Here is a 46559-nt window from a genome sequence, read left to right as displayed (position 1 = left end):
TGCTATTCAGACTCAACAAGAGAGTCCTCACTATGGCTAAATTTTGTGAGGATCTCTCAGGCGCGGTGCGCTGCACCCAGCCTAGATTTTGTACCACCTCGTCGTGAAGAGTTTGCGACGAAGAATCTCCAGCTTTTGGCACCTATTTAATTTCTCCAAATGCCTCGCCCAAACGTATTGTTCTTCCTGCTTTTAAAGCTTCATGCCAATGGACTTGTGCGCCATTTGCAAACAACAAGACAACAGTTGAGCCTAATTTAAAGTAGCCCATTTCATCGCCTTGAGCCATCATCATTTGTTCTTTATCCTGATTGTATTCAAAATCAATGCGGGCCTTACTCCGTTTGATGTCCCCATGCCAACTGGTTCCTATCGCTCCAACTATAGTTGCGCCAACCATCACCATCACCATAGGACCTACTTTGGTAGAAAAAAAGATTGCCAGTCGAGCATTACGCGCAAATAATTTTGGCACAACCCGAACGGTTGAAGGCTGAACTGAAAATAAAGCCCCCGGAATATAGGTCATCGATACGATTTCAGCATCCATAGGCATATGGACCCGATGATAATCTTTGGGTGATAAATACAACGTAGCAAAACATCCATTAATAAATTGAGATGCCACCTTATTATTGCATGCTAAAAGATCTGCGACAGAATAGTAATGACCTTTTGCCTGAATTAATTGGCCTTGCTCTATAGATCCTAGCTCGCTAACACAACCATCTACAGGCGAGATGATGTCTGCATGGGCCATAGGCCTACATTCCGGTTTCAGATGGCGGATAAAAAAATCATTAAAACAAGAGTATGCGGTGGGATCTTCGATCAGGGCCTCACTCATATTGACCTGATATTTTCTTATAAATCGTTGAATAATATAATTTTTAACTTTGACATTTTTTACATCAGCCAAACAACCCGCAAGAGCTGTAAGACCATGCTGAGGAATCAGGTATTGAGGTAATGTTTTTATTAAATCAAAAGACATGCGAAACTCTCACCGCGTTTTTAAAAAAGGGAATCATAACCTATACTTCCAATGGTCACAAATATAGTGGTGTAGGTTCCTTACTATTGCTAGCATCTCCGTAGGTAAGTTGTAACTGACGATGCGAAGCAGAAATCGTTTCATGATGATATTTCAGATTAGCAAGATAAAACGCTTTATGCTGCTCATTTAAATTAAACTGAGTGACTACTTGATATTTTGGCTCTTGCAGCATCACCGGGTATTTAGAGACTTCCCTTTTAATTGTGTCTAATATTTTGACAAACAAACACTCATTTAATGTTGACGCCTCACCTCCATTCATAAAGATCATGGCCAGTGCTTTCGAATTACAATTTCCTTCTAAATAACTTTCTACTTCCGATCTCCTGGATACACCTATAAGGCTTCCCCATGTTTTCGACTCATATTTTGTTAATGTAGAATTAATTAAGCTTTTAAATGATTTCGTAGTTAGTGTATCTACCCAATCATAAATCGCCTTATACACCATGTTGATGCCTCCATCACTATAAGGATGAGTAAATCGCTTGTTTTCTTTCGCAAAAGATACTACATCGCTCGTGAAATCAGCGATGCCCTTTTCAAAACTCTTCTCCCTGATTGCAAGATCAATACTTGGTATAGGATGCTTTTGTAACATAAGAGGGGTAAGCCCTAGTATAAGCTGGGTGTTCAACGCTCCATTATCTTGGGTTCCTGAACTTAAAATATAAGCCAAGCGATTATCACCACTTTCACTTCCGCTTGTCTTTAAATATTGTCTCACAGGTTCGGCCCTTTGACGGAATGACACCGAAGGCAGCAAAGGAGCATATTTTTTATCTATAATATCGTTGATATAACGCTCTAATTCCTCAGGCTTAATGGTTTTTGCCCAAACAAATAATGAATCACAATATTGTTTTTTCACATCTTCATGCGTAAAAGGTAATACATCTTTTTTAACTGCAAGTAATGCTTTCTCCATAAGCTCATCAGTAGTGGTCAAATGCAATTGGAAATTGACCTGTTCTGCCATCAACTTGAGGCTTGAGGCGATATTATTAAATTCAGCAGCATGAGTTGTTGTATTTGCTAAAGCTTGGCGAATTTTTAAGTTATACGTTTGATGGAGTAAGCTTAGTTTATTTGAAAATTCGAGATTGTCTTCTTCTGAAAGATCCTTTCGTTCCTTTTCATAATAAGCTTTTGTAATAGCACGAAACTCATTAACAAATGCGACCATCGATAATACTGCATCACGCAACTTACTGTCCCTATCAACACTAATCTTCGTTTCAATTGTGTCGGCAGAAAGTAAAGGGAGATTTCCAAATAACTCCCACGCGCTGGTTAACGTCTCATCGGTAGCTTTTTTGCTAACCAGCTCGGAGATTTGTACATATGGTGGATTGGTAGCCTCTTTAAGTAATGCATTCGTTAGTCTGTATGAACTGTAAATCAATTCTTTTATAGTTGGAGTAAATGCATCACGCCAAACTTGGTGATAACGTTTTTGCAATTCGCCAAGATCATATTTAAGTGTCTCTTCTTTGGCATAGGTTGTTTCATTTTCCTTTTTGACCCATTCCTCTACGTTACGATAAAATGAAGGCTTTTGATAAAGAGCCAAATAGGTGGGTGATAATGGTATCCCATAGCCATTGTCAGAACATCCCATATAAAAGGCGACAACTCGATATAAATTATCATAATGTTCCTGATACAAATCCATCATAAAATCAACAAATGACCTTTTGTTCGTCTCTTCATTACAAAAACGAGGATACAGCTCTTCATATTTTGCCCTTAAGCTGGGGTCGGTCTCATCTAAGGAGGCGTAATTTAAAGGCAGATCGCCAAAGAGCTCTGTTAAACGTTTACGTTGTACCTCAGGCTGGAATGTTAATAAAGCTTTTAAAGCTGCGGCGAGCTTTTGTTCTTGCGCCACAGAATTCTGAGCCAAACGTGCAAATTCAACTGGGTCTGCATAGGCTTTTGGTAATAGTTTAAGAGCCTGCTCTTGTACTCCAGGTACGATTACCGGAATAGTTACTTGCCCTGGATGTTGATAAGGTGGCCAGTGATAAGGCATGGACTCCTGAACGTTGGGAAAAGCCTCATAATCATGAACGGTTAGAGTAACATGCTTTTTAGGAACTCCAATCACTGATCTTGGCTCTTTCATATAGATAGTGAACCAATAAAAAAACATATCAAAATCGATATCTCCAGCTAGGCTCAGGTTATGCGGATGCGCATCATCATCATCAAGAAACCATCTGCCAAGCAGAAGCTCCATGATGTTTTTCTCAATAAGTGTTTTCACACTGGGCGCAACTTGTTCCTTTAAGGAGCTATTTATAGGAATGCCTTCTTTAGCGAAATGAAAAGGCTTAAAATCCTCTACACCAATAGATAACGTACCGATTAATTTATCTTGGGTGTGGCCCCTTTTTGATGTGATTTCCAGGATATGACTCTTTACCGATTGAAGTTGCTCTACTGTTAAAGGCAACTCAAGATTAAAGTCTTGTATATCCTTTATTGAAATCGTGTCTTTTTTTATCGAACCATCAGGAGTCTTAACAATATATTTAAGCGAATCTTGTTGATCTAGTTTAATATAAAGTGTGTTGTCTTTTAGTGTATTACTCGATTCACTACTGTCTAACAGTAATTCAATGTCATACTCCTCAAATACCAAACGCTCTTCAGCAGATCTTTTTCCTTGGAATAAACGTTTAAATGATGAAGTGGCTACACTTATTTTGGCTAATAATTCAGGATAGTGATTTTTAGGTTCTAATTTTTTAAAAAAGGCCTTCTTGATAACACCATCTTCTTCAAAACTAACATGAAATGTTTGATGAGAACTATCCGAGATAGCTGTTTTTGTAGAATAAGTGAGTTGGCGATGTCTCAGCGCCCTTTTTGGAATTCCCATATGTTTAATCCATTAAATCACAGTCGTCCTTTAGAATAGTTCATATTAAGCAGAAATATTCAATAAGTTCAAGAATAATTTTCAAACAGATAACAAGGAAACTAAACAGTAAGATTCAAGCGATAACCACATCACTAAAGGAAAGTTTTTCATATGATGTTGTTTAGCTTTTTTTATTATAACTTATCATGGTGCCATTGGCACATAGGCCGCCGCAGTCAGCGATCCGTGAAGTTTTGTATTTCACTCGCACCTTGTATTTTAATCTATTTTTCGCATGCTTCTTACCCATAAAAAAGCTTTTGCTCAAAGATGAGAACTGGTATCGCTACCGCCAATTTTATGCAGAACAGGCAGGATTCTGGGAAAGCATACTGCATCAATAATATATTAAGTTGTCGTCATTAAATGCGCAGGCATGCCATCACAAGAAAATAAGCAAAAGGCATAAAAAAACCGTTTAGAAAAAAATATGATCAAAATATTGGTTAAATAGTGGCTCTCATGGTAAAATACGCGCCTTTTTAAACATATCTTATTGATAATAGGCGATTTTTATGCAATCGAAGCTAGAACAACTTTTCTCTACACCACCAGATCAAAATGATAAATTTCACTCCAATAATTTGAAAAAGATAACCCGTACTTCCGAGTATCTTATTCATTCGCTAGCCACTCTAGGACAGTTATTAACAGAAATGAAACAAGGAGAGGAAACTCCTGTTTTACGCTATCTTGTCTGTTTAAATAAATTAGCCTGGTTTGCCAGAGAGTCACATAGTAATGCTCCTGACGCCCCTGCACATTTCAAAATGACAGGCTCCCCACAAAATCAGGCCTTTTGTAAAACCGCTGGCAATTTGTTTTTTAGTGAAGACTATTCCACTTTAATTAAAATTAATCATAAAAGTGGTGATTTTCGTCCTTCATTTGATTCCATTAAATGGATTCTAGCAATTCTTGTTATTAATGAGACTTGCCTTCCATTCAATTTACCTGAAGTTCTAATTATCGATGAGTTAGATCATAATGGTAAAACAATAGGTACTCACCAATGCTCGATTGCCAGTATTAAAAACTGGTTAACAACTTTTGCGGAAAACATCGCGCTAACGTCAAGTTTAAAAGAGCAAAATGCTGAAACCAAAAGAGTGCGCTACGCACTAGAAAGACCCAGGCGCTTCGCTGTGGGTGATAATGATGATCCACTTATTGAGAATACAAAAGTAAGAAGGCTAAAATTTGCGGAAGATGGAGTACCTGATGAGTCAAACATACCAGCTCTGTTATCCAGTGATTCGCCACAGGCCGCCACAAGATTTCCCGCATTCGGAATTCCGTCGTTACGGTTATTTGCGTCTTCAAAACGGCCAGCTCCTTTATTTCCAGAGCACGAATTAAACCCTCAACAAATTGAGAAGTTAGGTATAGTCGCACCACCACCACTGAAAAAGAGAAAGCCTGAACGTCATAACTTCCTTAACTCATTAGCTCAACCCAGTGAATCCGAAACGGAAGAAAAAAATAGTCCAGCCTTCTCATTCATTTAAAGGGTATTTTTTAAGCGCTTAGCGCTTAAGATACTTCATCCTAAACGAAGATAAGGATCGCCTGGATATGGCATAATTTTTATGAAATAGTGTATTTGCCCTACTCAGGAGATCCATCATCTTAAGCTCCTTAGGATGATTTAGTTTTTCAGGTTCCATTGCAAAAAAGATAAAATGGGGTTCGGCAGTTCTGTTCCAAAAATATTTTTAGACAACGAATGGAGTAATTTTGGGCGAATTTAGGCTGTCATTCCCTAGAACTGTTCAGGTTAGTCGTGGTCTCTTGCAAGAAGAATGCCCTAGCCCGGAGGGAGATAAGTTCTCGGGCTAAGGCTGTAGCAGTTACCGGCTACACTTGTTTAACTCATTTGCAAACATGGAATGAATGACCAAATTCCATTTTCATCTGTTTTCTCTGGCTCTATAAGCTTGAGAATTTCTTTATCAAGAGCGCGTATCTCTTCTCCTGAGCGGGTTTGATTAAAAAACCAAAAATTTCCAGTTTTGTGGTATTTATATCCATTGGCCCCTAAAAAAGAACAGACACTAATCACAATATTAGCCAGGACAATTATGGCTTTATAGATATCTGACTCGATTTTGGGATCGACAATATCAAGAATTTTCTTTTCGGCTGCCTTTAATTTGGAACGTACTTCAACATCAGGATTCATAAGCGCATCATAAGTGATAGTGTATAATTTTTTCCTGTATTCTTTTTCTGCTTTCTTCCATTTGTCAAGCATGGGTCTATATGAGTTAGCCTCGGACAAACGTACATGAATTATTTCGCATTGTGCTTCCACACGCATAATAACGTGTCGAAAACGCTTGGCTTCTTCACTCTCTTCTATTGCCGCTAATTCAACCATTTCATTTTTGCGCTTTAAATCTAAATCTTGCATTTGCCTGACACAAATAAATCGCTCTTCTAAACGTGTAGCTAAAGCCAATTGTCCTGGATCTGTAATTTGAAGTATCTTTTTGCCTAGAGCCGTGACCCCATTTGTTACACCAACATCCAGAACATCTATTAATATCTTTCGAGTGCTCTCCTCAATATGCTCCAACTGCGGTAAAAACAGACGTAAGGCTTGCCCCTTATGATTATTTTCTATCGCTCCATGATAAGATTCAGGTTTTATTACCCCTGATTTCCTTAATAGAAGCAGCGCATTACTCGCAGCTTCCAGCTCATGGACTGATAACGCGCATAAACGCGCATAAACATCATGCAGATTTTTGAACTCTTCCTCAAAATGATAGCGAATTGATTCTTTCAAATGGTCGCGGGGAGCTAACGCAAGTTTCTCCAGACCTTTAATACTGTAAGTTTTTGTTTGATCTATAGCAATCAGGGTCGAAGCCAACAATGGATATTCGTTTGTTGCATCGATTATTTCTTGATATTTATTCGCAGACAAAGATCCTTTTACCCAAAAAATCAAACAAATTCTCTTACAATCTTCATCATGCAGGGAATGAATAAATTTTAATTCCCCTAGTTTTGTAGGATCGTTAAAGAATTTCGGCACATCTACCGTAAGTGCCGACTCTAATGTTACCAAGCGGTCTATCACTTGGTAATATACTTCATTAGATAAAATAAGACGGATTAAATCTTCAGGATAGTTTTGTTGAATTAAAAAGGGGAGCAGCTTGATTTGCGTCTTATCCCACATAAAACCACTGAACTTGTTAATAAACTCCAAATTCCCTAGTAGCTCGCGGTTTTGCTCAAGAATCCCTTGTTCATAAAATATGATGATGATCTTTAATAAACTCTGATTAATCCGCATATTCTTGGTGAACTTAATTTTTAGAATTTCCTTACACAATTGGCTGGATGGTGACAAAAGATCATTGATTACGCCAACAGGTAACGTAAATTTATCAAGTATTTTGGATTGAAGAATCAAATCCAGAGCTGGATTCTCTGCAAATATGGCAGATAAATTAAGTTCACTAAAAGGAATTGAAGTACCAATTGTCGCGGGGTCCTGTCCTCCTTGTAGCTGTCGCATCAACAGCGCAACACGTTGAAGGCGTAAATTAATTCCATTATCTGCATTGACGGCTGTTTGTAATAAAAAATGCGGCAAAGGAGATCGAACCTGATTTAATAACAGCTCAAGAGAGGGCATAGAGGAAACTGTGAGCCCGGAATCAGGCGCTTTAATAAATGGGTGTAAATCAAAACTCGCTGCACAGATAATTTCTCTGTCCTGAGGTAGTGCATGGCCTTTTCTCATTAAGCCGATTACCCATTGTTTGGGGTCATCCTTTCGATACATGACGACGAGGCCACAGTCTTCTCCCGCATCATCAATATAGGCGAAATCCTGACGAATAAAATTAGCATGATAAACCTCTGGGCTTTCATCTTTCTTCTTGAGAGGGTCGATGCCAAATAAATAGACCAAATTACCCGCAGTCATATTGCCCCGCAGATAATGCTTTCCTGATGCTTGTTTTTGCCAAATATTTAAATGTCTTATTGCTTGCGGCATAGAACCCAGGAAATTAATGACTTCCCTAGAAATAACTCTTGTGCCATCTTTTTGTTCTGCAATAGCCCAGTCCTGTCCAAATGCCTGAAACATTTGTTGTGCGTTTCCCTGTACGATATAAGGCATAATTCATTTCTCAACATGACAAATTGAGAGTATTATATCCAATAATTGCTCGAATGGTGATAATTTTTTGCTAAAATTGCATTTTTAGTGGGTAATGAACTATTGATAAATTTACAGGCAAGAAAAAATATGAAATGCAATCTCATAGGAGCGGGTCGATTAGGTAAAAATATCGCTTTAGCCCTATTTAAAGCACAGCGGATCACATCAGTTTCCATTTGCAATCGCAGCTTCGAAAGTACACAAAATGCACATCAAGAGCTGGGTTTTGGGCAGGTAATCGACAAAATGGCTCACTTACCTGCAGCAGAGATAACCTGGATATGTTGTAATGATGACGCCATTGAGAATGTTGTTGACAATTTAGCTCACAGTATCACTTTAAAACCAGGCAGTTTTGTCATTCATAGCAGCGGCGTACTCAGCTCGGCATTACTTGCCCCTTTAAGGAAACAAGGTTGTTTCGTGGCGAGTTTTCATCCTTTAAAAGCGTTTAAAACAAATTACCTGGAACCCACCGCATTTAAGCAAGTCGACTGTATCTTAGAAGGAGATCTGGAAGTATGTGAGTGGTTGAAGCGCTCTTTTACGCAGTTGGGCGCGCATCTAATTACCATTAATCCCGAAGCAAAAGCAGCCTATCATGCTGCAGCCTGCATGGCTTCGAACTATTTAATTACCTTAGCAGCCTGCAGTGAACAATTATTTCTGAACGCCGGCATTAATAGCCAGCAAAGCCGACAGATGATGGTGAATTTAATGCAAGGAAATCTTGATAACTTACTGCAAACTAAACATATCGCAGAAACACTCACAGGGCCACTGGCAAGAGGCGATATTCAAACCATCGCGTTGCATTTGAACTCCATAGATAATCCCGAAACAAAGCGTTTATACCAAACTGCGGCCTTGGCTACATTGCCGATGACACAATTATCTGTAGAACTAAAGCAGAAGATTAGGGATCTTTGTAGTTAGGATATCAAGCAATATAGCCAGAACCCGGAGAGTTATTGGCAGGAAACCCTGGGTTTCGCTTTGCTTCACCCAGGCTACATAAGTTGTTTATATTTGATAGGTACATTAAAAGAGAAAATCATAAATCTTCTCCTCCTGAACTATCCATCCGAAATGTTCGGGCACCAACGGTAGAATCTAATACATCTTTTTGTGATTCTCTTCCTTCGTTTAAAACAGTCTTTGCATAGGAGGTTGAAATCACAGGCCCATTTCTATCGGGAATATATGCAGATTTCGTGTCTCGCCATTTGCCTACTGGAACACTGCTTGCATTTCCAGCATTAGCTTGCTCTTCTTGGCCATATCTAGGATCTTGATCCGCTTCCGGTTTTTTCTGGTTACTCATTTCAATTAATGTAATGTTTCTTTTTTGTAATTCTTCAAATCGAGCTTTTTGAGCGGAATTTTTCGTAGCAAGTCTATAGAGAAAATCACCCAGCAAAACCAGCGCTATTACTCCAGCTGCAACTCCTGCTCCTACGCCAATCGCAATAGCAACTGGAGGAAATGCTGAAACAGCTAGACCAAAGCCAACAACTGCAATACCAAAAGCTCCAGCTTCAATTAATGCACCACCTACTGCTATCCCAAGAATGGCCTTACCTGCAGTCTTAAGTTCACTCAAATAACTTATCTTTTCTACCCCACAAAACTCTCTTAATACATTATCAGTCAACCCTTTATGGCATTGCCATTTCGACGCATTTTTAACATGGGTAGTAACTGTTTCAGCATTATTAGTATCAGAGAAAATACTAGTTCTCGTGCCTAATTTTGCATGGCCGCCCTGATCGATAAAACTAATTACGGCTTGGAACCCTTCAAGGTTTAAAGCCTCATAGAGCGCATCCAAATTCTTGGTTATATCTGCTGTATTCTTACAATAAATACTCGTTTCCAACTCATTTGCTAAATTAATAAGCCTCTCTGCTTCCGTGTCAGAAAGATACCTCTTTAAAAGACTCTCGCGCGCTGAATTATCCAAACTTACAAAATCAAGAATAGAGACACGACCATTGACGGCTTGCGCCCTTTCGTTTGCGCTCTTACAGCCACCAATAGATGCCTTTTCCGCAAATACTGATAAAGCTTGGTAGGTGAACCCATTCTCATGATGGCCAAATGCACCCTCTTTGAATAGGGAAACTATAGCAACCTTTACATTATCTACAATCGCCGCACGATGCTCCTCCCATTGAAACTCAGAACTTGGTGCCGCGTCAGGAACTGTCATACTGCTTTGTAGGTGATTAAGAGTTGTCAAAACCTCAGGCTTTTCTGATTTGAGATAACTATAAAAAGAAGGCCCATAATCAAGGGCAAGAAAGTGATCGTATTCAGCAAACAATGATTCAACGCGCTTTCTATCATTTTTATCCCGAATAATCTCATAAATAGTATGCAAAGAAGCCATTTGCGTCATCAAGGCGGCTTCATTTACAAGCTCCGAATTTTTATCATGAATCGACAGCTCATGGCCCCAACCATTAACGGCGATATTTTGGACTAAACATAAAGGTTTTAGAGGATTGGCTCGATTGTACGCATGCGCCGCTGCCAAAATGTGTTCCGCACTTTGACTTTGCTTATTTTTGCTCTCATCATAAATTCCAGCAGGATTGCCCTTATTTAAGGTGGTATATAGATTGTAAATAAAGGCTTGGGGAAACTGAGATCCCGCTGACCTGCGAACATCTCCACCTAGTTGATATTTATCTTGTAAATAACGGAGTTTTTCAACCGTATCATTCACAATCAGCTCGTTAAAAGCCCATTTTATATTTTCATCCGAATAGAGTGCTTTGGGATATTTTTTGACAAGGAGTTTATTTATTGTTATATATTCTTTACAAATCTGATCTCGTTCTTTTTTAGAGAGCTTATTTTTGGGGTCAAGTTTCGTTATTTCCTTATTTACTAGGGAATCATCTTTGCTTTCGATGTTTTTACCTTGCTTTACTTCCTGTTGCAAAAGCTTTTGCGTGATGGGATGTAGTTGTTTTACCGCCAGTGAAGGAACGCGAACTTGTTGACGATGAGATAAAGGTACTACATCATCTCCTAACAGATGGTGAGAATACATCATGCGATCTGCTAAATGGCTTTCACCCAATTCCTGATGATGCGAGGTATGCTCACTGGCACCGATAAAGCTAATGAACCCTGTTCCTTTATCGATATGAACGAAATCATTGGCGCTGGCAGTGGTTGCTTCTGCTAGATGTTTTGATAAATGCCTGGTGATATTTGCATCAAATTGAATTCCAGTCGCCATAATGACTTCAACACGTATTGTTTTAGCAATATACGGCAATAGCTTGTTTCTGGCCTTATCAAGCTCAGCATTTAAAGTAGTTGCAAATTGCTCCTGATCAAATGGGGCTCTTTTATTAGCCTTGGCATACGCTTTTTTTAATGCGTCCGCTTGCAACTTCATTATGTAAGGATTAAGCCTAGAAAGTGCAGCTTCTATACCTTGTTGAAATTCAGTATCATTATAGTCACGGCCTTCAGCATGAACCGCAGTTTTAAGCATCCGCCCAATTAAATGGGCATGAAAATGGGTTTCCTGGTGTAAACTAATGATGCGGCCTTTGGCTAAGCCCTGATATGCCTGTAAAATTTCTTGAGATTTATTTTGGGGTAACTTTTTCTTTAGTGTAGAATCTAAAGGTGATTTTAGCTGGGATGAGGTTTGTAAATCAAAGCTAACAGAAGTAATCTCCTGAATAGGATGCCCTAAAAGGGCGTGGAATTCTCTTTTAAATGCGTCAACATCATCAAATTCCTGTAATTGTTCGTCTTGATTAATCTCTCGTAGCGCAAGATAATCTTTATATATATTATTCCAATTATCCGCGCTAAGTTGAACATCAATAATAACCCGGCCTTGTGGATCCATTGGAAAATATTCAGGATTCATCTTAGTTTTAGCAGCATATATATCCTTTGCTGCAGTATGCAGCGCTTGCAAATAGATAGCTTGTAATTTCGCACGTATTTCAGGGGTCGGCATAGGGAAAAACCTCTCAGATTTTACTCTTTAATTGAGTATAGCCCCTTTAGCTTAAGAATTTCTTAATTATCTGTATTAATTGGTTCAAAATTATTGGATTTTTTCTTTATTTTTCTTTTCTCATGCCAGGTTTGCAGCATCACAAAAAATGCAGGAACAAAAACTACAGCAAGGCAAGTCGATGCCAACATGCCGCTGCATACAGCAATGCCAATTGAGCGCCGCGCATTGGCGCCAGCACCTGTTGCAAATACTAATGGCATTACCCCGAGAATGAACGCAAAAGAAGTCATCAAAATCGGGCGAAAACGCGTTTTGGCACCAATTGCTGCAGCTTCCATAATCGATTTATTATGAAGCTCATGCTGTTCTCGTGCCACTTCAACGATTAAAATAGCGTTCTTTGCAGCCAAAGCAATGAGCAACAAGACTCCAATTTGGGTGTACATATTATTGGCAAGGCCTAAAGCTGATAAAGCGAATACCGTTCCAATCAAGGCTAATGGCACGCTTAATAAAATCGCCGCCGGGGCAATCCAATCTTCATATTGCCCCGCCAAAATCAGATACACCAAAACCAGTGACAAAATAAAAATATAATAACTCATATTTCCGGCAATTTTTTCCTGATAAGCGGTACTCGTCCATTCATAAGAGACGCCTGCAGGTAATACTTGTTTGGCTAATCGCTCCATAACTTGCATGGCTTGACCGGAGCTGTACCCTGGCGCTGCAGCACCATAAATATTACTGGAAGGGTATAAATTATAAAGAGAAATAATGGACGGCCCAACAGTAGGTGACATATCAGTCAGCGTTCCCAATGGCACCATTTCACCGGACTTATTTCGTACATAATAATTACGCACATCGCCAATCGTCATGCGCGAGTCTGCGTCCGCCTGCACATAAACCTGGAAAACCTGTCCGAATTTTGAAAATAAATTCACATAAGATGATCCAAGATAGGTTTGTAATGTATCGGAGGCATCACCCACCGCAACGCCCAAAGCTTCCGCTTTGACCCGATTGATTGGGGCCGCAAGCTGAGGCACTGAAGCACGAAAGGAAGTCATTAGCCGTTGTAATTCAGGTTGCTGACTTGCATAACGAATCAACTGATCTGTAGCTGTTTGTAATTTTTGATAATCAAAGGAACCGTCTTGCAATTCAACTTGCATTTGAAAGCCGCCCGCCGTGCCCAAACCTTGAATTGGTGGGGGAATCATAACCAGGATTTTAGCGCCCAAGGTTTTTTGGGCAATTGCATTAAGCGCTTTGTACATCGCCAGCAAATCCTCTTTTTTACCCCGCTCACTCCAATCTTTAAACATAATATAAAGAACCCCGCCATTGGCAAGACTCGCGCTGTTATCTAAAAGCGAGATCCCGTCAATGGTGATCACATTAGCTATTCCATCAATTTTAGATACCTGGTCACTTAAATCGCGCAACAAAGCTTCCGTACGCCCCAAACTAGAACCATCTGGCAGTTGCACGTTCATCATCGCATAGCCCTGATCTTCGATTGGAATAAACCCGGTTGGGATACGGCTGAGGCCTATAATCGCCAAAATCACCAGTGTAAGGCCAACAAGACAAACCGATTTATTATTATGAACCAGCCTGTCAATGAACCTGAGATAGGTATCTTCTATAGGATAGTAATATTTATCAAATAAACGGAAAACAAGGTTCTTCTTTTTCTGAGGGTCTATCGGCTTGAGCCACAAAGCACATTGAGTGGGCTTTAGGGTCATCGCATTAATCGCGCTAATAAACGCGGTTGCGGCAATAACCAATGCAAACTGGGCATACATCGCGCCAGTTAAGCCAGGCATAAAACCTGCAGGAACAAATACGGCCATTAATACAAGCGTAATACCAATAATGGGGCCCATTAATTCCGTCATGGCATTAATTGCCGATTGTTTGGGTGGCGTGCCTTTTTCAATATGTTGGGTTACCCCCTCAACAATTACAATGGCGTCGTCCACCACGATCCCGATTGCTAAAACAAGGGCAAATAATGTCAGTAAGTTAATGGAATAGCCTAATGCCAGCATGGCAAAGAACGCACCGATGATGGTTACCGGTACCGTAGTTGTAGGCACCAAAGTGGCACGAGCGTTTTGTAAAAAGAGCAAAATAACAATCAGAACCAAAATACCCGCTTCGAATAAAGTTTTATATACTTCGTCTACTGATGCCTTCACGAAAACGGTTGTATCGAAAGGAATTGAATACTCCATTCCAGGCGGAAATTGCTTTGCCATTTTCTCAACTGCTTTACGTACTTCGGTTGCGACTTGCAGCGCATTGGCCCCGGGGAGCTGATAAATACCAATAGCAGCCGCCGGTTTGTTATTCAGTTTCGCGACCTGGTTGTAACTATTAGAGCCCAGTTCCACACGACCTACATCACGAATACGTACAATTTGCGCACTACTACTTTGATTGGCCGTTTGATTGGGCTTTTGAGCTACTGTTTTCACAATGATATTGGCAAATTGATCGACATCAGCAAGTTGTCCTGGAACGTTCACCGTAAATTGGTACGCTGCTTTGCCATCGGTTGGCGGTGCTCCAACTTGTCCAGAAGAAACTTCCTGGTTTTGGCGGCTAATGGCTTGTAGCACATCGCTTGGATTAAGTGAATAAGCCAACATTTTTTTAGGATCCAGCCAAACACGCATCGCATAAGTCCCGGTTCCAAAAATAAGCACGTTTCCGACACCAGGTAAGCGTGACAACTCATCTTGCATATTAATTGCAGCATAATTATCAAGAAACAGCCCATCGTATTCATTATTTTTGGATGTTAGGGTAATAAATTGCAAAATGGCCGTAGATTTTTGCTGGACCATAACACCCTGTTTTTGCACTGAATCGGGTAACTGTGCCATTGCTGATTGTACCCGGTTTTGTACCAATACTTGTGCAAAATTGAGATCCGTCCCGATGGCAAAAGTAACAATCAGCGTATAAGTACCATTATTGGTGCTGGTGGATTGCATATACAGCATGTTCTCCACCCCATTCACTTGCTGCTCAATAGGCAAAGCTACGGTTTTAATAAGTGTTTTGGCATCCGCACCTGGATAGGTAGTGGTTACCTGAATGGTTGGGGGAACAATTGCAGGATATTGAGTTACAGGTAAAACAAATACAGCTACCGCTCCCAATAGCACGATGAGAAGCGCAATAACGTTTGCCAATATAGGCCGCTCAATAAAAAATTTAGAAATCATTCTGCCATTTTCTCACATGTTGTAACAATTATCTGAACAATGCTCGCCTGTCATCGCTACAGAATTTACGAAGAATCTCCAAGTTCGAAGCTAAAAATGATTTTAATGAGGAAGTAGATAAACTAAATGACCGAATTAAAAACATTTTTTTACAACGAGACTGGCGGTTTTCGTAAGTCCTGATCTAAATTAATGCTTGGCTTCCCCATTACTCTTTGTTTGTGTGTCCTTGTCCCGTGGCGCAACTTTATTGCCAGGAGTCGCATTCTGCAGGCCATCAATAATTACGTCATCTTGTGCAGTAAGTCCTGTAGTCACCGCACGCATTCCATTCTCTACACTGCCCAATGTTACCCGTTTTGTTACCACAATATTGTTGTTATCCACAGTCAACACATAAGAGCCGATTTGGTCATACAGGATTGCTGTATCAGGCACAGTTAATTGGTTTTTAGGTCTGGAGATTGCAACTCGCACTTGCACAAAAAGGCCAGGCACAAAAATATACTCTTTATTGTGCAAAATAGCGCGAAGCTCCATAGTCCCTGTTGATGCATTAAGACCGGTATTAACAAAATCCAGCGTTGCTTTATACTTGGTCTCAGGATCATTTTGTAAGCTTACTTCAACAGGTATTTTATTAATATCTTCCGGTTTAAACCCACGTGCACGAGCTGCCGCGCGTAATTTGATTAAATCAATCTCATTCAGATTAAAGTATACATAGATTGGATCTATCTGCTCGATGGTAGCTAAATTAGTGGCCTCCCCATGCCCCACAAGATTTCCTACATCCACCAAATGCCGACCAATGCGGCCATCAAATGGAGCAGAAATATGGGTATAACTGTAATCAATTGCCGCATTTATTTCTTCTGCTTCTGATTTATCCAGTTGTGCCGCAATCTCCAGGGTTTTCGCGTACCATTTTTCGACTTCATTTAGGGAGGTGGCATGCTCTTTATACATGCGCTGTTGGCGTGCATATTCTGATTTGTTATAAATAAGTGATGCTTTTGCTGCAGCAACAGTCGCCTTGGCAGCCCTAAGTTTTTCAAAATAAGGCTCAGGCTGAATTACAAAGAGCTCTTTTCCTTTTTTAATAAAAGTGCCATCAACAAACTCAATTGAATCAAGATAACCCTCAACACGAGCCACCAGGTTAACTGCTTTATACGCTACGGTATTCCCCGTTTGCGTCACATATTCAGCCATTTCCTTGATTATTGGTTTTTGCACAACGACCGCAGGCACCGGGATGGTTGGCGCATTACTTTTGCCAAAAAAATGTAACATCAGATAGATAAGAAATAAAATAGCAACAGCTATCCCTGCAATTTTGACTGATTTTGAATCTCGATTAAAGTTCATACCCAATACCATTTTATTTAATTGTTCCAAAATGTTCCTTCTCTCTAAGGGTAAAAGCGACACACTATGCCGAATCGCTTCCATTAAGTTATGAAATTTTGTCATTCCCGCGAAGGCGGAAATCTATTCTTAAAGCGGCAATAAGCCACTCTAGAAGTGGGTTCCCACCTTTATGGGAACGACAGGTTTTTTCTTAACTAATGCGGCGAGAGGAGATTTCCTGTTCTCTACAATTAGGTAAACCCCACTACCATTTAGAACGCCTCTACCACTTAGGTAAATAAAGTTCTTTTATTTCTTCTTCCTTCGTTCGAGGTACTTCATGATTTTGCTGGTTTAGTAAAGTACCCCAGTTCGTACGTGCTGCCATTTCTGCTTTTATTTGTTGTGGCACCACATCATTTGTACCACGAATTTCCCAACCACCACCAAGCGCACGATACAGAGAGACTAATGCCAGAGGAATATTCGCTTGTGCATTAACAAGTGACGTCTGTACGCTTAATTGTTGTTGCTCAGCATTCAATACCGGTGTGAAATCAACTTCCCCGTTAACATAACGTATTATTGCTAGTTTCAATGTTTTAATTGCAGCGTTATTTGCCTTGGTTAAAGCACGCTCTGCCTTTTTTGCCTCGATATAGGCTGTAATACTATTTTGAACTTCTTGCTGCGCTTTAAGCACTAAATTGACGTAGCTTAATAAAGACTGTTGGAATGCAGCATCTTGCGCTCGTACCGCGTTGGTAATTTGCCCATAGTTAAGTATTGGCCAAGTCAGCGCAGGGCCTGCGGTTATGGAGCGGTTTGACCATTGGAATATATCCGAAAGCGAATTTTGACCAATATTATTTGAAGAAAAAACAAATGTTCCATTTAATGCTAAAGAGGGGAAAAGATTGGCTTTTGTTGCGCCTATTTTAGCGGATTGTGCCATCGCGTCCAAACGCGCTTGATGAATATCCGGTCGTCGAGCCAAGACTTCTCGGGGAATGCCAACAGCTACAGTTGAAGGTGCGTTGGGAATCCCTCTGCTTTTCCTCAACTCCCCATCAACACCGTTAGGCACCGTACCTAATAAAAGAGCCAATGCATTTTTTTGCTGCTCTAAATTGGTCACCAAGGGAGGCAAAGAGGCTTCTGTTTGTGAAAGCTCTGTCTGGGCTTGCTCGACATCAATGAGATTCGTTTGGCCCGCATTATATCGAGCGCGGGCTATCTTTAATCCTTCTCTTTGCACGACGATGTTCGCTTTCGTTACCTTGATTTGTTTCTCATAAGTACGAATTTGGATGTACGTACTGGCAATATCTGCGGTAAGAGTGACTAAGGCATTATCATATGCAGCAAGAGAAGATAAAAATGTAGCATCATTGGCCTGAATTGCTCTTCGATATTTACCCCAAAAATCAATTTCCCAATTCGCAGAAAAACCCAATGATAACGTTTCAAAGGATGAAGGCAAAAGTGTCTGCAGCTCGCCACCACCAATCTCATAATAGGTGAAATTACCAATGGCCGCCTGTTGTTGCGGATACAGCTGACCTACCGATTGGGCCAATAGTGCCCGGGTTTGTAAAACCCTTACCCCGGCACTCTGGAGCGTCAAATTGTTATGATACCCTTGATAAATTAATGAGGTTAGTACGGGGTCATGAAAAACCTGCCACCATTTTGTCGTTTTAAATGGTGCTTCTTTTACCGTTGCATCCTTCTTCGGCCAATGGGCAGCAATAGGTTTTATCGGCTCTTTATAATTAGGACCAACCATAAAACAGGAGCTCAATAACAGGCAGGCAACAAAGGTAAAAATTTTTAACATGGGTGCTAAGACTTCCCTATCTAAACTATTTTCCATTATTGGAAATCACATTAGCTTATTGCTTCAAGCACTTTATCACTACTATGAATTATTTAACAGATCATTAGCGTAAATCCCATCGATTAAACGATGGAATCACCATTATTTGCCTGGATGCAGCGCAGTAGAACCTGAGAATTCACTACCCGGTTTCTGCGATGACTTCACCCCAGGCTACAATCTAATTTATAGATTATTCTGGGGTATTAACTTGCAATTGGGTCACATTTTGCAAGCCACGTGGCAATCGATTACCTCGTCGTCCGCGCTCTCCTTTATAATGCTCCAGATCGGCACCTTTCAAGGTAAAATGACGTTTACCCGCATGCACTGTGAGGGAATCATCTGCGGAAAGCACTTGCAAGTCAATCACATACTCTTCACGTGATGCGGCTTTCGCAGCAGGAATACTGATTAATTTATTTCCCTTTCCACGAGATAACTCAGGTACTTCTTTCGCGGAAAAAATAAGTAATCGGCCAGCACTTGTTGCACACGCAACAAACAACTCCTCATGTTTAGGAAGTACGCGCGGTGATAAAATTTGGCTGGATTCAGGCAACTTGATACAGGCCTTGCCGTTGCGATTTTTTACGTAAAGATCATCAATCTTAGCGATAAAACCATATCCCGCATCACATGCCAATAACACCAACTGCTCCGCTTCGCCGCCAACTACCGCTTCAAAGAGTGCTCCTTCAGCCGGATTAAGCTTCCCAGTCAAGGGTTCACCCTGTCCTCGAGCTGATGGCAAAACATGCCCCGGCAAAGAATAAACTTTGCCCTCGCTATCGAAAAAGAGGACTTGTTGATTTGAACGTGCCATGGCCTGAGCCTTAAATTCATCACCAGCTTTATAGCTCAACTCGCTTCCGATTACATCATAACCTTTAGCGGCTCTCACCCAGCCTTTTTTAGAGAGCACTACCGTAATTGGCTCATTAGGTAAAATATCCTCTTCTTTTAATGCTTGTGATTCTTGTCGCACAATAATTGGTGAACGACGTGCATCGCCAAACTCATCCCTGTCTCTAATAATTTCTTCTTTAATCAAAGTTTTTAATCGTTGCTCTGAGGCTAAAATATTTTGCAGGTTATCTCGCTCAGCACAAAGCTCATCCAGTTCGCCACGTATCTTTATCTCTTCCAGTTTCGCTAAATGACGCAATTTCATTTCTAAAATGGCTTCTGCCTGGCGATCACTGAGGTTAAAACGAGCCATTAATCCCTGCTTGGGCTGCTCATGTTCACGAATGATGGCGATGACTTCATCGATGTTCAGATAAGCTATCAGTAAGCCTTCAAGAACATGAATACGATCGAGCACTTTTGCCAAACGATATTCCAATCGTCGCTTCACTACTGTTAATCGATAAGACAACCATTCGGTCAGAATATCCAGCAAATTTTTTACTCTTGGTCTGCCATCGAGCCCTATCATATTAAAATTAACTCGATAACTACGTTCCAAATCTGTGGTTGCAAATAAATGTGACATCAATCCTTCGGCATCGACTCGGTTTGAACGTGGAATAATAACCAGTCGCGTAGGATGTTCATGATCGGATTCATCACGTAAATCCTCCACCATAGGAAGTTTTTTCTGCTGCATCTGTAACGCGATTTGCTCTATTACCTTGGCACCAGAAACCTGATAGGGCAAAGCCGTGATGACTATATTTTGTTTTTCCTGACTATAAACAGCACGCATTTTAATTGAACCATTACCTGTCGCATACATACTCGCTATGGCTTGTGGCGGAGTAATGATTTCTGCTTCGGTCGGAAAATCAGGGCCTTTGATATATTGGGTCATTGCGGTTAAATCTGCGTGCGGATTATCCAATAAATGAACACAAGCATTAGCCACCTCGGTCAAATTATGGGGCAAAATATCTGAAGCCATACCCACAGCAATACCTGTTGCACCATTTAATAAGATATTCGGCAAGCGTGCTGGTAATAATGCCGGTTCTTGTAGCGTTCCATCAAAATTGTCAACCCAATCTACCGTACCTTGTAATAACTCTGAAAGTAAAACTTCCGCATAAGGCGATAACCGAGCTTCCGTATAACGCATTGCGGCAAAGGATTTAGGATCATCAGGAGAACCCCAGTTTCCTTGGCCATCGACAAAGGGATAACGGTACGAAAATGGCTGCGCCATTAATACCATGGCTTCATAACAGGCACTGTCACCATGTGGATGGAATTTACCCAATACATCCCCAACGGTACGTGCTGATTTTTTGTATTTGGCGGTTGCTTTCAAACCCAGTTCAGACATTGCATAAATAATGCGTCGCTGAACAGGTTTTAATCCATCTGCAATATGTGGTAAGGCTCTGTCCAAAATGACATACATTGAATAATCAAGATAAGCCTTTTCGGTAAATTCAGTTAATGGTTTTCGTTCTGTTACTTGATTCATTGCTTCTTTATTCATGAGTTTTATATCGTTATTTAACCACTAGGATACTTTGTTGCAAAGTATTTTCAACAAATTGGATGTTCTGGTAGATAGATAAACTACCTATACATTGTGAATAACTTTGTATATTTTTCTAATCAACGCAGTATAATAAATTTAACCAATTGATAATTAATTATTTTTTAAAATCTTTGGTTTTTTAAATATCTGATCACCTGTGGATAACCTTGTGTATTATCATAGCATATTTCGAATAAGTTGTTGTAAATAACACAAAAATTCATTTTAGACCCATACCCATGCCTCATTTTCGTTCCCATCCACAGCAAACAAAATAAATAATATATAATTGTATTAATATGCATCCTAATAAAGGACTACGGAGTTCAACTAATGGATGAAAAGACGAGTTCAAGCCGTTCCCTAGATACTTACAGTAATTCTCGCCTAAGTAAGTACATTCTTTACGTAATTTCCATACCGGCGTTTATTATGGTACTCATTATCAGCATTTATTCATACAAACAGGTTCGAGATCTTGTAGAGTCTAATAAATGGGTGACCCGTAGTTATCAAGTAACTCAAGCTACAGACAAAGTACTTTACACTGTAGTTGATATTGAATCGCATCAACGGGGCTATCTTATTACCAACGATAATCTGTACCTTGAATACATCAAAACCGTGACAAAAGAACTATCTGAACAAATCAACGACCTGCTGCAATTAACCATAGATAATCCTCAGCAACATGAACGTGTTACCCACTTTATTGATTTAGTGAATCAGAGACTGAAAATAATAAATGAAGTAATTCAATTCAAAATGCACAATAGCTTAAGTTCCCAGGAAGCCCTGATCTTAGTTCATAAAGGACAAGAAATATCAGATCAAGTAAGAGGCCTTGGCGACGAAATCAATGCAGTTGAAATGGTATTGTTGAATGAGCGAAATCAAATTGTAGTAAGCAACGCTCATAAATCTAGTTTGATAATCATCATAGGCAGCATTGTGAGCCTGACTGGCTTAATTGCAGCTTTTCTATTAGGAAATTATGAGTTGGCAAGCAGTCTAAAAGCTGAGCGGCGTAGAATAAATATTGAAATACAATTACAAAGCATTCTCGAAAGTGCAAGTGATATGATTGCTGCTGTAAATAGTGAATGTCGATTTATAATCTTTAATGAAGCATACCATCGTGAGTTTCGCCGCATATTCACCAAATCAATTACCATAGGAATGCCGCTTGAAGAAGCATTTGCTGATGTAACCGGTTCAAATAGACCCTATATGGAATTATGGGAAAAATCTCTAAACGGTGAGGAATTTGTAAATAACGTCGAATTGGAGATCAATAAGGAACGAAATGTCTATGAGGTCAGCTCAAGCCTCATTATCAATATAAATAATGAAGTAAAAGGAGCGGTACATATTGTTCGTAATATTACTAAATTGGTGAAAGAGCAAGACGAGCTAAAGGATTTAAATACAAACCTTAATAAGGGCCTGCAAGCATTAAAAGATAAAAATAAGCAAATTACACTGCTTGTTGAAATGAGCGACATATTACTTGCTTGTGGAACACTCGAAGAATTAAATAATGTAGTTACCAAATATTGTCAACGCGCGCTTAATTTTGCAAATGGTTATTTATATGTGCTGCATCCGTCAAAAAATTATTTTGAAAGTGTAGCCTCCTGGGGTGATCCCACCCCACAAGAAGCCAGTTTCACGCCTGAACACTGTTGGGCCATTCGCCTAGGTCATATTCATACAATAAGCCCTTCGCATCATGATTTAATTTGTGATCATATTAAAATTGCTGATAAACAAACGACAGCGTCTCATTGTGTACCTCTAATGGCGCAAAATGATATTTATGGATTGTTATTTCTTGAGATGAACCAAGAAGACACTACATTGTATTCTGATGATCATCTACTCTTGATCACTGCATTCTCGGAATTAATCGCTTTGGCCTATGCTAATGTACGTCTAAGGGAAAATCTGCGCTACCAATCAATCCGAGATCCATTAACCGGTTTGTATAATCGTCGTTATTTAGAAGACTTTCTATTTAAACAACTTCATCAAGCAGAACGTGCAAAACTCCCTCTTTCAATTTTGATGCTAGATTTGGACCATTTTAAACGGATTAATGATACTTTTGGGCACGATGCTGGAGACGTTGTTTTGAAAGAAGTAGGCAAAGTATTGCAGGATGATATACGCATTGAAGATATGGCATCGAGATACGGCGGGGAAGAATTTGTCATCGTATTCTTCAATGCAGATCCAAAATCTATTAAAGAGCGTGCCGATAGCATCAGGAATTCGGTATCCATGTTAAAAATAAGATATGGCGCCCAACAGGTTGGCCCCATAACCATTTCGATTGGAATTTCTTCCTACCCGGAGCATGGTCACACCCTGGTTGAACTCATTGAAGCAGCCGATAAGGCACTATATTTCGCAAAAAATAATGGACGAAATCAGGTCGTTTTATATTCTGATATCCAAACTGTTAAAGAGAGTTCCAGCATCAAAAGTGACAAAACCAAATAACGATATTTATTAAAATCTTCGGTTAATTTCACCAGTTATATTTACAGCGATTTAAAAAATCGCCTCCCTCTTGCACAAAAAGGGAGGGGAACATTAAAGATTGGAGTTGATACTATTTAATTGACTTTCTAACTTTTTGAATAGCGCGAATTTGTGCAACAGCTCGAGCTAGTTCGGCAGCAGCAACAGAATAATCCATTTCACCGCCTTTACTCGCCATTGCCGCCTCAGCTTGAGCTTTAGCAGCCAGAACAGCGGCTTCATCAAGATGCTCAGCTCGTTCAACCACATCTGCAAGAATAGTCACACAGTTAGGTTGTATTTCCAGCATTCCACCTTGAACATAGTAAATTTCTTGGTGGCCACCAGACAAAGTAATTCTCACTTCGCCTGGCTTTAGAATTGTAAGCAAAGGTGCATGACCGGCTGTAATACCTATTTCGCCTAATTCTCCTGTAGCCACTACCATTTCTACTAAACCAGAGAATATTTCATGTTCAGCACTAACAATATCTAAGTGCGTTGTTCTAGTCATATTTGCCTACCTCACAAGGTCTTAGCTTTAGCAACCGCTTCCTCAATGCTACCAACCATATAGAATGCCTGCTCAGGTAAATCATCGTATTCACCGGCGAGAATACCTTGGAAGCCTTTAATCGTATCTTTTAACGATACGTATTTTCCTGGAGAACCAGTAAATACTTCAGCAACGAAGAATGGTTGAGATAAGAATCTTTGGATTTTACGCGCACGGGTAACAACACGTTTATCTTCTTCAGATAATTCGTCCATACCAAGAATCGCAATAATGTCTTTTAATTCTTTATAGCGTTGTAATGTTTGTTGTACACGACGTGCTGTATCGTAGTGCTCTTGTCCAACAATTAGTGGATCTAATTGTCGAGAAGTAGAATCCAGAGGATCTACCGCAGGATAGATTCCTAGTTCAGCAATTTGTCGCGACAATACAACGGTAGCATCCAAGTGAGCAAACGTAGTTGCTGGTGACGGGTCAGTTAAATCGTCAGCAGGTACGTATACTGCTTGAATTGAAGTAATAGAACCAGTCTTAGTAGAAGTAATACGTTCTTGCAACATACCCATTTCTTCAGCAAGTGTTGGTTGATAACCCACAGCAGAGGGCATACGACCTAACAGAGCTGATACTTCAACCCCTGCCAAGGTATATCGATAGATATTGTCAATGAATAGTAATACGTCACGGCCTTCATCACGGAATTTTTCAGCCATGGTCAAGCCAGTTAATGCAACTCGTAAACGGTTACCTGGTGGCTCATTCATTTGGCCATAAACCAATGATACTTTATCCAATACATTTGAGTCTTTCATTTCATGATAGAAGTCATTTCCTTCACGAGTACGCTCACCAACACCCGCAAATACAGAGTATCCGCTATGCTCAATCGCGATGTTTCGAATTAACTCCATCATATTCACAGTCTTGCCCACACCGGCACCACCGAACAGTCCGACTTTACCCCCTTTAGCAAAAGGACAGAGCAAGTCAATAACTTTAATACCGGTCTCAAGCAATTCTTGACTGCCTGCTTGTTCTTCGTAACTTGGTGGCTTGCGATGAATAGACCAATGCTCTTCTGCACCGATTGGGCCTGCATCATCAACAGGACGACCCAAAACATCCATAATTCGACCCAGGGTTTTTTTACCAACAGGTACTTGAATAGGATTAGCTGTATTTTCAGCTTTTAAACCACGCTTAAGTCCTTCGGTTGTTCCCATTGCAATAGTACGAACTACACCATCACCCAGCTGTTGCTGTACTTCGAAAACCAAATCACCATCAACAAGTTTCAATGCATCATTGATTTTAGGGACATTATCACGGGGGAATTCCACATCCACAACCGCGCCAATAATTTCTACTACAGTTCCTAAGCTCATTTTATACCCTCTTATAAAGCGGCTGCGCCACCGACAATCTCTGCTAACTCTTGAGTAATTGCAGCTTGTCGAGCTTTGTTATAAGCCAATTGAAATTCTTTAATCAAATCACCGGCATTATCAGTTGCATTTTTCATTGCAATCATTTTAGCCGCTTGTTCACAAGCAATATTTTCAACTACTGCTTGGTAAATCTGCAATTCGATATAACGTTCTAAAAGATTATCCAGCAATTCCTTAGCATCAGGTTCGTAGATGTAGTCCCAATGATGCCCCATTGTTGTGCTGTCTTCTTCTGATTTTGGCAATGGTAGTAATTGTTTCACCATAGGCTTCTGAGTCATGGTGTTAACAAATTCGTTATATACAACGTGCAATGCATCGATGGTGCCATTATTAAACGCATCAAGCATGACTTTAACGATACCGATAAGGTCTTTTATACTTGGCGTATCACCTAGATGGTCTTTTGAGCCAAGAACATTACTGCCAACGCGTTTAAAAAATGCTTGTCCCTTACGGCCGATAACAGCAATATCAACCTCTTTGCCTTGCTCTTTCCAGTTACGAATAGTGCGAATTGTCTCTCGCAGCAAGTTTACGTTTAAACCACCGCATAGACCGCGATCTGTAGTGACAACGATTAGACCAATACGGTTAACCTCGCGATGGGTCATAAACGGATGTCTGTACTCTGAATGAGCACGAGCAATATGTTTTACTACACCGTAGATCTTACTGGCATAAGGTTTAGATGCGCGCATTCTTTCCTGAGTTTTACGCATTTTGCTTGCTGCCACCATTTCCATCGCACGAGTAATCTTTCGGGTCTTATTAATACTCGAAATTTTCGAACGGATTTCTTTTGCTCCAGCCATAATATCACTTCGCCTTAAATTGACTTACCAACTTGCCGTACGTTTAAAGTCCTCTACAGCTTTTTTCAATTTTGCTTCAATGTCATTATCGTAAGCGCCCGCTTCATTGATCAGTTGTAGTAGATCAGGATGTGAGGTACGCATATAGTCATGCAATGACGCTTCAAATGCAGCAACTTCACTTACCGGTACATCATCCAAATAACCTTTTTCAACAACAAACAATGCCGTACCCATTTCTGCAACAGATAATGGAGAATATTGTTTTTGTTTCATCAACTCAGTAATGCGCTGACCGCGCTCTAACTGTTTACGAGTTGCATCATCAAGGTCTGAAGCAAATTGAGAGAACGCTTCCAATTCGCGGAATTGAGCCAGTGCCAAACGAGTACCACCACCCAGCTTTTTCATGATTTTTGTTTGTGCAGCACCACCAACCCGTGATACAGAAAGACCGGAGTTAATCGCTGGTCTTACACCTGAGTTAAATAAATCAACATCAAGGAAAATCTGACCGTCAGTAATCGAAATTACGTTAGTTGGAACGAATGCTGATACGTCACCAGCTTGTGTTTCAATAATCGGTAAGGCAGTCAATGATCCTGTTTTTCCTTTAACTTCGCCATTAGTTAATTTTTCTACTTCATCAGCATTGATTCGTGCTGCTCTTTCTAGCAAGCGTGAATGCAAATAGAAAATATCACCAGGATATGCTTCACGGCCAGGTGGTCTTCTTAATAATAATGAAATTTGTCGATAAGCCCAAGCCTGTTTAGTTAAGTCATCATATACGATTAATGCATCTTCACCGCGCTCCATGAAGTATTCACCCATGGTGCATCCGGCATAGGGTGCGATGAATTGTAATGCAGCTGAGTCAGATGCACCGGCAACTACGACGATGGTATGTTCTAAAGCACCATGCTCTTCAAGCTTACGTACTATTGCTGCCACAGATGAAGCTTTTTGTCCGACTGCTACATAAACACACTTAACACCCGTGCCTTTCTGGTTAATAATCGCATCAATTGCGATTGCTGTTTTTCCTGTTTGACGGTCACCAATGATGAGCTCACGCTGTCCACGTCCAACTGGAATCATTGCGTCGATTGCTTTTAATCCTGTTTGTACTGGTTGGTCTACTGATTTACGTGCAATAACACCAGGAGCAACTTTTTCAATGGGAGCCATGCCTGCTGCATCGATTGGGCCTTTACCATCAATTGGATTACCTAAAGCATCAACAACCCGGCCTAAAAGTCCTTTCCCAACTGGAACTTCAAGAATACGGCCAGTACATTTACCTTTTTGACCTTCAGCTAAAGTAGAATAATCACCAAGAACAACCGCGCCTACCGAGTCTCTTTCAAGGTTAAGAGCCAGACCATAAATTCCGCCTGGAAATTCAATCATTTCACCAGCCATTGCATCTTCAAGGCCATGCAAGCTCACAACACCGTCTTTCAAACTGACAATAGTACCTTCATTGCGTGACTCAGATACTACACTAAAGTGTTCTATTTTCTTTCTGATTAATTCACTGATTTCAGAAGGATTTAACGCTACTTGTTCTGACATGGAAACTATCCTCTAAATTATGCGGCCAATTCTGTACTGAGCTTGTTAAGCTTGCCACGAACTGAACCATCTATAACTAAATCGCCCGCTCGAATTATTGCTCCACCAAGCAAGGAAGGATCAATACTGATTTTTAACGAGACCTTGCGCTGTAAGCGCTGACTTAATGATTCGATTAATCGCTGTTGTTGCGCATTTGATAAATCAGAAAAACTGCTTACATCAACACACAGAGTTTTCTCTTGCTCTGCACGATGTGCTTCATAGAGTGCACAAATATCTGGTAGCAGTATCAATCTTTTATTTGTAGCCAACAAGGTAATTAAATTGTTTAATGCCTTATTTTCATTTGACTTTGCATCGATTGCTGCATGCAACAACTCGATATGCTGCGCGACAGTAGTTGCTGGATTAGCAATAAACTTTTCAGCTTCAGGCATCAGCACAGCTTGTGCAAGATTTTTCAAATGTGCTGACCACTCAGCTAATTTTTTTTCCCCTAAAGCATATTCAAATATTGCTTTAGCATAGGGTCTGGCTATGGTGGTACTATCAGACATTTTAAATCTCTTCTATCAAGTTATCTAATAAGGCAGTATTTACCTTGGCATCAATTTCGCGCTTCAAAATTTTCTCAGCACCAGTTATTGCCAAGTTTGCAACCTGTTTACGCAATTCATCTTTTGCGTGATTGACTTGTTGCAGTAATTGCTCTTGTGCCAATTTCACTTGCATTTGCGCTTCATGCTTCGCAGCTTCTTTTGCTTCTTCAATGATTTGCGCAGCACGCTTATTCGCTTTTTCAATGATGTCTGCTGATTGAACCTTAGCTTGTTTTAATTCATCCTTTACGCGATGCTGAGCTAGTTCTAATTCTTTTCGACCACGTTCTGCAGCAGCTAAACCATCAGCAATTTTGTCTTGTCGTTCTTCCATTGCCTTTGCTAATGGAGGCCATACTAACTTCATGGTAAACAAAACAAACGCTGCAAAAACGAGCATTTGTACAATTAATGTTAAATTAATTTCCACTGTTTATCTCCTGTAACAATTAGGGCGCCTGGCGCCCTGATTATGTGTTATCAAGAACCCAGGTTGCTAAGGAAAGGGTTTGCGAAAGTAAAGAACAATGCGATACCCACTCCAATCATGGTTACGGCGTCTAATAGACCAGCAACGATGAACATTTTTACTTGTAACATTGGAACCATTTCTGGTTGACGAGCTGAGCCTTCAAGGAATTTGCCACCAAGCAAACCAAATCCTATCGCTGTGCCCAATGCACCCAAACCAATTAACAAGGCAACCGCAACAACGGTCATACTCTGAATTTGTGCTATTAAACTAGCGGCTTGCATATTTATCCCCTTTACAATGGATGAAAATTAAATCGGTTAATGATCTTCGTGTGCCAAACTAAGATACACAATCGTTAGCACCATGAAAATAAATGCTTGCAATGTTATCACCAATATATGGAATATTGACCACGCCAGCGCCAAAATAAATTGTGCTGAGCCTAAAGTCGCAGTAGCCAGTGTTGATGAAGTTGCAGCATTTAAGGTTAACAGCGCGATCAATATGAATATCAATTCGCCTGCATATAAGTTACCAAATAAACGTAATGCCAGTGAAATTGGTTTAGCAACGAGACCAACCACTTCGAGCAGTAAGTTAAAAGGTATAAATCCAGGATGATTAAAAGGCTGTAAAGTCAACTCTTTGATAAACTTTTTCACACCTTTTATCTTAATGCTGTAAAAAATAATCAGAATAAATACAGAAAGTGATAAACCAAAGGTTAAGTTTAAATCGTTTGTTGGCACGACTTTAAGGTAGTGGATGCCTCCGGTTTGCGCGAGAGCAGGTAATATATCTACAGGTAAAATATCCATGAAGTTCATCAGGAATACCCATAGAAAAATGGTTAATGCCAATGGCCCAATTAGGTTGTTTTTGCCATGGAAGCAGTCTTTAACCTGATTATCTGCAAATTGAAGCATGATTTCAGCAAAGTTCTGTAACTTACCCGGAATGCCGGTAGTCACTTTGCGTGCACCAAAATACATTAATCCGCAAACAACTATTCCTAAAACGATTGAGAAAAATAAAGTGTCAAGATTCAATGTCCAGAAACCACCCGAACCCAATTTCATATCACTAACGTTATAAGTAAGATACGTTAAATGATGCTTAATGTAGTTTGTGCTAGATACCATTTCAGTCACTTTCAGGCCTATTCTGTTTATTTACAATAATCAACGGGGCAAACCAATGCGTCATCAGTATCATAATATACGACGCAAAAAACGCTAACGGTGTGATTTTAAATAGCAAAAACACCGCAGTGAACAGGAATATGGATATAACTATCTTTAATGCTTCGCCTTTATAGAAGCTATTTACTATCTGTTTGGCTGAACGCGCACCCTGATACTTAAATAGTTTCCTAGCAAAATATGCATTTGGAACGATACAAACCATACCACCAAGCAATGCTGAACTTCCTGCATTAGTACCATATACTAGTGCGCATAAAGCTGCAAAGACCAATGTAACGCTTAGCTGTACAAACCATAGTCGTACAATTCCGCGCTTACTTAGTTGTTTGTTCACATATTCACCTAAGTTTCACCGCGCGAATTATAAATCAACGCGTATGAATAAGCAATGCCTGATCTAAGCAATAAAGTTAATAACTGTTCAGAGGATATACTTGAATCTTTGATGGCGGTTAAAATTTACGACGAAATGCACAATCACCACGCTAATTTAAAGAGCGGCATCCAATAAGATGTAAGACTTACGAAGTTTTATTTTCATACAAAGTGAGCCAAATACAGCCAATCAGTGAATGGGCACTCAGTGATTACTAAAATTATTTCACTTTAAGTATTTGACTATCTGCGTCCTCTTGCTCGACGTCTACAGATAGTAAATTTAGCTTAAACAATTCCTCTTTTAGTTTTGTACTCGATTTATAGACACTTGTGGGACTTGCGATGGGTGGTTTGGATATTATACTGATATCAAAACCATCATTCTTTATCTTTTCTTTCAACTCATCACTTAGCCCTGACTCAATCACTTGATGTACTGCTGTTGAGCAATTGAAGGTTCGGATATTGTACTCTTTTTTGCTTCTAGATAGTGCAACCATTCGCGCGAGCACACGTTCTGTATCTAAACTATGCGTCGGTTGCTGGCTATCATAATCCATTGGGAGTTCTATTACACCATCTGGTTCTTTCCCCACAGATCTATGCCGCTCAGCAAAATCTTCTTTACATGCCTCAAGTTGTTTCGTTGCTAACTTTAACTCTATCATGAGACTATCAACACGATCTCCGTCTTCTTTTGTAAAATCAAGTTGTAAATCGGGTTCTCTTCCTTCCTTCCTCGCTGACTCTAGCTCATTCATAAATTCATCCCGTTTCTCCATGAGCATTTTTTGCTCATCTTCTAAATTTACTTTTTTTTGATTCAATTGTTGATAGGCAGGATCATCTTCAAGTTGTCTGCCCTGTAGCAGAGACGGGTGCTCGAGTTCTTTTATTTTAGTCACTTCTTTTCTTGATATGAGATATCCTTTGACTGTAGTTTTCGTAGATATGGGTTGTTCTTCCGAACCATATAATTTTAATATTTGTTCCGCTTCTAATTTTCCCTCAGGATCATTCTCCCATTCTGATTTTCGATCATCAAGAAACCTATTGATATGATGTCCATTCGTATACCCTGGCCACCAGCTAAAATAGGCAAAATATACCACTTGTTCTTTTGGTTGATAGCTGTCGCCCTGTTTTTCAGAAATAATTTCTGTTCGTTTACTGATAGTGACTCCATCAATACTACCGTATTTTGTAGCGAGACTATCTCCTTTTTCATCAGAAGGCCAAGTTAACTCTATCGAAGTATGTCCCATATTTCCTCCGAAAAACTTCGGCCCAATTACTCTTTTCAATCCTTTTGAATACTCCTTCGTACTATGGTTCCAAGTATAAATCGTTAAAGCCATAATTGACCACCAATTAATCTTAATGATTAAATTATAGACTACAATGGTTTATGTTTTATACCCAGCAAATGTCACTGCGTCTGGCGGTAAGTTGAGCCTTCCCTAATATACGGTCCTGTCTTGTATCCAACAAAATTTCTAATTACCAATGACCTACATTCGGCTCTGATACCCAGGGTTCTTGTATTGGCAGTGGGTCACCTTTTTGCAACAACTCGATGGAAATATTATCTGGCGAACGAATAAACGCCATATGCCCATCTCTAGGTGGTCGGTTAATTACTACCCCTGCATTTTTTAATCGTTGACATGTCGCGTAGATATCATCCACCCGGTATGCTAAATGACCAAAATTTCGCCCCTCTTGATAGTCTTCGGGATCCCAATTGTAAGTAAGCTCAAGCAAGGGTGTATTTGCATGGGTTGTGTGCTCTAAATCATCTGTTGATGCTAGATATATCAAAGTATATCGGCCTTTCTGATGCTCCGTGCGTTTGACTTCAACCAGGCCCAGTTTATTGCAATAAAAATCCAGAGACTCCTCTAAATTTGAAATTCGTACCATCGTATGTAAATAATTCATCCATTTTCTCCTTTATAGTTTTCCTGCGGAAGCCAATTACACTAGATTTTAACGTCTATAATTAAAGTGTGGAGCTTATTATCGCAACTCGGGTAATAAGTAGTGTTTATTAACCTCGCAAAAGGAAAGAACATGCCTGATAAGATCCAACGTACTGCAGCCAGCCTGCAGCAAAAAATGCTCGCTCGTTATAGCGATGGGTTACATCATAAACATAACAAACATCATCTAGAATATCGACAACACTTTAGATCCCACCCTTGTAATCAAGGTAACGATATAAGTGAAGAAGAGTTAACCGGCTCCACGGGATTATTACGCCAACTTAAATTAAGGAAAATGCGTAAGCGACCTGATAAGGGGCATTTCCATTAATATACATACATCCTAAAAAGGGCGGTTGGTTGTATGTGATATTTTAATCAAGCGCTCTTTTTAGGATTACCCTACAGAATTATCCTGATAAGTAAAATATTTGAGCATTTTTACCACACGTACAACATCGCTGGTTTCTCTTGCCATATTAATTACTTTTTCAGCTTGTTCCTTATGGACATCTCCCATCAAATACACCACTTGATCTGAAGTAACAATTTTGAATGCATTAGGATCAATCGAATCATCAGCAAACATTTGCCCGCGAATTTTCGCCGTTATCCAGCTATCTAGCATCAAATTGGACTCTTCAGTGCGAACCTGTACTTGATTAAATAAACGCCTGTAACCTTTTACCTTAGCTAATCGTTGACTCAATTTCTCTTTCATTTCAGCCGTGGGAACGTGTCCGGAGACTAAAATATCACCATTGAACACGGCGATATCGATAACACATCCATTATTTTTGAATTTGTTATCGACAGTTATCGCATTATTCACTTTTATATTTAAGCTGTAATCATCCAGTTTCTTATACACATTATGTCTGTCGTAGACCATAGTAGCGCCAGTCCATATGCCGCCTACACAGCCATATAAACAGAATAGAACACTAGCAAGTAATACTGCAAAACATCCTTGTTTTAACATTTCATTTAGTGAATATACTGAAAAATTTTAACTACTTTATTCACACCATTAACTCGCCGCGCCGCATCGACTGCAAGAGCTGCTTGCTGTGCGTTAACGATACCCATGAGATAAACTACTTTATTTTCTGTCACAATACGAATTGATCCGGACTCAAGTCCCTTTTTAGCCAACATTCTGCTGCGGACTTGACTGGTTATCAAACTGTCTTTAGAGCGCTCTGTAAGCGGTATAGGATAACCAACTGATATTTCATTATAAACTCGATGTGCACCTGGAGCACTTCGGGCTATTTTTTCGGCTAAATCACGTAAAGAAGCTGTTGGTGTTTGGCCTACAAGTAAAACCGCACGATTAAAACTAGTCACAATAACTCGCGAATCACTAAACTGCCGATTTGTTACTATGGCCTTATGAATCACATGAAATAATCGCGCATCAGCCTCCATGGTAATGACACCGCGTCGGTCATAAACCATGCCAGCAACAGCTCCAGTTACAACAGCAGCAACACATCCTGTCAGCAAGGTGGTTACTAAAAGAAAAGCGATTGATTTTAATTTGAAACTCATTTTTTACCCCAACACCTGACCAAATAATGACTGGTCAATTAAATCACAAAAGCAGTGTAAGATGAACAAGTGCATTTCTCTAATTCGTGCTGAATTATCTGACACAACGCGAAGCTCAATATCTTCTGGGCCCAAATGATTTGCTAGCACTCCTCCATCACGTCCGCTTAAGGCTACGGTGTCCATCCCACGTTCATTAGCGGCATGAAGCGCGTATAACATACTGTCGGAGTTACCTGAGGTAGTTAATAAAAGCAGCACATCGTTTTCTTGTCCTAAAGCCTGAATTTGGCGCGCAAAAACCTGGTTATAATGATTATCATTTGCAGAATAACTTAAACTGCTCGCATCAGTACTTAAATTAATTACCGGAAGAGCCGGGCGTTCAACTTCAAATTGATTCAACATGGCGCTTGCAAAGTGCATGCAATTGGCACTTGACCCTCCATTACCACACAATAATATTTTGCCATCGGCAAGCAAACAATTCACTAAACGTTGCCCGGCTTTGGCGATTGAATCAGATAAAGAATCAGCAAGTGCTATTTTGGTTTCTATATTTACCCCAAACAGATGTCTTACTCGTTCTTCCATTTGTCCCATCATATTAAACCTCTATCTTGTACTTTCTTTGTAGCCTGGGTGAAGCGAAGCGGAACCCTGGTTATTGTTCAGATGATAAAACTCCCGGGTTCCACTTCGCTACCCAGGCTACATTTAATTAATAATCCGTTCCAAATGCATCTTTTATCCAATTAATGGATGCTGATTTTCCATCAATACTTACAACATCAAAACGAAGAGCTAATTGGTCATACTTTCGATGTTCCAGCAGATAATAAGTCGCTGCTTTGAGTATTTTTTGTTTTTTTGTATAAGTAACGCTTGCAATGCCACCACCAAACTGGGTAGAAACGCGCGAACGTACCTCTATAAAAACCAACTGTTCCTTGTCACGCATAATTAAATCAATTTCACCCAAGCGGCAATTGTAATTTTGCGTTATGAACTCAAGACCTTGCTTTTTTAAATATGCTAAAGCTTTTTCTTCAGCAATACGGCCTTTCTCATAGGTCATCAATTACACCGTCTCACCCAAGGAATGCACGAGGCCTTGTTTGAACTGCCCCCACTCCAAAATACGTGCAACCTGTTGAGATGGCTTGAGGTATAAAATACCATCCCCATTATGCGACCGATCCGCAGGAAATAGCATCAATTGATTCAATTGGGTGGCCAAAGTATAACTGTCTATTCCTAAAGCATACAATCGATTGTAACTGTTAAATTGTTCAGGCCAATTGCGAGTTCCTGCCTGATGCGAGAAAACCCAGGGAATATCACAGAAAATAACTCCATCAAGATCTTTATCTTTCAGTGGGTTAGCGCTTCCACCATAGACACTGGCTGTAGCATATACAGGAACGTCTCCTGCGTAATAATAATTTAGTAAAGGCATAATCTGACGGGCCTTTGACGGATAGGCCAGTAGAAATATCATATCAAAATCTTGTCTGCGACTAATAATTGGCTGAATTTTATACCCTAATAACTCCCTTAATTTTTTTTCACGCTGCTGGCTGTTGCTGATTTGCAGAAAATCCTTCATTTTTTTATTCAAATCATCATTAGAACCATATAAAAAAGTATCAACAACTCGTCCACCATTTTTTTGCCATTGTTGCGTAAACGCTTTGGTTATCTCTTTTCCCCATTCATTTGCAGGTGCAATAATTAATGCTCGACTATATCCCTTATCTTTTGCTCTGATTGCCACCTGGGTTGCTTCATTAGCGGGAGAAAGTCCGAATAAATAAGAATTTTCCTGAATATTGGTATCTGCATCATTTAATAACAGAGTGGGGACAGGATGTGGTAAGGCTGCAACTGTGGCTACTTGTGATTTGGTTAAAGGGCCTACAATATAATCAGCGCCATCATCAATTGCTTTTTGATACAAAGAAGCAACATTGCCTTTATTGGTATCATAAGTTTTCACCTGCATCGATTGTTCACTGTTTTTGTTATATGCCGCCATAAACCCATCACGTACAGCAGAACCCGGTCCTTGCAAAGAACCACTTACAGGTAACAAAAGAGCAACCTGTTTCGGTTGAGCACGTATTTTATTTGCAATCGAGTCCAGTGGATTAGGCAAAATATGACCTGCAGGGTGGTTACTGTACTGAGATTGCCACTGCTCTAAAGCAGCGAGCAAAGATTTTGGGTTATCTCGATACTTGCGAGAAATCAATGCCAGCCCAATCCAGCCTTGTAAAACAGATTGGCTTGATGCTTTAGCAGCCAATGAATTTAATTCTGTTTGTGACATCCGCGTTAGAGTTAACCACAGGGCGCGCCTATTATTATCTTGACTCTCTTCATCGGCCAACAAAGTCTCAAGTTCTATCCGCTCATTAATCGACTCCAATGACTTACCTTCGCCACGATAGGCTTGTGCCAAAAGTTCATGAAACTGGATCTTTTGGTATGCAGAAAATGCTTCACGTTCCTTTATACTAACTAATTTGTTCCGTGCCATATTGGGTCGGTCACGAATGAGATCAATTTGGGCTAGTAAAAGATTTTTTTCATCATTAAGTACCGGTGTTAAGTCAGAAGTCTGTGCTAAAATAGCAGCACCTTGTCGCCATTGACCGTCTGAAATCAAACGTCCCGCGGCCGAGAGTAACGATTGTTGCTTATCAATGCCTTCTTGATTTTTAGCCTGCATAAGGTAATTTGCAGTAGATTTGGAATAAGGACTCGCTATTTTTTTCTTTTCTACCTTAGATGCAGGCACTGGCGCTGCCATTTCTGGAGGATTCACTGCGGTAGTACACTGGCAAAGAAAAAAAGTAGATGTCAGTAAAAAAAATACGCGAATTTTTATTAACATGTTTTTCAAGAATTGAATAAGCAATAACGCAAGAGGATAAACCATGACTAACTCACTAGCAACAGGCATTGGTACGCTTTATATTGTTGCAACTCCCATAGGAAACCGTGAGGATATTACGTTTAGAGCATTAGAGGTTCTCAAGTCTGTTGATATCATTTTAGCTGAAGATACGCGTCATTCGGCACCGTTACTGAGTTCTTTAGGAATTAAAAATAATCTTGAATCACTCCACGCACATAATGAAAATGATAAAAGCAAACATTTTATTGACCAACTCTTAACAGGAAAATCCATCGCCTTAATCAGTGATGCCGGAACTCCATTAATTAGCGACCCAGGTTTTTTATTGGTAAAATTGGCCCGTCAGCAGCAAATTCCGGTTACTCCTGTTCCCGGAGCTTGTGCATTAATTACTGCTCTTTGTGCTGCGGGCATTCCTTGCGATTCCTTTTTATTTTTAGGATTCCTCCCAGCAAAACAGCATGCCCGAAAAATTAAACTCGATGCCTTGCGTACAGAACCGCACACTTTGATTTTTTATGAATCAACGCATCGCATTCTGGAGTGCCTGGATGACCTTGGCGAAATTTATGGACAGACGTGTGAGATGGTCTTGGCAAAAGAATTAACCAAAACTTTTGAACGCATTATTACTGGCACTGTACTTGAAGTCAAAAATTGGCTTTTGGCAGATCCGGGACATGTAAAAGGGGAGTTTGTATTATTAATTCCTCCGCGACCTGTTTCGAATGAACCTGAAGCCTACGAAAAACTTCTAAACGTATTATTAGATGAACTACCACTCAAGCAGGCGGTAGCAATCGCTTGCAAATTGAGCAGTGGGAATAAAAATGAATTGTATGAAAAGGCTTTAGCAATAAAAAATAAATCCATTTAATCAGGGTAAATCCACCTGTCTCTTGAGCAATCTGCACCTAAGCTCCACAGCTTATCCGCAAGGACGAGCGCTTTAGTGCAGATATTATGATTCCCTGCCATCCAAATGCAACCGGGGATCTCCCATCGAAACATTGTACTACAACGTGGAGATCTCTGGGTTGCATCACCTCAACCAGGCCTGAGCATTTTCTTCATAGAGCGCTTATTAGCAAAGACACGAAGCTCCGTCTACATTGTCCGTCTGAACTTCATCTAGAAGAAGTGGTATAGCTTCTATATCTTCTTCATTAGGTCCATCCAAAGCCAGCTTAGCAGCCTCTTTCTTACTATTATGCTGATCATAGGCATGGTAAATTTCATAACCAATATACAATACAGTTAAAGCGATTGCTGCCGGCCAACATGTTGCATAGGCAGCAATTAAAAGTGTAGGCATTACCGTATTTTTTATCATCGTGAAGATAAAATCATTACGTGCCGCTTCGTATTCTATTAGTGCCGCAGCATATTCTTTATCGGTAGCTTCCTCTAAGCGAATGCTTTTCTCTTGGTATTTCGAATACGCATCAGAAGAAAGATACATAGCTACCGCAAAAGTACAAACAAAGAAACAAGCAACAGCTATTCCTGGGCCAGTAAATAGTAATGAAGCACCGAATCCCATCATCAGCAAGGTGGCTGCGGCAGCAACAAAATAAAAAGTGCTTTCTTTAGTACGCCAGTTAATTTCCAATTCTTTAAGTTGTTGTTGGAGCATTGATGCATGAGCTAATCTTTGCTTATCAGTCATACCAGGAAATTTTTCTGGATGATTCAGGTAATCTTCCATTTCTTGCTCATATTGTGCCTTTTTAGCCAGATATTCCTGCTTGGCCAGATGACATTTATACAGGGTCATACACACGTCAAAACCCAAAAAGACGCAGGTTATTACTCCGGCTGTTGGATCGGGTATATGGGTAATATGATTAAAATTTGTTAGGAAATTTATTGTAGCCCATACCAGGTCATTGGCAAAATTACAGTGGCGTTTATAAAGTTCAAATTTAAATCGCTCATAGGCCGTAGTTCCATTCTTTTCTTCCTCCTCGGTAGGAAAACAAGTATGTTCAACCAAGTAGCCTGCATCAATTGCAAAACGCATTAAAAATAAACCCACACTAAAATATTTAAGTACTCCATTGGGTGCATTAAGAAAATCAATTATTTGACCGACATCCGTGTGTGTACCTAAAATTGAATCCAGATGCTCAATAAGGTGCATATCTTTTGCAAAAGATAAACCCGATACTAAAGTTAAACGGCAAAATACCCAATATACACGACATAAGTTAGCATAAGCCACATAATCACGAATCTGGGACAGATGTAATGGTGCATTCATCAAATTATGAAAACTGTTAAGAAAACTGTTTTTCAGTGATTCGATGAACTCTTCCTCTGCTTTGGCATCCTCTTGTACCTTTTTTAACAATCGGTTCTTAATTTGTTGCTTTATTTTTTTATAATCTTCTTCTTTACTGTACTGAGAATATGCTTTATGGAAGGTCTCTAACAGGGTAGCGCAATAGTAACAGTACATCCAAAAAGCTTCATTATCTTCTTTTTTTCGCTTTTGCAGCACTGCAAACATTTGGGTGAATTCAGCTTCAAGAGATTTTTGATTTTCTAAAATAAAAGGATAACCGAGCTTATCAGCACGACGTTCAATATCCTCTACAGTCTTAAGCTCATTCTTATTAAGTTGCATAAAAAACGAGTTCTTATCGTTACTAAGATCCGCATTATGTTTTGAATGAGCCATGACCACCTCACAAAAAATAGACAGTAAGACTTATACGTTATCATTGGACAATGGTTTTGACAAGATATTTCTGTTTGTTTTTTTAACATAATGTTTCAAAACAGTAAAGAAAGTGTTTATAGCTGTAAAGATCACTTTGGGGTGAAAAAGTGAGAATAAAAAACTTAATAATGCGGCGGTTTGTGTCCAGCAAAATTAAACAGCCTATCAATCAATTTATTTGCCAATACAAAAGCTGGAAAAGATGCGTCCTAATAAGTCATCCGAACTAAACTCGCCTGTTATTTCGCATAGACTTTGATGTGCCAGACGCAAGTCTTCTGCCAGTAACTCTCCAGCACGATGCTCTGCCAATTGTTGCTGGCCTGTCGAAAGTAATTTTTTTGCTTCATCCAATGCCTGCAAATGCCGTCTTCTGGCAAGAAAATTTCCTTCGTTAGGTTGATAGCCTACAACGTGTTTTATTACTTGCTTTAAGCCATCAATTCCTTCACCTGATTTTGCAGAAAGATAGATATCATGATTGTTTGTGTGAGCACGGTGACCTAAGGTGTCAATTTTATTGAAGACAGTAATAATCGGAACTTCCGCTGGCAAGGCGGTTCTAATTTCCTTAGTTAAATAATGATGGTGTTCCAGATCATTTACATCAACGACCAGTAAAACACAATCAGCCTTTTTCAATTCTTGCCAGGCTCTTTTAATCCCTTCCTTTTCGACAATATCATCAGACTCACGTAAACCGGCAGTATCAATAATGTGGAGGGGGATGTCATCCAATAAAATATGTTCGCGCATAATATCACGAGTGGTGCCAGCAATCTCAGTAACTATAGCCACATCGCGTCCCGCCAAACAATTAATTAACGTTGATTTGCCTGCATTAGGTCTTCCAGCAATCACTACAGACAATCCCTCACGTAAAATAACTCCTTGATTGGCTTGGGAACGGATTTCATCTAATTCAGTTAAAATATCGTGTAGCAAATGCGCGACTTTACCGTCATTAAGGAAATCAATTTCTTCTTCTGGAAAATCTATTGCTGCTTCAACATATAAACGCAAGTAAATAATCTTTTCATTTAACTTATTTATTTTATTTGAGAATTCACCCTGTAATGACTTTAACGCCATTCGCGCAGCGGTTTGCGAACTGGCTTGAATTAAATCAGCAATAGCTTCAGCTTGAGTTAAATCAATTTTATCATTTATAAACGCACGCTCGGAAAACTCCCCTGGCCGTGCCAAGCGAGCCCCTAAATGAATACATACTTTAGTCAGCATATCAAGCACAACAGGCGAGCCGTGCGCTTGAATCTCAACAACATCTTCCCCAGTAAAAGAGTGAGGCGCTTTAAAATAAATCATTATCCCTTGATCAATCAGAGTATCAAGTTGCTGGGCGTGCTCATTGTTGCAAAATGAATAAAAGGAGCAAAAAGTAGCCATGCGTGGTGGTAATGATTTGTTACCATTGAGAGAAAAGGCAATAGAGTATGCTTCTGGACCGGATAATCGGATTATTCCTACCCCACCTCTTCCAGGTGGGGTAGCTATAGCTACGATAGTTTCTGTAGTCATTTATTTAGCTGGAACAAGTTTTTTGGCTGGTTTTTCATCTGAATATTTACGTGTAATGTACCATTGTTGCAATATGGACAAGGTATTATTCACTATCCAATACAGAACCAAACCGGCTGGGAAATTCCAGAATAAAGCAGTAAATAACACCGGTAAAAACATCATCACTTTTGCTTGCATTGGATCTGGAGGCGCAGGATTCAATTTTTGTTGAATCAGCATGGTAGCCCCCATGATTATTGGCAATACATGATAAGGATCAGGTGAGGCCAAATCTTTAATCCAAAAGATAAATGGAGCTTGTCTTAGCTCAACACTTTCCAATAGAACCCAATATAGAGCAATAAATACTGGAATTTGGATCAATATAGGCAAACAACCGCCTAAAGGATTTACCTTTTCCTGCCTGTACAATTCCATAGTCGCTTGGCTGATTTTAGCTTTATCATCGCCATAACGCTCACGTAGCGCTTGCAATTTGGGTTGCAATTTACGCATACCAGCCATTGATTTATAGCTGGCCGCTGATAAGCGGTAAAATGCCAGTTTAATCAATACAGTAACTAATACGATAGACCAACCCCAGTTGCCAATGAAATTATAAATTGTTTTCATCAACGAAAATAATAACGAAGATAAAAACCATAACATGCCATAATCAACAGTAAGATCCAGTGATGGAGCAATCTCTTTTAACACGCTCGTAATTTCTGGACCAATATACAATTTGGAACCAACAGTTGTTTGCTCTTCGGGTTTAAGGGTAATCGGCTTGCTCACAGCACCAATAGTATAATCATCATTGGCAGCTCGTGTATAAAACTTGTTATTCGCATTTGCTGCAGGAACCCAGGCGCTTAAAAAGTAATGTTGTTGCATAGCAATCCAACCGCCTTTACTATCCACATCCAGATTTGCTTTATTCATATCGCTAAAGCTTACTTTTTGATAGCGGTGTTTTCCGGGTTCTGAATAAGAAGCACCAGTATATGAGCCAACATGAAATACGCTTGACTTATCTTCTTTGGGTGAGCTGCGTAATAACTGGGTATTCAAATATCCAGTCCATTCATTGCTGCCCTTGTTAACAATTTTATAATTTACATCGATAAGATAGCTGCCTTTAGTAAAAATAAACTCTTTTTTTACATTGAGTCCTTCACTATTTGTTCCACTAAGAGTTACCGTTAATTGCTGCTGGTCGGGCGCCATTACGTAATTCTGTTGTGCTGTCGTAAAATTGAAATCAAGAGCTTGGACGTTCTGTCCTGAAGCAACAAAAAGGCTGCTGTTTGCAACATAACGCTCATTTGCCTGATTTTGTAAAAGAAGAAATGGTTTATTCTTTTCATCTACACTTTGCGGATAATCAAGGAGCTGCCCGGAAACAACATCACCTTGTTGCGGATCAATAGCCACATCTAAAACATCCGTTTTAACCTGGATTAGCGGTACATTACTGTTTTTAGTTTGTTCCGCAACAGGGTTGATGGGCGTTGAGGTGGACGTATTGGATGGTGTAACTTGCGGAAGCAAAGGTTGTCCACTCTGCTCTTGGCCGCTCACCTTTTCTGTTGGCGCTGGCTGAGGAGGATAATCTAGTTGCCAGGCATTCCAAAGTGATAAACTAACTAGCGCAAGCGCCATATATAAAACAATACGTCGTATATCCATCAATGATTCTCGTTGTTGGGGAGTACAGGATCATAGCCACCACGTGACCAAGGATGGCAACGCAGTACTCTTTTTAAAGCCATCCATAAACCTTTGGTTATGCCACAGTGTAGGATAGCGCTTTCAGCATATTGTGAACAACTTGGGTAGTATCGGCAACTTGGCTTTAACAAGGGGCTAATCAAATATTTATATAATTTGATAGGGAAACAAACTATTTTTCGTAACATGAGATTAATTTTTTCCATGTTTTGCTCATTCTAGCATTTATAATTGCATTTGTTTGTTTTGCTACGCCTTGTCTTGCTAAAAAAACCACATCGACTGCAGGTAATTCTTTTTGTCGAAAGCTTTCTCTTAACAGCCGTTTAATACGATTTCGATCATGAGCTTTTGCTATCATTTTCTTAGATAACGCCAGCCCAAGTCGTGCATAACCTAAATTATTTTCTCTAAAGAGAACGATAAACTCGGATGTTACTATTTTTTCTGCTTGTTCAAACACATGATTATAATCATATTTTGTTAGTAATCGCTGTGTTTTTTTAAAAGCAAACACTTAGGCAGTCAAACGTTTACGGCCTTTAGCACGACGACGTTTGATTACTAATCTACCTGCACGAGTAGCCATACGCTCACGAAAACCGTGGTCACGTTTACGTTTTAAATTACTAGGTTGAAAGGTACGTTTCATGATGAACCTGTTAATAAATTTATGAGGCTGGCAATAATAGAGAACTTTTTTTCTACTGTCAATTTTGATAATTGATTATTTTTTGTGTCCTCTCTTTTTTCTTTGTTTTTTGGGCCTGTTAATAACTACATTATTTTATATTTTTTAAATTTTTTATTGTTATTAGGTTTTTATCTGTTGTTGATAAATGTTAAATAATTATTAAAAACAATAACTTAATTGATATGAAACTTTGTTTGTAACCTCTTTTTAAGCTTGTGATCTATTTGTATGTATTTTTATGATTTGATTTATTCAATGATTTATTATCAGCTTATACCCGTTATTCGATCGTATTTATTCATAGTTAACTTGATCCAACCTGATTTATTTTTTATCTTTTTTTATTATGTTTTATCGCTGTTCTTCGCTGGATGTTGTTTAATACTTAACTTATTGATTTTTTTATTATTATTCTTTTTTGCAATGCAACTAAACATCAATGACGTCAAATAATGAGTTCAGCTATTTAGGAATAATCATCTTATTTTTAACATCCGCTATAAATGGTATTGGATCTGGATCTAGGGTCGCATGGCTATTATTTGGTATCGTATTCGCTATGGTTGGTAGTTTTGTCGCTTTTTTTTCTTTAACTCGTGTATCTTTTCTATCGCTATATTTTTAGCTATTGGTAGTTCTATTTTTTATTTGTCACATTAGGAAATAAAGTTAACGTGCCAATAGTTCAAAAGCAATTACAGAAGAGTCAACAAAAGCTATTGCGCGACATTAATGAATAGATAGAGTATTCGTGGTTATTTTCTTTATGAACAAAAGGCTGAATGTTTTAATGATGTATTTAAACGGTTATGGCGTGCAATCAAAGTGCTACATTATCTTATGTCTTTAAATCGTTAGGTATACAAAGTGAGAACAAAGATGGAGCGATTCGTTCCAATCAACACCTCTGTACTGATCTTTATTTGAAACAATTATATTAAGGGCAAACTCAATTGTTTTTTTATCTTTTTTTAAATGAGAATAAGGAAAATTGCATGGAAATTCAAAGTGATACGTCTACTTAGCATAGCTCTCTTCAAATATATCAATTTAAATTTCTTGCAAAATAATTCTCTCTTACTTCTGAAAATATCCACACTTTTTTTGTGGATAACTTTTCTTTATTCCCAAGGCTGAGTATAATTTGCCTGCAGCAGCACCTTAGTGTACCGAAGAAATTCTATTTCTCAATTTCATACGTAGTAATTTCATGCTTAATTATCTTGCTGTCCGGGTACTTTCAGTGGCATATTTAATTGCTGTGGATAATTAGTTTTGTATTCTTTTTACCACCCTTCTTTAATGAGGAGTTATGTTGTGTCAGCATCTGTTTGGCAAAAATGTTTAGGTCTATTGCAAGATGAATATTCTGCTCAACAATTTAATACCTGGTTGCGTCCTTTACAGGCTCATACAGAAGAACAACGTTTTATTTTATTTGCTCCCAATCGATTTGTTGTTGATTGGGTAAAGAAGCATTTTTTTGCACGAATTGAAGAGTTGATTAAACAGTTTTGTGGTGATGAGATTAAATCAATTTCTATTGAAATTGGCAGCAGAGTTTCCAGTACTGAGTCTGATTCGAGCTCTGCAGGTTCTTCTAGTTCTTTTTCATCTGAAGTAAATGCCTCTGCTCCGGCCAATACCGTTGCAATCAAGACGGCACCTAAGAAAGCTGTCGATTATAAGAGCAGTCACTTAAATAAAAAATTTGTTTTTGAAAGCTTTGTTGAAGGTAATTCCAACCAGCTAGCTCGAGCTGCTTCAATGCAGGTAGCTGAGCGACCTGGTGATGCCTATAATCCACTGTTTATTTATGGTGGTGTGGGTTTAGGAAAAACGCATTTGATGCATGCTATTGGTAATGCCATATTAAAAAATAATCCTGATGCGAAGATACTATATTTACATTCTGAACGTTTTGTTGCGGATATGGTAAAGGCTATCCAGACGAACTCAATTAATGAATTTAAACGTTTTTATCGTTCCCTAAATGCATTGCTTATTGATGATATCCAGTTTTTTGCTGGTAAAGACAGGTCTCAAGAGGAGTTTTTCCATACTTTTAATGCTTTATTGGAGGGGCAGCAACAAATCATTCTCACGAGTGACCGTTATCCTAAAGAAATTGAAGGTATGGAAGAGCGTTTGAAATCCCGATTTGGTTGGGGATTAACTGTTGCTGTTGAACCTCCCGAGCTTGAAACACGTGTTGCTATTTTAATTAGCAAGGCGGAACAATCGAATATTGAATTGCCTTATGAGGTTGCATTTTTTATTGCGAAGCGTATTCGCTCCAATGTCAGGGAACTCGAGGGCGCATTACGGCGAGTTATTGCCAATGCTCATTTTACTGGCAAACCAATTACCATTGAGTTTGTTCACGAAGCCTTGCGTGATCTTCTGGCTTTGCAGGATAAATTAGTTACCATTGAAAATATTCAAAAAACAGTAGCTGAGTATTATAAGGTCAAAGTGGCTGATTTATTGTCAAAGCGCCGCAGCCGTTCTATTGCCAGACCCAGACAAATGGCTATGGCTTTAAGCAAAGAGTTAACCAATCACAGCTTACCCGAAATTGGGGATCATTTTGGTGGCCGTGATCATACAACGGTTATTCATGCATGCAGGAAAGTTAAGGAATTGGTTCAGGATGACAGTGATTTTACTGAAGATTATAAAAATTTAATGCGCATTTTGTCTTCTTAATTCAATCGACAGATTTTAACAGACCGACCA

The 46559-nt window shown here is 39.5% G+C and carries 37 protein-coding genes; 7 read left to right on the top strand and 30 right to left on the bottom strand.

The window, feature by feature from the left end; genetic code table 11:
* Positions 1-142 precede the first annotated feature (142 nt).
* Both asd and DGG96_RS10195 read right to left on the bottom strand, forming a co-directional pair.
* On the bottom strand, positions 143-994 hold the full coding sequence (asd, locus tag DGG96_RS10200; protein WP_110142562.1) for an archaetidylserine decarboxylase: 852 nt from the start codon (positions 992-994) through the stop codon (positions 143-145).
* Positions 995-1049: 55 nt separating this feature from the next.
* Positions 1050-3944 carry a hypothetical protein gene (locus DGG96_RS10195; RefSeq protein ID WP_110142561.1) on the bottom strand — a complete coding sequence of 965 codons (2895 nt, stop codon included), beginning with the start codon at positions 3942-3944 and terminating at the stop codon, positions 1050-1052.
* A gap of 188 nt (positions 3945-4132) precedes the next feature.
* Between DGG96_RS10195 and DGG96_RS20670 the strand changes: the two genes are divergently transcribed.
* Positions 4133-4330: a hypothetical protein gene (locus tag DGG96_RS20670; RefSeq protein ID WP_133249332.1), complete on the top strand. Its 198-nt coding sequence runs from the start codon at positions 4133-4135 to the stop codon at positions 4328-4330.
* 171 nt (positions 4331-4501) lie between these two features.
* Positions 4502-5494, top strand: a complete 993-nt coding sequence (locus DGG96_RS10190) for a hypothetical protein (protein WP_110142560.1) — start codon at positions 4502-4504, stop codon at positions 5492-5494.
* A gap of 359 nt (positions 5495-5853) precedes the next feature.
* Here DGG96_RS10190 and DGG96_RS10185 read toward each other — a convergent pair whose 3' ends face one another.
* Positions 5854-8130 (bottom strand): hypothetical protein, encoded by a 2277-nt coding sequence (locus tag DGG96_RS10185; protein WP_110142559.1) that lies wholly within the window; start codon positions 8128-8130, stop codon positions 5854-5856.
* 129 nt (positions 8131-8259) lie between these two features.
* Between DGG96_RS10185 and DGG96_RS10180 the strand changes: the two genes are divergently transcribed.
* Positions 8260-9108: a Rossmann-like and DUF2520 domain-containing protein gene (locus tag DGG96_RS10180; RefSeq protein ID WP_110142558.1), complete on the top strand. Its 849-nt coding sequence runs from the start codon at positions 8260-8262 to the stop codon at positions 9106-9108.
* A 118-nt stretch (positions 9109-9226) separates the two neighbouring features.
* Here DGG96_RS10180 and DGG96_RS10175 read toward each other — a convergent pair whose 3' ends face one another.
* From DGG96_RS10175 to parC, 5 genes are all read right to left on the bottom strand, one after another.
* Complete coding sequence (locus DGG96_RS10175; RefSeq protein ID WP_110142557.1) at positions 9227-12166, bottom strand: hypothetical protein; 2940 nt, start codon at positions 12164-12166, stop codon at positions 9227-9229.
* A 62-nt stretch (positions 12167-12228) separates the two neighbouring features.
* Complete coding sequence (locus tag DGG96_RS10170; RefSeq protein WP_110142556.1) at positions 12229-15417, bottom strand: efflux RND transporter permease subunit; 3189 nt, start codon at positions 15415-15417, stop codon at positions 12229-12231.
* 189 nt (positions 15418-15606) lie between these two features.
* Positions 15607-16788: an efflux RND transporter periplasmic adaptor subunit gene (locus tag DGG96_RS10165; RefSeq protein ID WP_233590524.1), complete on the bottom strand. Its 1182-nt coding sequence runs from the start codon at positions 16786-16788 to the stop codon at positions 15607-15609.
* Positions 16789-17053: 265 nt separating this feature from the next.
* Positions 17054-18610, bottom strand: a complete 1557-nt coding sequence (locus DGG96_RS10160; RefSeq protein ID WP_110142565.1) for an efflux transporter outer membrane subunit — start codon at positions 18608-18610, stop codon at positions 17054-17056.
* 232 nt (positions 18611-18842) lie between these two features.
* The gene (parC, locus tag DGG96_RS10155; protein ID WP_110142555.1) at positions 18843-21095 is read right to left on the bottom strand and encodes a DNA topoisomerase IV subunit A; all 2253 of its coding nucleotides are present in this window, start codon (positions 21093-21095) and stop codon (positions 18843-18845) included.
* Between the two features lie 378 nt (positions 21096-21473).
* On the opposite strand from parC, the gene DGG96_RS10150 reads away from it, so the two are divergent.
* Positions 21474-23645: a diguanylate cyclase gene (locus DGG96_RS10150; RefSeq protein WP_110142554.1), complete on the top strand. Its 2172-nt coding sequence runs from the start codon at positions 21474-21476 to the stop codon at positions 23643-23645.
* 112 nt (positions 23646-23757) lie between these two features.
* Here DGG96_RS10150 and DGG96_RS10145 read toward each other — a convergent pair whose 3' ends face one another.
* From DGG96_RS10145 to DGG96_RS10095, 11 genes are all read right to left on the bottom strand, one after another.
* Positions 23758-24180, bottom strand: a complete 423-nt coding sequence (locus DGG96_RS10145; RefSeq protein ID WP_110142553.1) for a F0F1 ATP synthase subunit epsilon — start codon at positions 24178-24180, stop codon at positions 23758-23760.
* Positions 24181-24191: 11 nt separating this feature from the next.
* Positions 24192-25568 (bottom strand): F0F1 ATP synthase subunit beta, encoded by a 1377-nt coding sequence (atpD, locus tag DGG96_RS10140; protein WP_058469309.1) that lies wholly within the window; start codon positions 25566-25568, stop codon positions 24192-24194.
* Positions 25569-25579: 11 nt separating this feature from the next.
* Positions 25580-26446, bottom strand: a complete 867-nt coding sequence (gene atpG / locus DGG96_RS10135) for a F0F1 ATP synthase subunit gamma (protein WP_110142552.1) — start codon at positions 26444-26446, stop codon at positions 25580-25582.
* Between the two features lie 24 nt (positions 26447-26470).
* Positions 26471-28024, bottom strand: coding sequence for a F0F1 ATP synthase subunit alpha (gene atpA, locus DGG96_RS10130; protein ID WP_110142551.1), 1554 nt, complete (start codon positions 28022-28024; stop codon positions 26471-26473).
* A gap of 17 nt (positions 28025-28041) precedes the next feature.
* Positions 28042-28584, bottom strand: coding sequence for a F0F1 ATP synthase subunit delta (locus tag DGG96_RS10125; RefSeq protein WP_110142550.1), 543 nt, complete (start codon positions 28582-28584; stop codon positions 28042-28044).
* Position 28585: 1 nt separating this feature from the next.
* On the bottom strand, positions 28586-29056 hold the full coding sequence (locus DGG96_RS10120) for a F0F1 ATP synthase subunit B (RefSeq protein WP_110142549.1): 471 nt from the start codon (positions 29054-29056) through the stop codon (positions 28586-28588).
* A gap of 50 nt (positions 29057-29106) precedes the next feature.
* Positions 29107-29382, bottom strand: coding sequence for a F0F1 ATP synthase subunit C (gene atpE / locus DGG96_RS10115; RefSeq protein WP_010655291.1), 276 nt, complete (start codon positions 29380-29382; stop codon positions 29107-29109).
* A 36-nt stretch (positions 29383-29418) separates the two neighbouring features.
* Positions 29419-30243 (bottom strand): F0F1 ATP synthase subunit A, encoded by an 825-nt coding sequence (gene atpB / locus DGG96_RS10110; RefSeq protein ID WP_076547500.1) that lies wholly within the window; start codon positions 30241-30243, stop codon positions 29419-29421.
* Between the two features lies 1 nt (position 30244).
* Positions 30245-30640: a F0F1 ATP synthase subunit I gene (locus tag DGG96_RS10105; RefSeq protein WP_110142548.1), complete on the bottom strand. Its 396-nt coding sequence runs from the start codon at positions 30638-30640 to the stop codon at positions 30245-30247.
* Positions 30641-30902: 262 nt separating this feature from the next.
* Positions 30903-31949 carry a hypothetical protein gene (locus DGG96_RS10100; RefSeq protein ID WP_126955477.1) on the bottom strand — a complete coding sequence of 349 codons (1047 nt, stop codon included), beginning with the start codon at positions 31947-31949 and terminating at the stop codon, positions 30903-30905.
* Between the two features lie 235 nt (positions 31950-32184).
* Positions 32185-32625 carry a VOC family protein gene (locus DGG96_RS10095; protein ID WP_110142546.1) on the bottom strand — a complete coding sequence of 147 codons (441 nt, stop codon included), beginning with the start codon at positions 32623-32625 and terminating at the stop codon, positions 32185-32187.
* Between the two features lie 132 nt (positions 32626-32757).
* Here DGG96_RS10095 and DGG96_RS10090 point away from each other — a divergent pair, with 132 nt between their 5' ends.
* Entirely contained in the window at positions 32758-33000 is a 243-nt protein-coding gene (locus tag DGG96_RS10090) for a hypothetical protein (RefSeq protein ID WP_110142545.1), read from the top strand.
* 66 nt (positions 33001-33066) lie between these two features.
* Here the strand turns inward: DGG96_RS10090 and DGG96_RS10085 are convergent, their stop codons facing one another.
* From DGG96_RS10085 to DGG96_RS10065, 5 genes are all read right to left on the bottom strand, one after another.
* Entirely contained in the window at positions 33067-33651 is a 585-nt protein-coding gene (locus DGG96_RS10085; RefSeq protein ID WP_110142544.1) for a BON domain-containing protein, read from the bottom strand.
* A gap of 5 nt (positions 33652-33656) precedes the next feature.
* A complete protein-coding gene (locus tag DGG96_RS10080) occupies positions 33657-34223 on the bottom strand; it encodes a BON domain-containing protein (protein ID WP_110142543.1) in 567 nt (188 codons plus the stop codon).
* Positions 34224-34226: 3 nt separating this feature from the next.
* A complete protein-coding gene (locus DGG96_RS10075) occupies positions 34227-34826 on the bottom strand; it encodes a D-sedoheptulose-7-phosphate isomerase (RefSeq protein WP_110142564.1) in 600 nt (199 codons plus the stop codon).
* A 118-nt stretch (positions 34827-34944) separates the two neighbouring features.
* On the bottom strand, positions 34945-35301 hold the full coding sequence (locus tag DGG96_RS10070) for a YraN family protein (protein ID WP_110142542.1): 357 nt from the start codon (positions 35299-35301) through the stop codon (positions 34945-34947).
* Between the two features lie 3 nt (positions 35302-35304).
* Positions 35305-37167: a penicillin-binding protein activator gene (locus DGG96_RS10065; protein ID WP_407656323.1), complete on the bottom strand. Its 1863-nt coding sequence runs from the start codon at positions 37165-37167 to the stop codon at positions 35305-35307.
* Here DGG96_RS10065 and rsmI point away from each other — a divergent pair.
* The gene (gene rsmI / locus DGG96_RS10060) at positions 37166-38023 is read left to right on the top strand and encodes a 16S rRNA (cytidine(1402)-2'-O)-methyltransferase (RefSeq protein WP_110142541.1); all 858 of its coding nucleotides are present in this window, start codon (positions 37166-37168) and stop codon (positions 38021-38023) included. The two genes, DGG96_RS10065 and rsmI, sit on opposite strands and share 2 nt — an antisense overlap.
* A gap of 207 nt (positions 38024-38230) precedes the next feature.
* On the opposite strand, the gene DGG96_RS10055 is transcribed toward rsmI, so the two are convergent.
* The 6 genes from DGG96_RS10055 to rpmH form a co-directional block, all read right to left on the bottom strand.
* The gene (locus DGG96_RS10055; RefSeq protein ID WP_233590526.1) at positions 38231-39829 is read right to left on the bottom strand and encodes a hypothetical protein; all 1599 of its coding nucleotides are present in this window, start codon (positions 39827-39829) and stop codon (positions 38231-38233) included.
* A 216-nt stretch (positions 39830-40045) separates the two neighbouring features.
* Positions 40046-41410: a tRNA uridine-5-carboxymethylaminomethyl(34) synthesis GTPase MnmE gene (gene mnmE, locus DGG96_RS10050; protein ID WP_110142540.1), complete on the bottom strand. Its 1365-nt coding sequence runs from the start codon at positions 41408-41410 to the stop codon at positions 40046-40048.
* Positions 41411-43084 (bottom strand): membrane protein insertase YidC, encoded by a 1674-nt coding sequence (gene yidC, locus DGG96_RS10045; RefSeq protein ID WP_110142539.1) that lies wholly within the window; start codon positions 43082-43084, stop codon positions 41411-41413. It lies immediately after the preceding gene.
* Positions 43084-43332 (bottom strand): membrane protein insertion efficiency factor YidD, encoded by a 249-nt coding sequence (gene yidD, locus DGG96_RS10040; protein ID WP_110142538.1) that lies wholly within the window; start codon positions 43330-43332, stop codon positions 43084-43086. Before yidD ends, yidC begins: the two co-directional genes overlap by 1 nt.
* Positions 43299-43643, bottom strand: a complete 345-nt coding sequence (gene rnpA / locus DGG96_RS10035) for a ribonuclease P protein component (protein ID WP_110142537.1) — start codon at positions 43641-43643, stop codon at positions 43299-43301. The genes yidD and rnpA overlap by 34 nt, the downstream gene beginning before the upstream one ends.
* On the bottom strand, positions 43644-43778 hold the full coding sequence (rpmH, locus tag DGG96_RS10030; RefSeq protein ID WP_019232681.1) for a 50S ribosomal protein L34: 135 nt from the start codon (positions 43776-43778) through the stop codon (positions 43644-43646). It lies immediately after the preceding gene.
* Between the two features lie 1359 nt (positions 43779-45137).
* On the opposite strand from rpmH, the gene dnaA reads away from it, so the two are divergent.
* Complete coding sequence (gene dnaA, locus DGG96_RS10025) at positions 45138-46529, top strand: chromosomal replication initiator protein DnaA (protein WP_110142536.1); 1392 nt, start codon at positions 45138-45140, stop codon at positions 46527-46529.
* Positions 46530-46559 lie beyond the last annotated feature (30 nt).

It is taken from the genome of Legionella qingyii (genome assembly GCF_003184185.1).
This window is presented reverse-complemented; position numbering and strand designations above follow the sequence as displayed.

Bases quoted from the DNA above. Each gene is read 5' to 3' on its own strand.
- asd (WP_110142562.1), bottom strand. From the start codon at position 994: ATGTCTTTTGATTTAATAAAAACATTACCTCAATACCTGATTCCTCAG.
- DGG96_RS10195 (WP_110142561.1), bottom strand. From the start codon at position 3,944: ATGGGAATTCCAAAAAGGGCGCTGAGACATCGCCAACTCACTTATTCT.
- DGG96_RS20670 (WP_133249332.1), top strand. From the start codon at position 4,133: ATGGTGCCATTGGCACATAGGCCGCCGCAGTCAGCGATCCGTGAAGTT.
- DGG96_RS10190 (WP_110142560.1), top strand. From the start codon at position 4,502: ATGCAATCGAAGCTAGAACAACTTTTCTCTACACCACCAGATCAAAAT.
- DGG96_RS10185 (WP_110142559.1), bottom strand. From the start codon at position 8,130: ATGCCTTATATCGTACAGGGAAACGCACAACAAATGTTTCAGGCATTT.
- DGG96_RS10180 (WP_110142558.1), top strand. From the start codon at position 8,260: ATGAAATGCAATCTCATAGGAGCGGGTCGATTAGGTAAAAATATCGCT.
- DGG96_RS10175 (WP_110142557.1), bottom strand. From the start codon at position 12,166: ATGCCGACCCCTGAAATACGTGCGAAATTACAAGCTATCTATTTGCAA.
- DGG96_RS10170 (WP_110142556.1), bottom strand. From the start codon at position 15,417: ATGATTTCTAAATTTTTTATTGAGCGGCCTATATTGGCAAACGTTATT.
- DGG96_RS10165 (WP_233590524.1), bottom strand. From the start codon at position 16,788: ATGAACTTTAATCGAGATTCAAAATCAGTCAAAATTGCAGGGATAGCT.
- DGG96_RS10160 (WP_110142565.1), bottom strand. From the start codon at position 18,610: ATGTTAAAAATTTTTACCTTTGTTGCCTGCCTGTTATTGAGCTCCTGT.
- parC (WP_110142555.1), bottom strand. From the start codon at position 21,095: ATGAATAAAGAAGCAATGAATCAAGTAACAGAACGAAAACCATTAACT.
- DGG96_RS10150 (WP_110142554.1), top strand. From the start codon at position 21,474: ATGGATGAAAAGACGAGTTCAAGCCGTTCCCTAGATACTTACAGTAAT.
- DGG96_RS10145 (WP_110142553.1), bottom strand. From the start codon at position 24,180: ATGACTAGAACAACGCACTTAGATATTGTTAGTGCTGAACATGAAATA.
- atpD (WP_058469309.1), bottom strand. From the start codon at position 25,568: ATGAGCTTAGGAACTGTAGTAGAAATTATTGGCGCGGTTGTGGATGTG.
- atpG (WP_110142552.1), bottom strand. From the start codon at position 26,446: ATGGCTGGAGCAAAAGAAATCCGTTCGAAAATTTCGAGTATTAATAAG.
- atpA (WP_110142551.1), bottom strand. From the start codon at position 28,024: ATGTCAGAACAAGTAGCGTTAAATCCTTCTGAAATCAGTGAATTAATC.
- DGG96_RS10125 (WP_110142550.1), bottom strand. From the start codon at position 28,584: ATGTCTGATAGTACCACCATAGCCAGACCCTATGCTAAAGCAATATTT.
- atpE (WP_010655291.1), bottom strand. From the start codon at position 29,382: ATGCAAGCCGCTAGTTTAATAGCACAAATTCAGAGTATGACCGTTGTT.
- atpB (WP_076547500.1), bottom strand. From the start codon at position 30,243: ATGGTATCTAGCACAAACTACATTAAGCATCATTTAACGTATCTTACT.
- DGG96_RS10100 (WP_126955477.1), bottom strand. From the start codon at position 31,949: ATGGGACATACTTCGATAGAGTTAACTTGGCCTTCTGATGAAAAAGGA.
- DGG96_RS10095 (WP_110142546.1), bottom strand. From the start codon at position 32,625: ATGAATTATTTACATACGATGGTACGAATTTCAAATTTAGAGGAGTCT.
- DGG96_RS10090 (WP_110142545.1), top strand. From the start codon at position 32,758: ATGCCTGATAAGATCCAACGTACTGCAGCCAGCCTGCAGCAAAAAATG.
- DGG96_RS10085 (WP_110142544.1), bottom strand. From the start codon at position 33,651: ATGTTAAAACAAGGATGTTTTGCAGTATTACTTGCTAGTGTTCTATTC.
- DGG96_RS10080 (WP_110142543.1), bottom strand. From the start codon at position 34,223: ATGAGTTTCAAATTAAAATCAATCGCTTTTCTTTTAGTAACCACCTTG.
- DGG96_RS10075 (WP_110142564.1), bottom strand. From the start codon at position 34,826: ATGGGACAAATGGAAGAACGAGTAAGACATCTGTTTGGGGTAAATATA.
- DGG96_RS10070 (WP_110142542.1), bottom strand. From the start codon at position 35,301: ATGACCTATGAGAAAGGCCGTATTGCTGAAGAAAAAGCTTTAGCATAT.
- rsmI (WP_110142541.1), top strand. From the start codon at position 37,166: ATGACTAACTCACTAGCAACAGGCATTGGTACGCTTTATATTGTTGCA.
- DGG96_RS10065 (WP_407656323.1), bottom strand. From the start codon at position 37,167: ATGGTTTATCCTCTTGCGTTATTGCTTATTCAATTCTTGAAAAACATG.
- DGG96_RS10055 (WP_233590526.1), bottom strand. From the start codon at position 39,829: ATGGCTCATTCAAAACATAATGCGGATCTTAGTAACGATAAGAACTCG.
- mnmE (WP_110142540.1), bottom strand. From the start codon at position 41,410: ATGACTACAGAAACTATCGTAGCTATAGCTACCCCACCTGGAAGAGGT.
- yidC (WP_110142539.1), bottom strand. From the start codon at position 43,084: ATGGATATACGACGTATTGTTTTATATATGGCGCTTGCGCTAGTTAGT.
- yidD (WP_110142538.1), bottom strand. From the start codon at position 43,332: ATGGAAAAAATTAATCTCATGTTACGAAAAATAGTTTGTTTCCCTATC.
- rpmH (WP_019232681.1), bottom strand. From the start codon at position 43,778: ATGAAACGTACCTTTCAACCTAGTAATTTAAAACGTAAACGTGACCAC.